This window comes from Rhodoglobus sp. G.S.23 (assembly GCF_056675935.1).
Window position 1 is genome coordinate 397552 of record NZ_CM155237.1, and the last position, 55683, is coordinate 453234.

The following is a 55683-nucleotide window of genomic DNA, read 5'->3' on the forward strand; positions in this document are numbered from 1 at the left end:
ACACCCTCTTGCATGCAGCCGTCTCCGGCGATGGCCCAAATGGTGGTGTTGAGCAGGTCATTGTCTGGCGAGAACAGGGCGCGCTCGCGGCGGGAAGCCAACGCCATCCCCACGGCCGAGGCGACTCCTTGGCCGAGCGGGCCGGTGCTCATTTCGATTCCGGGGGTGTGGCCGAGTTCCGGATGTCCGGGGGTGCGGCTATCGAGGGTGCGGCTTTTGGCCAATTCGTCGAGCTCCAGTCCGTAGCCCGTCAGGAACAGCTGCACATACAGCAGCAGGCTGGCGTGTCCGGCGGAGAGAACGAGTCGGTCACGGCCGAGCCACTCGGGGTTGCTGGGGTTGTGGCGCAAGATTCGCTGGTAGAGCACGTGGGCCAATGGTGCGAGCGCCATCGCTGTTCCGCCGTGGCCGTGGCCCTTGGCCTGCACGACGTGGGCGGGGATGGCGATGGCGGCGCGCACGGCGTCTGCCTCAGCGGAGGTGAGGTTTTCGAGAGTGGGGAGGCCGGTTTCTGACATACCTGACACTTTGGTCTACAAGTGTACTAAAGTCAACGTGTGCAGAAAGATCTGCACAGTCACGAAGTAGACTTTCCCCGAGGGTTGGTCACAATGCGGAGGACAAAGCTATGGCGCACGTGATCTCAACGGGTTCTGGTGTCGTGCTTGACCTCATCCGTTCTGGAGAGGCGACAACTCGCTCCGACCTCATCGTGCAGCTTGGCTGGTCGCGAATTACGCTCGCCCGTCGGCTCGATGAACTGCTTAACGCTCGCATTATCGTCAGCGCTGGCCAATCCGATTCTCGTGGTGGTCGCCCGCCAGAAGAGTTCGTCGTCAATAAAGACGCCGGCTTACTTTTGGCAATGGACATCGGCGGATCACACTCGCGACTCGCGATCACCGACCTCGTATCCACCATCCTCCTTGAGGATGAAGCGGATATCGGCCTCGATCACGGACCAGATGACATCTTCGACTGGAGTTGCCAGGTCTTTGACCACATGCTCGGGCTGCTCGGCAAATCGCGCATCGACGTGCGCGGCATCGGTGTTGGCGTGCCCGGCCCCGTCGACCCGGTGAGCGGCCGCATCGCTTCGCCGCAGCTCAATGCCCAGTGGGCGGATGTCGTCGTCAAGGACTATTTTCCCGACGACTACCGAGCGGTGTTCGCTGTCGATCGCGACGTGAACATTCTCGCGGTGGGGGAGCATCGGTTGGGGTGGCCTGAATACAGCGACGCGATCGTGCTGAAGGTCGGTATGGGTATCGGTTGTGGCCTGGTGTTCGACGGCCGTGTTTATCACGGTGGCCGTGGTGGAGCGGGAGATTTGGCTCACTCACCCGCCGGCGGCGAAGAGGAGTGCTTGTGCGGTCGAGTCGGATGCCTCGATACGGTGGCCAGCGGTCGTGCGATCAAACGCGAGCTGAGCGCGCTCGGCACTTCGGTGCGCACGAGTGCTGACATTGTCGCGCTCGCGGCCAGCGGCCATCAGGCGGTCTCCCAAATATTGGAGCATGCCGGTAGCCAGATCGGTGAGGCTTTGCTTGATCCGGTAGCTCTGTTGAATCCATCGGCGGTCGTTATCGGCGGCAACATTGCGCATGCCGGTGCGATCTTCCTTGATCCGATTCGCGAGCGTCTCCTTCGCGACGCTACAGCGTTTTCCCGGCGGGATCTCGTGGTTATTCCGGCGCGGCTTGGTCACAAGGCAGGAATTGTCGGGGCGTCGCTTATTGCGCAAGATGCCCTGTTCGAGGCTGACCGCATCAGTCGTTTGACGCGCGAAGCTGGTGCCTCGCTTGAGAAGTATGGCGAGAAATAGCCACTTAGGGCTATTCGTAGACATAAGTCCCGTTGGGGGACTAGGCTCGCAATCGCCCACCGCTGTCATTTAGCGACGGGGCGAATGGCCGGCGAGAGAGCAGGATGCAGTGAGCGAAACTTTGGCAGACGAACTGAGCGATGACGCGATCGTCTTGCGCGCAGAAGCCAGCGACTGGCGGGCCGCCGTTCGCCTCGCCGGTGATGCCCTCACGGCAACGGGATCAACCACCGACGAATACACGGCCGAAATGATTCGCGCTGTTGAAGAACTTGGTCCCTACATTGTGATCGCGCCGTCCATCGCGCTAGCGCACTCCCGACCCTCTCCTGCCGTGCTGAAGACCGGAATTAGCTGGGTCAGCCTTGCTAACCCGATCGAATTCGGTCACTCCGCCAACGACCCCGTACGGCTCGTTGTCGGACTCGCGGCTGTCGACCATGACTCTCACCTCGCCACCATGTCGAATCTTGCCGGTGTACTCAGCGGCGACATCGACCGCCTCCTCGAGGCGACAACCCCTGAACAACTCCGGGCACTCATCCGAGAGACCACGCAGTAGCCCACTGCGATAGCGAAAGGCACACACATGAAGATCGTTGCGGTCTGTGGAATGGGAATCGGTACATCCGTTCTCCTGAAAATGAATGCAGAAAAGGTTCTTCGCACACTCGGAGTTGACGCCGATGTTGAGGCTGCCGATATCGGTGTTGCCCGCGGTATGGCTCGCGACGCTCAAATTGTGCTCACTTCGGAAGAACTCGCCCCGGAGATTGGTGACGTTCCGGCGAATGTCATCATCATCGACAACTTCTTCGACCTCGAAGAAATTACCGCAAAGCTCAAGGCAGCGCTGCCCGAATAACGCTTCACCTTTCACTAACTAACAACCTCAAGGGAGAACACAATGGAGTGGCTAGTTGTAGTCCTGAATTTTATCGGACAACAGATCCTCAACGTTCCGGCGTACCTCGTCGGAATTATCACCGCGGTCGGTCTCATCGCTCTTAAGCGGCCAGCCGGAGCCGTAATTGGCGGTGGCCTCAAGGCTGCACTCGGATTCCTGATCTTGGGTGCTGGAGCCGGAGTCGTGGTTGGCTCGCTCAACCCACTCGGCGACCTCATCCTCCGGGTCACGGGAGCTCAGGGCGTCATCCCCACCAACGAGGTCATCACGGCCCTCGCCTCGGTTGAGTACGGGGCTACTAGCGCCTACGTTCTCACCCTTGGCTTCATCGTGATGCTCGCCCTTGCCCGGTTCACGCCGCTCAAGTACGTGTTCCTCACCGGTCACCACATGGTGTTCATGGCGCTGCTGCTCAGCGTTGTGCTTTCCGTTGGTTTCGGTCCAGACCTCAACTGGCTCGTCATTCTGATCGGCGCACTGCTGCTCGGCGTAATCATGGTCGTGATGCCGGCATTCGCTCACCCGTGGACGAAGAAGATCACGGGCGACGACACGATCGCTATCGGCCACTTCGGAACCCTCGGCTACATCGCTGCCGGTGCTGCAGGTCAGGCAACCGGTCAGAAGAGTCACTCCACAGAGAAGATCAACTTCCCGCAGGGCCTCAAGTTCCTGCGTGACTCGATGGTCGCCACCGCAATCTCGATGGTGCTCATCTACATGGTCTTCGCCGTCTGGGGCCTCATCGCCCTGCCGCAACAAGAAGCGTTTGACGTCTTCGGATCCGCGGATGCCGGTGCCTACATCATGGCCGCATTTGCTCAGGCCCTGCAGTTCGGTGTTGGTGTCGCAATCATCCTCTATGGTGTGCGCACGATCCTCGGCGAGCTTGTTCCTGCGTTCCAGGGAATCGCCGAAAAGGTTGTTCCTGGGGCCAAGCCGGCCCTCGACATTCCGCTGGTGTTCCCCTTCGCTGCTAACGCTGTGCTGATCGGATTCCTCGCATCGTTCCTCGGTGGACTCATCTCGCTTGCACTGCTGGCAACGTGGCTTGGCCCGGTCTTCGGACTGGCGCTCATCCTGCCCGGCATGGTTCCGCACTTCTTCACGGGTGGTGGTGCCGGTGTCTACGGCAACGCAACTGGTGGACGAATTGGTGCTGTCGTTGGTGGTTTCGTCAACGGTGTTCTCATCACGATTCTGCCGGCGATCCTGCTGCTCGTGCTCGGCGAGCTCGGATTCGCCAACAGCACCTTCGGCGATGCCGACTTCGGTTGGTTCGGAACTCTCATCGGCGTCAGCCTGCTGAGCGGTGTGCCGGCAGTGGGAGTGGTGCTGACCATTGCGATCGCGGTCGTGCTCGTAGTTGTGGCATCCATCTTCCAGATCCGTGTCGTCAATACGGGTTGGGTGCCGGGAGCCAAGCGTGATGCGTGGCTCGCTATCGAGGCTGAGAAAGCTGAAGAGGAGAAGGCAGCGGAGAAAGCGGCAGCAAAGGCTGCTGCTGAACCCACTGTAGAAACACAGGCTTAACCGCAGAGTCGAGCTTTCGGGTAGCTCGACTGGGCGCCATTCCTTCGGGGGTGGCGCCCTTTTCTGTTGGTCGCCTACTCTCTGTCAATCGCTTGCTGCCCGTCAGCCGTGGTCGTGCAGTGCTCGAACCGACCCTGGTGCGTGGATGCCCGACCGCAGATCAGGGGCATCAATAACTGTCGCTGGGGCCGCGCCAAATCGCACGTGGCCGGCCCATGCATCACCGGCGATATCGTCGTCGGTGTCTTCTGGCCACTCGTCGGAGGTGCGCAATGACCATTCCGCGATGGGCAGCGCGAGCACGAGGGTCGCCGCGAGTTCTTTTTTGTTGTTTGGGCGAACTTCACTAAGGCGACCGGGAATCAGCTTGTCGGTTAGCGCGTTGAGTGCGGCAGATTTTTCATCTCCGTTAAGTACCTGAAAGGATCCGAACAGCACGGCGCTGCTATAGATCAGCGATGACTCAAATGCCGATCGGGCTACAACGATCCCGCCGAGCGAGGTGACGGACACTGCCGCTGGGGATCCGGCGACGAGGCGCATCCACCGCGAGCCGGTCGATCCGTGCACGATGAGCGAATCACCAAGCCGAGCAACCGCAGTCGGTATGACCCCTGGCGTGCCATCGTCATTTACATACGCGACCGTGCCGACGATCGTGGAATCGAGCAGCGCGTTCAACGCTTCGCGATCCTGTGACATCAGTTCGGGCATCCGAGTGGCATTCGTTCTGCTCATTCGGTCAGTGTGGCACGGGGCCGCGCTGAACCTCCACAGCGAACCGGAGTGGTCCAGTGTGTGCCGTTAGTGGCTAGCGGTGCGCCCTAGATAAAGTCGGGGCTGGGCGTCGAGGCGAAGCGCACCGAGACATCCGGATGACGGTCGTAGCGGTACCCGATGCCACGAACCGTACGAACAACATCTTCGTACGCACCGAGCTTGGAGCGCAGGCGACGGATGTGCACGTCGATCGTGCGCTCGTTTGGCGCTTCGTCGTCTTCGGCAGACCAGAGAGTCGAGATCAGCTGAGCGCGAGCGATGGTCTGTGATTCGCGCAGAATCAGGAACTGCAGGAGTTCGAATTCTTTGTACGTGAGCGCTGCTGGTTCGTCGTCGATGAGCACGCGCTTGCGTGAAAGATCAACGATGACGCCGCTGGCTTCTTTTTCCTCTGGCTCTTCCACCTGGCGGTGCTTAGCGAGAGCTGAGGGGTCCTGAAGGGCGAGGCGAACAACGTCAACGTCGCGTCCGCCAGCACCCACCGGGGCGAGAGCAACAGCGGCGTGAGTTTCAGAGCCGGGTACGAGTTGCTGCGTGAGGAGCTTGAGCTGCTCAACAATTGCGCTGAGATCGGTGCCTGCGGCGGCGGCTTTCAGCTCGTCGATTCCGACGTAGAGCACGAAGCCGCGAGCTTCGGTGCCCTGAGGAACAGCGCGAAGGCGAGGTGCCTCCGTTGCGGGAGCAGCAGGCGCCGGGGCTACCGCCGTGCGAGGGTTGCGGGCTGGTTGCACGGCAAGCGACAGTTCGCGAGCCGCCGTGTGAGTTGGCGCAGGGGCGGGGGCCGCCGGAGCGAAAGAGGTGCGAGGGGTACGTTCGATGGTTGCGAGTGACATGGGTCCAGAAATCCTTGGATAAGGGGTGAAGGGCCTCTGATGATGAGGGTGTGATCCTTCGGAAAAAAATAGTGTGTCGAGCTAGATAGTCGCCGTTATGAGGACGAAAATCTGGGGACATTCATTCTGGTGAGAATGTCCGGCGCAGGTTGGCCGACTAGGCACACATTCGACAACACGAAGCCGCACTTACAGGCGCAGTGCCCGCCACCGCAGCGCTCTTCAGCATCGCGCTAGCGGCCCTGGAAGCCACGAGGGCGGTCAGGTCGCGAGTTTGTACAGTCATGGTTGCAATGATGTTTCATGCAGCGCGCCTCTGTCAAGTTGGGCGCGGAAAATTTGGGGCTAGACGAGACCGTAGAGTCGGTCGCCAGCGTCGCCGAGTCCTGGCACGATGTAGCCGTTCTCGTTGAGGCGTTCGTCGAGGGCACCGAGGACGATCGTGACATCGCGGCCCTCCATCGCTTTTTCGACGGCGGCGAGACCTTCGGGCGCTCCGAGGATGCAGACGGCCGTGACATCCGTTGCCCCACGGTCGAGCAGGTACTGGATGGCAGCGATGAGCGAACCTCCGGTGGCCAGCATGGGGTCGAGTACAAAGCACTGGCGGTTCGACAGGTCGTCGGGTAGTCGCTCGGCGTAGGTGTCTGGTTGCAGGGTTTCTTCGTTGCGCACCATGCCCAAGAATCCGACTTCGGCGGTGGGAACGAGCTTCACCATGCCTTCGAGCATTCCGAGCCCGGCGCGCAAGATGGGCACAACAAGCGGCTTGGGTGAGCTGATCGCGACACCCGTGGTCTTGGTGACGGGGGTTTCAATTTCGACCGCTTCGACCCGCACGGAGCGAGTGGCCTCGTAGGCCAGCAGGGTCACAAGTTCTTCCGTCAGCGCCCGAAAAGTGGGGGCCGCGGTGTTCTTGTCGCGCAGCACGGTGAGCTTGTGCGTGATGAGCGGGTGGTCGGCAACGTGAACTCGCATAGGCTAAATCTACTTGAGGTCAGGACCTATAGGAGAACCGATCGTGACAAAGTTCGATCAGTGGATGACGCGGGCTATCGCCGAGGCGAAGCTCACGGCCGATTCTGCTGACGTTCCTGTCGCTGCTCTCGTCTTCGATGAGCACGACAATCTCGTCTCCGTTGGGCGCAATGAGCGGGAGCTTACGGGCGACCCCACGGCGCACGCCGAGGTTGTGGCGATCCGGGCTGCTGCCGCGGCCACCGGTTCGTGGCGGCTCGACTCGATGACTCTCGTGGTCACTCTTGAGCCGTGCACGATGTGTGCTGGCGCGATTCTGCAGGCCCGCATCCCGCGCGTGGTATTTGGGGCGTGGGACGAAAAAGCCGGCGCATCGGGCAGCGTTAATGATTTGCTGCGTGACCGCCGGCTTCCGCACAAGGTTGAAGTTGTTGCTGGCATCCGCGCGGCAGCGTGTGCTGCCCTGCTCACGGACTTTTTTGAGGCCCGCCGCTAGTCAACCGGCCCCAACGTTAGGGCTCTAGTGCCAGAGCACCGCAACGAAAACGTTGATGAGAGCGCCTAGTCCGGCGATGTGCATGAACGGGATGACGGCCTTCTTTTCGGCGGTTCCGGCGGAAAGGGCTTTCGCCTGGCGTGTCTGCGCGATGATGACGGCCACCAGCACGACGACGGCGAAGACGGTCTTCACGGCGATTTTGGTGTAGCTGAGGTCGCCATCGCCGCTTGCTTCGGCGAGGCCAACCATTGCAAGTCCAGTGACGAGCTGCGTGATGGCACCGATGAGCATGGTTCCGAACTGGAACCCTTGCTTGCGGCCTAGCTGAATAAAGAAGGCGCCGATAATCAGCGAGAGTCCGAGGAAGTGGAGGACGAGAATTATGGCGAAAAGAGACATGGTTTCCGATACTTTCTTTAGTCGTTGCCCTTGATGACGATCGCATCAGTGGGTGGTGCAAATTCGGTGGGGCGACGGTAGACGTCTGGCTCGATGTAGATCACGCGCGCCATGGGTTCTGCTGCACGGATTTCTCGTTCGACGCTGTCGATGCTTGCTGCGACATCCGAGACTCGGGAGAGTGCTCCGAAGTCGATCTTGGCGGCGACCAATAGTTCTTCTGGGCCCAGGTAGAGCGTCTTCATGTGGATGAGCGAGCGAACATCGGGGTGCGCGTTGATGGTGTCGCGAATGAGGTTGCGCTGCGCGACCGTTGCGCCTTCTCCCACGAGAAGGCTCTTGGTTTCGATGCCGAGAATGATCGCGACGATGATCAAGAGGATTCCGATGGCGATCGTGCCGACGGCATCCCACAGCGAGTCGTCGGTGATGATCGTGAGTCCAACACCGAAGAGTGCAAAGGTGAGTCCGAGAAGGGCTGCAACGTCTTCGAGAAGTACAACGGGCAACTCTGGCGCCTTAGCGTGACGCACGAATGCGATCCAACTCTGCTTGCCGCGCACCAGATTTGATTCCCGTACGGCGGTGCGCAGCGAGAACGACTCAAGAACGATGGCGATCAGGAGCACGGTGATCGGCAGCCACGCCTGCTCAAGCGGATGCGGATTCTGCAGCTTGCTGACGCCCTCGTACAGCGAGAACACGCCACCGACCGAGAACAGGATGATCGACACCACAAAGGCGTAGACGTAGCGCTCGCGGCCATAGCCGAATGGATGCTCGGCATCCGCGTGCTTCTTTGCCTGCTTGCCGCCCAACAGCAGTAGCACCTGATTGCCGGAGTCTGCGAGGGAGTGCACGCTCTCGGCAAGCATCGAGCTTGAACCCGAAACGAGGAATGCAACGAATTTTGTTACCGCAATTCCGGCATTTGCCAACAGTGCCGCGATGATTGCCTTGTTTCCGCCTGACGCGCTCATGTGATCAATCCTAGGATGTTCAAGTGACTACTTCTCTTCCTAGCATTGCAATTGTCGGCGCCGGATCAATGGGGGGTGCCATCCTGCAGGGTCTTATTGACCCTTCGGTGACCGTAACCGGGGGCATCCGCGTCACTAATCGCAGTGAAGCAAAGGCCGCGGCGGTGCGCTCCGCTGGCGTTGAATCATTCGCTTTGGAAAACACGCCTGACGGCAATGCTCAGGCGGTGAAGGGCGCGAAGGTCGTCATGCTCGGCGTTAAGCCACACATGATTCCCGATACGTTGACGGATCTTGCTCCGTTCTTGGAACCAGACGCGATTGTTGTCAGCGTTGCTGCCGGTGTGACAACCGCCCGGATGGAAGCCATTGTCGACAACGTTGTGTTGCGTGCCATGCCCAACACTCCCGCCATCGTCGGTAAAGCGGTTACTGGCCTCAGTGCCGGATCGCGGGCAACCGAAGACGACATTGCTATTGCGCGTGCCGTCTTCGAGACGGTTGGTGCTGTTGTCGAAACGCCTGAGTCGCAGATTGATGCGCTCAGCACGGTATCGGGATCGGGCCCAGCCTACGTTTTCTTGATTCTTGAAGAGTTCACCCGCACCGCCATCGATCTCGGGTTCACCCCGGAGCAGGCGTTGACGTTGGTTGCGGGAACGTTTGAGGGTTCGTTAGCACTGCTTGCGGCATCCGACAGCTCTCCCGAACAGCTGCGCAAGCAAGTGACAAGCCCCAAGGGGACCACTGAGCGTGCCGTTGAGCAGTTGCAGGCCGCAGACCTCAAGTCGATCTTTGACCGCGCCACAGCCGCAGCACTGGCTCGGGCGAAGGAACTCGCTGCCGGCTAACCAGCAGCCCGCTAGCCAGCGTTCTGGAAACCCAGCGTTCTGGCAACCGGACGTTCTGTGGCACGACGCCGCTATCGCGACTCTGCGGCCGCTTCTAAAAGCGGCCGTGGAGCGCGCGTGATCGACGCGACAGCGAGTCGATAATCACGGCGAGTAGCAGCACAGCTCCCGTGACCATGTAGCGCACTGATGAGTCGAGGCTCAGCAGCGTGAGGCCGCTGGAGATCGACTGAATCACGACGATTCCGAGCAGAGCAGACCACGCGCTGCCGCGACCGCCGAACAGGCTAGCTCCGCCGATCACGGCTGCAGCAATTGCGGTGAGGTTGGTGTCGCCGCCGCCGCTGCTCTGGTTCGCGGCGGCCAAGCGTGATGCGGCGAGAACTCCGCCGAGGGTGGCAAGCGTTGCGCTAACCATGAACACCGAAATGTAGACCCGATCAACCCGGATGCCGGCACGCCTGGCTGCTTCAACGTTGCCGCCGACCGCATAAATGGAGCGACCCCAGCGCGTGCGCTTGAGCGCAAAGTCGACGGCAATGACGAGCACGATGAACAGCAGGAACATGAGCCCGATGCCGCGGTCAAGGTTGAGGTACCAGGCTCCAAACAGGAGCGCGACGATCATGAGGCCACCCCGCAGCAGGATGGTGGTGCGTGGCTCTGGCAGCAGTCCGGCTCGTTGGCGTCGGTTGGCGAGCGAGAGATGCGAGCCAACGTAAACGATGGTTGCGAGGGCGGCGAGCAGGTACGAGAGCCACGCGGGGAGAAACATCAGTTGGGCGAATTGCACGATCCAGGAGTCGAAGGGAATGTTGATCGATCCGAGGCGGCCGAGCACCCACAGTTGTAGCCCGAGTACTCCGAGCAGGCCCGCCAGAGTGATGACAAAGCTTGGCACGCCGAATCGGGTCAGCAGGAAGCCGTAGAACCAGCCAAACAGTGCGCCAGCGGCGAGAGCGCCGAGGATAGCGAGGGGCAGGGGCCAGCTCATTTGGGTGAAAGTCACTGCCAGTATCGCGGCCGCAAGTCCGGAGAGGGAGCCGACGGAGAGGTCTATCTGGGCGAGAAGCAGCACGAGCACGACGCCAAGAGCGATGGTGCCGAGCGCGGCAGACTGCATTGCGAGGTTGACGAGGTTGGCGCTCGACAAGAATGTCGGATTCAGAATCTGAAAGACAGTCCAAATGATGGCAAGCCCGACGACCACCGGAATCGCTCCAAGGTCGCCCCCGCTGACGCGGGAACGGAACGCCGCCCACGTCTCGGCAATGCCAACAGCGGGCGCGAGTTCGACCGCTGGAGTGCTGTTGCTTGGTGGCGGGGGCTTGGTGTCGCTCACGAGCTGAGTCCTTCCTTGGCGCGAGTAAAGATCGCGCCTTGCAGGCCTGCGCGTCGTGTCACCGCGTTGTCGGTTGCGCCGGTGATCGCGGCAATGATGTCTTCGTAGGTCACGTCGGCGACAGGAAAATCACCGTTGTTTCGACCAAGCCGCAACACGACCACGCGGTCGGCGACGGCTTGCACATCGGCCATGTTGTGGCTGACGAGCACGATGCCGTGCCCGCGCTCCCGCAAATGTTCGATGAGGTTCAATACTTCGGCCGTCTGGGCAACACCAAGTGCCGCTGTCGGCTCGTCGAGCACAACGATGGACGGATTGCCGATCAGTGATCGCGCAATTGCGACCGTCTGGCGTTGACCGCCCGAGAGCCCGGCGACGGGGGTTCGCACCGACGGAATCTTCGCCGAAAGTTGCCGCAGCAACTCCCACGTGCGCTGTTCCATCTCGACCTCATCGAGGGCGCGCGTTCCCAGCTCACGCCCCAGGAAGAGGTTCGCAACGACATCGAGATTGTCACACAGTGCCAGATCTTGAAACACCGTAGCGATGCCAAGGTCACGGGAATCCGTGGGGTTGGCAAGGGAAACCTCATCACCGTAATGCGTGATGGTGCCCGAATTCGCCGGGTGCACGCCAGCCAGAATTTTCACCAGAGTCGACTTGCCCGCGCCATTGTCACCAACAATGGCGACAACTTCGCCGGGATAGATATCGAGAGAGACATCGGTCAACGCTCTAATCGCGCCAAACGACTTGTTGATGCCGCGCAGCGAAAGGATGGGCTCGTCGTCAGAACTAGTCGGTGTGACTGTGGTCATGAAGTGCTCTCTTCCGTGCTCAAATCTTTCGTCCTCGTAGCAGCGCCGCTCAGTTCAGCTCTGATGTCGTGTGCCATTACTGAATCCCCGCTGCCGCACACGCCTGGGCGTACTCGGGAGTGCAAATCTGCTCAACCGTGTAAAAACCATCAGCAACGACGGTCTCCATGATGTTGTCGATCGTGACGATGACGGGCGTTAACAGGGTCGTGGGAATTCCGTTGGTTTCTTCACTCAGCCCCACAAGGGTCTTGCCATTGAGTAAGGCAACCGCGTGAGTAGCGGCGATCTCCGCTTCACGCTTGAGATCTTTGTACACCGTCATGTACTGGTCGCCGCTCACTATCCGCTGGATCGCAGTCAACTCAGCATCCTGCCCGGTGACAGGCGGCAGCGGGCTGACCCCGCCAGCCTTGAGCGCAGCAATGGCACCACCAGCGGTCGCGTCATTTGCGGCGTAGACGCCAACGAGGCTGTCACCGAACTGCGTGACCTGGCTCGACATCCACTCTTGAGCCTTGTCTGGGCTCCAATCGGGAGTGTCGAATTCGGCAATGACGGTGAACGCACTCCCGTCGATCACGCTGTGCGCGCCCTTTTTGAAGAGCCTCGAATTATTGTCCGTTGGCGACCCGTTGATCATCACGATGTTGCCAGAGGAGAGCCCCTGATCAGCGAGCTTCTCGACGAGAGCTTTTCCCTGAAGCGAACCGACTTTCTCGTTGTCGAATGACACCCAAAACGCGAGTTCTGGACTGCCGATCAGGCGGTCATAGGAAATCACCGGAACCTTGCGGGATTGCGCTGAAGCGACAATCGTCACGGCCGCAGATGAATCAACGGGGTCGAGCACGAGAACGCTGATTCCTTGGGCGAACGCAGATTCGGCCTGCTGTTGCTGTTTCGCGGGATCTTGATCGGCGTTGGCATAAACCACTTCACACTTCGGGCACAGTTCAGCGATCTTCGCCTCAAAGAATGGTCGGTCGTAGGCTTCGTAGCGAGCCGTCTTTGACTCCGGAAGCAACAACGCGATGCGGTACTCAGCACCAGCGCCATTCAGGTCAACTAGCGTGCATCCGCTCAGCAACACGGCGACAAACATCAGCGAGGCGATGGCTTTGGCCAACCTCGGAAACCGCGCGGCCGTCATGGTGCAGCAGCCGGTACTGGCGGAACAGCCGAAGAGGTCACCGAATCTGCCCCGATGGTGAGCTGATCAATGGCGAAGGCGATCGAGCCAAGAAGCTCGGTTCGCGCCCCAAGCTGACTTTGCACGAGGTCGGCGGCCCGCTCTGGGCCAACGATGACAGCTCGTTCCATTGCGTGCCGCATCGGACCGAGCAAGAGCTCTCCCGCCTGCGAGAGCTCCCCGCCAACGGCGATACGATCCGGATCAAAAACATTGCAAATGTTTGCCGCGGCGACACCCAAGTGACGTCCGGCATCAGCAATGGCACGGATGCACTCAGCATCTCCGCCAATCGCTTTCACGACAACATCATGCAGCTTGAGCCCGCGACGCCCGGACCGCACCAACTCGATGATGGCTTGACCGCCAACCAGCGTTTCGAGGCAGCCACGGTTGCCGCACCGACACAGGGCTCCATTTTCGTTGAGCACCATGTGCCCAAATTCGCCAGCGGTGCCATTGTGGCCGCGGAATACGGCGCCGTTAAGAATGAGTCCAGCGCCAATTCCCTCATCGACACTGACGTACAAAGAATTGGGTTTGCCGCGCAACGCACCAGAACGGTACTCCGCTAGCGCACCCAAATTGGCGTTGTTATCGACATAAACGGGGCTATTGAGACGGATGCCCAACGACTCAGCGACCGGAACACCATCCCACCCGCGCATGATGCCTGTTCTCGTGATGATGCCGCTCGAGCTGTCCATGGGCGCGGGCATCGCCAGCCCAACAGCCAGAATCTCATCATGAGTGGCGTCAACCGACTCAAGCATGTCGGTAATCAATTGGGCGGCACGATTGAGTTCATTGTCAGCACGGTGGTCTTTAGCCAAGGGCATGTGCTGCTCGGCAACTACGGTGTGAGCCACATCAGACAGCGCAACCCGCATGTGCCGTTCAGAGAAGTGCACGCCAGCAACGAGGCCAAGGGCGCGAGCGAGGGTGACCTGATGGGCGCGCCGACCGCTGCGTGTGCTCGGGTTCGTCGCCACAACCCCGGCAGCCGCAAGCTCCTTGACGATATTGGAGACTGTTGCGGGAGAAAGACCGGTGACGCCGGCAAGTTCGATCTGGGTGAGCCCACCGTGATGCTTCACCGCGTCGACTATGCGAGCGCGGTTAGCTTCGCGGAGCGAAGATTGCGACCCCGGGGTCGCCCGTATTTTGCTCACTGAATCAAGATACAGGTAGGCGGGGCAAGAGAATCAGTCCACGAACGGGGCTAACTCGCCAGCGTCGCAAACTTTTCGATGTTCTCTGAGTTGCCACTGACGATCACAAGATCGTGATTCGAGATCACCGTATCTGGTGTTGCGTACGTGAATTCTTTGCCTGGCGACTTCACGCCGACGACTGTGATTCCGTACTTGCGGCGCACTTGAGACTCGCTGAGAGGCACACCGCGGATGGGCTTCGGCGGATACATTTTCACGATCGCGAAGTCATCATCGAATTCAATGAAGTCGAGCATCCGGCCCGAAACCAAGTGAGCAACGCGCTCGCCGGCTTCAGCCTCCGGATAGATCACGTGGTTTGCCCCAATGCGATTGAGAATCTTGCCGTGGGAGCGACTGATGGCCTTCGCCCAGATCTGCGGAATCTTGAGGTCGACCAGGTTCGCGGTGATCAACACGCTCGCCTCGATCGATGAACCGACAGCAACCACAGCGATCGAAAAGTCTTCTGCGCCAATCTGACGAAGCGCATCAATGCTGCGGGCATCCGTCTGCACAGCATGGGTCACTCGTTCTGACCACTTTTGCACGAGGCCGAGATCTTCGTCGATCGCGAGAACTTCGCGGTCGAGGCGCTGCAACTGACCGGCGGTAGCGGCACCGAACCGACCGAGACCGATCACTAGCACCGGCGCGTTGTGCGGAATCTTGTCAACCAACGATGGGCCTCTCTTCTGCTCTCGTGAACAATTGACGGCGCTGACTGGCCGCAAGGGCTGCCGCCAGAGTAACCGTTCCCACTCGTCCTGCCCACATTGTGGCCGCGAGAATGTACTTTCCAGAATCCGGCAGAGTCTCGGTGAGCCCTGTCGATAACCCACAGGTAGCAAACGCGGAGATCACATCAAAGAGCACCCGATCGAGTGGCTCTTTCGTTATCTGCAAGATTGCAATGGTGGAGATCGCGACGATAGTTGCGCCCCACAGGGTCACGCTGACGGCCAAGCGCAACACGTCAGTCGGGATGCGGCGTTCAAACGCGTGCATGTCGTTGTCACCGCGTGCTTCAGCGAGAGCGGCCAAGAACAGCACGGCAAGAGTGGTGACTTTGATGCCTCCAGCGGTGGATGCCGACCCGCCACCGACAAACATGAGCATGTCAAAGACGAGTAGCGACGAGCCATTGAGCTCATTGATATCAATCGTGGAGAAGCCACCCGAGCGGGTCATCGTTGACAGGAACGTTGCCGTCAGCGGCCTCGACATGATGCTTTGGCCACCGAGGGTGTTCGTGTTATTCCACTCGAGCACGATCACCGCTATTGCCCCGACAATGATGAGCAAGATCGTGGTGGTGATGGTGAGGCGGGCGTGAACCGAGAGACGTGCACCGGCTTTGATCTTGCGCACCACGGCGAAGATGACAGGAAAACCGAGGCTGCCCAGGAACACGCCGGTGCCAATAGCGCCGAGCATCCACGGGTCTTGAGCAAAAGCTTCCATGCCGCTGACGGCGGGCACAAAGCCTGTGTTCGTGAAAGCGGATGCCGCAAAATAGAAACCCTGCCAAATGGCGGGCCACACATCGAGGCCCTCAACCAGCAACCGCGGAATGATCACGAGCGCGAGTACAAACTCGATGGCGAGGGCGCTGATGGCGACGGTCGCGAGAAGGCCGCCAATTTCGCCTAAACGAATTGCTTGCGACTCCGAAACGGGGCCAACGTGAATTCGCGAGGGATTCGAGTCACTGGCAGCGATGAGACGTTGACGCAAACCAAGGCGACGAGACACGACGAGACCAAGCATGCTGGCGAGGGTGAGCACACCGATTCCGCCGACCTGCAATCCAATCAGGATGGCGGTGTTTCCGAATGCTGACCAATGCGTGGCCATATCGAGCGTCGTCAGGCCGGTTACGCAGATCGCCGAAACGGCGGTAAACAGGGCATCAACAAGCGGAGTGGCTTGGCCATCGCGTGCCGAAATCGGCAAGACGAGCAGGGTTGTCAGAACGACGACGAGCGCAGAAAAGATAGCGATCGCGAATCGGGCCGGCGTAGCGGCGGCGAAACGATCAATCAGGTCACGTACTCGACCGGCAATGCTGCGATCACGAGTATGTGCACGCATGGGTGCCCGCGGACTCATAAGTTTTCTCTCCCCACGCACAGGAGGCCATGGTACTACCCAGCAAGCCCGACTACCCTTATGCAATGGCCGACATCTTTGACGTAGTAGCCGATTCAACTCGGCGTAGCCTTTTGACGGTACTGCTTGAGCAGTACATCGCTTCTGATTCTCCCAGTGGCGAGCTCAGCGTTAGCGAGATTGTTGAGAAGCTCAATCTGAGCCAACCGACGGTCTCCAAGCACCTTAAGGTGCTGCGCGATCACGGGTTGGTGTCGGTGCGCGAAGATGGCCAACACCGCTATTACCGTCTTGATTCAACTCCCCTCGAGGAGGTCGAAGACTGGTTGATCCCATTCTTGAGCGCTGACTTCCACGACGACTTCGACGATCTTGACGCTGAAGCCTTGGCGTCGGCCGGGGCATTCGCTGCCTGGTCGGGGGCGGATGTTGGAGACAACCTTGGTCGACAGGTTGCCGAACGCACGCATCGCGCTCGTTCAGCGCTGCACGATGTCTCTGAAGCGGCGAAGCACCTCCCGCAGACGGTGCGTACTCGCATATTTGGCAAAGATTAGAGCGCAGGCGCGCCGCCGTTAGCGAATTAGGGCTGGACACCGAGTCACACCAGCCCCTATTGTTACCGATTAGCACTTCAGTAACATTCCGAGTGCAATGGCGGTCGTTCACACTGGCGCTGCTGGGAAAACTAGAGGGGCTGGTCCGATGACACAGGATCTTTCTGACATGCGCTTTCTCACTGTCGCCGAAGTGGCAGACATGATGCGAGTGTCAAATATGACTGTGTATCGCATGGTTCACTCTGGCGAGCTGCCTGCAGTTCGATTCGGACGCTCATTTCGCATCCCCGAATCGGCCGTCGCGACCGCAGTATCACCCTCAATTTCCGAGGTCGGCTAACAGCCAGCATTCAGGCTTGGTTCATTCCTCGGCCATCGAAACTTCATAACCCGCCCGGTGCGGTAAACTCTTCCGGTATGTCTTTCCGCGGTTCTGAATCGGACCGGGTCGGTTCGTTCAGAAATCAGTGAGGTCCCTATGGGTTCAGTCATCAAAAAGCGTCGCAAGCGTATGGCCAAGAAGAAGCACCGCAAGCTGCTTCGTAAGACGCGCCACCAGCGCCGCAACAAGAAGTAGATCGTTAACGACCGCGCCTACGCACGGTTCAGTGTTGTTATAACTGACCGTGCTTACGCACGGTTTTGGCCTGCCGCTTGACCCGCCTTCTCGCCTCTTTGAGGCCGGCGCGGTTGAGCGGCAGAATCTGCCAACCCATTTTTTGCGCATGATGCGTTAGCTTTGCATCCGCATTCACGGCAACTCGGTTCCCCACCGCACTCAGTAGGGGGATGTCGTTGCTGGAGTCGGAGTATGCCCAGCATTCCGCGAGATCGGCTCCGTGCCGCTCGGCAAGTTCTGTGGCGACGGTAGCCTTCTCGGCACCGTGAAGCACATGACCGTCGAGTTCTCCCGTGAGAACGCCATCTTTGGCGTGCACGCGTGTTCCGAGCGCTCCGGTGAGCCCCAACCGTTTGGCGATCACGTCGGCAACGAACTGCGGGGTCGCCGTGATGAGCCAAACTTCGTGACCCTTCGCCAGATGCTCCTTCGTGAGGTCGACCGTTTCCGGCCACAGATTGGGCAGAATGTCGCGCTCATAAATGTGCTCGGCGAGCGTGAAAAGCGTGTGCTCGGAATGCCCACCAACAATTGCTAGGGCACGCTCTCGGGCCGTCGCCATGTGCTTGTGATTCTCGCCGACAGCGACAAAGCGGAACTGTTGCCAAGCGAACAGGGCGATATCTCGCCAACCAACTATTCCCTGACGCCACGCTTCTTTCGCAAGGTAGTACACACTCGCGCCGCGCATCAGGGTGTTGTCCACGTCAAAGAAGGCCAGAACTGCGTTCTGGTCGGGCTGGGGCGACGTTACCTCGGGCATCCGCATTATTCTAGGGTCGTGCCAATGAAACATCTCGTATTGATCGGCAAACCCGGTTGTCATTTATGTGACGACGCAAGGGATGTGATCACCAGCGTCATCGCAGAATTGCGACCCGGAATCTTGGTCGAGCTCACAGAGAAATCGATTCTGGATGACGAAGAGCTACACACGAAATACCGGGACGAGATTCCTGTTGTATTGATCGACGACCGCGTACACACCATTTGGCGTGTCGACCCCGCGCGGTTAACCGCTGCGCTCCAGGAGGAATCAGAATGATCCGTCACGTTGTCATGTGGAAACTCATCGCCGAAGACGCCGCTGGGCAGAAAGCTGCAGTGGATGCCATAGCCGCAGCCCTCGAGCCCCTCGTCGGCCAAATCGAAGGTCTTGAGAGCCTGACGGTGCGCCAGAATGCGGCCAACGCTGAAGCGAATTGGGATGTCATCCTCGTGTCAGAGCACCCATCGGTCGAATCACTTGCCGTCTACGCAACGCACCCTTTGCACGTGACTGCCGGCGCTGTGGTCAAGGCAAACACTCGCGAACGGGCATCCGTCGACTTCGAGGCGTAATTCTCCAGCGGCTGCCCGCCCCTAAACGGCGCGCACTACGCGGTGGCCCTCACCGCGGTGAGATCACACAAGCTACCGTTTGACGGGGATTGGGCCCGTCAAGTGGTTCTTGATCGAGTCGCGCTCCGCAGCCAATGACGCGAGCGTTCCGCTATCGAGGCCCGGCTGCAGCATGTCGTCGAATGGGTTGCCCATTCCCGTCTTCGCGTGCACAATCTCGGCATAGTTTGTTGCCGCTGCGGCAACCTTCGCGGTCGCTCGCTGCGCCTTCTTGAGGGAGACCGGCTTGCTGCCAACCACTTCGGCATGCTTGTTGAGCGCTTTCTTCAGATCCTTGAGCGCGGCATCAATTTTCTTTGACATGTCGTCATCCTGCCTTAACGGGTTGCGTGCTGGCTATGGGGAGGTGTGTCGGATTGCGCCGGCAGCAGAGGCTATGGGGTCAGACGCGTCGGACCGCGGAAGAGATACGTTGCTTCGCGCAGGTTCGGAAGGCCGAGCATGAGCATCAGCACGCGGCCAAGGCCCATGCCGAATCCACCGTGCGACGGAACGCCGTAACGGAAGAAATCGAGGTAGAAGTCGAGCTCAGCGGGGTCGAGCCCCTTGTCGCGAATCTGCGCCTCCAACACGTCAACGCGGTGCTCGCGCTGGGCGCCAGTAGAAATCTCGACGCCGTTATAGACGAGGTCGTAGCTGTTCGTGAGGCCAGCATCATCCGCATGACGCATGTGATAAAACGGGCGGATGCTTGCTGCGTAATCGGTCAAGAAAACGAAGTCGTGACCGAAAGTTTCTTTCACGTAGGCGGCGATCTGGCGCTCGCCCTCCGGGTCCATGTCGGCGTCGGCACGAGGAACCGTGTAGCCGCGGTCGCTCACAATCTGCTTGGCCTCAGCGAGCGGGATGCGGGGGAACGGAGTGGACGGAACCGTCAGTTCACTGCCGAACAACTTCTCGATCTCGTCGCCGTGCTTGTCTTTGACAGCCTGGAAGCCAACAACCATGAGCTCTTCGTGCAACTTCATGACATCTTCGTGGCTGTCGATCCAGCTGATCTCGTTGTCGACCATCGTGAACTCGGTGGCGTGGCGTGACGTGAAGCTGGGGTCTGCACGGAAGCTGGGGGCAATCTCGAAGATCTTGCCGAAACCGGCAGCCTGAGCCATCTGCTTGAAGAACTGGGGGCTCTGCGCCAAGTACGCCTTGGTGTCGAAGTACTCGACCTCAAAGAGCTCGGCATTTGATTCGCTCGCGCTAGCCATGAGCTTGGGGGTATGAACTTCGATGAAGTCGTTCTCAACCCAGTAGGTGCGCCAGGCGTGCTCGAGGGTGGTCTGGATTCGGAAAATCAGGCTGTTACGCGGAACTCGCAGGTCGAGGAAGCGCCAATCCATGCGCTTGTCGACGCTGGAGTCTTCAGCAATAGGCGTCTCGGCGATTGCCTCGCCGGCAAGCTCAATGCCATCGAGCTTGATCTCGACTCCGCCAAGCTTCACGCGCTCATCGTGCTTCAACTCACCGGTCGCAGTGAGGAAGGTGCCCTGAGCGAGCCCAGAGATCGTCTCGGCGAGGGCATCCTCAGCAGGCGTTCCGTCTTCGTTGAATGAGCGGGGGTGAACAAGCTGCACCGCACCAGACTCGTCGCGCAGCACAACAAACTGCACCTTCTTTTGATCTCGAACGGTGTCGACCCAACCCGAAACGGAGGTTGCTCCATCGCTTGCTGCGGCCAAGTTCTTAATAAGGGTGCGTGTAGTCACAGCGCTGAGTTTACCGGGGATAGCGCGAGGGAAAGTGCGAACAGCAGCAGACGTAGACTGAATGACGTGCCAGCTGACCTCATCCATCTCGTCCGCCATGGTGAAGTGCACAATCCTGACCACATTCTCTATGGCCGCCTCCCCGGGTATCACCTCAGCGAACTCGGACACACAATGGCGGATGTCGCCGCCGCTAGTCTGGCCGACCGGCCCCTCACGGCGCTCTACGCGAGCCCCCTGCAGCGCGCCCAAGAATCAGCGCAGCCGTGGTCCCAGCGCTACAACCTTCCGATTGTCACCGAAGAGCGCATCGTGGAGCCATACAACTGGTTCGAGGGCAGCCAGTTCCGTTTTCCTCACGTTCTCGGCAATCCGCGGGCGTGGCCACAATTGATCAATCCCCTGAAGCCCAGTTGGGGCGAAGCCTTTCTCAGCGTTGAAGCACGGATGCTCGAAGCCGTTGACGCCGCCTGGTCTGCCGCTGATGGCGGCGAGATCGTCATGGTTAGCCACCAAATGCCGATCGTGATGGTTGCCCGCTCGGTAAAGAAGATGCGACTAGCGCACGACCCTCGCCGCCGTCGCTGCACGCTGTCGAGCATCACAACGCTTGCCCGCGAGGGTGACGAGTTCGTCGAGGTTGACTATCAGGAACCTGCGGGAGAATTGCTCGCAGCATCCACCGATCTAGGAGCAGTGTGAACCGCCGTCTCATCGCCGCAGTTGTGGCGGCCCTCGCCCTTGTCACGGTGTCGTGCTCGACCCCCAGCGAATCGCTCGCGGACCAATATCAGAACGGTTCAGAAGAGGGCTACATTTCTGGCGACGGTTCGACGGTCGAGATTCCGGCAAGCGACCGCGATGAACCCATCACCTATCAGGCAACGCTAGACAATGGCGAAATGGTGTCAAGTGATGACTTCGCTGGTTCTGTTTATGTCGTCAATTTTTGGTACGCCGGATGCCCGCCGTGCCGACTCGAAGCGCCTGACCTTGCGGCGCTGAGTGTCGAATATCCTGACGTGCCGTTCCTGGGCGTGAACGTCTCGGATACCGCGGAAAACTCTCGGACTTTTGCCACAGAATTCGGCATTCCTTACCCTTCAGTTCTCGACGCGAAGACCGCGGGCGTGCAATTGGCGTTCGCTGGCTCGGTGCCCCCTAACGCAGTGCCGACCACGCTCGTGGTCGATCGCGATGGGCGAGTTGCTGCACGCATTAGCGGACTTGTCCGTGACCCGAGCATCCTTGCGGCGATGATGGACTCCGTCATCGCCGAGGACCAGTAGTGTCGAGCCCGATCGGGGAGCTCGTTCTCGGCGGCAACCTCCTTGTCGTGATTCCGATCGCATTGCTCGCTGGCTTGGTGTCGTTTGCGTCGCCATGCGTTTTGCCTCTTGTGCCGGGATATCTCGGCTATATCGGAGGCTTCACGAGCGCAGAAGAGAAGGGCAGCACGAAGCGACTTGTTCTCGGAGTCGGACTCTTCATCCTCGGTTTCACTGTCGTGTTCGTCGCCTTTACGGTTCTGTTTGGCACGGCGGGGCTGCTGTTGCGACCCTGGCTCGATCTCATTACCCGCATCGCCGGGGCACTCGTCATTGTGATGGGGCTTGTGTTCATTGGGCAGGTCACTTTTGCCCAACGTACGATTCGCCCGCAACTGAAGGTCGCTACTGGCCTAGCGGGTGCGCCATTGCTCGGTATCGTCTTCGCTCTCGGCTGGACGCCCTGTGTTGGCCCGACCTTGATCGCCGTCGGCAGCATGGTTCTCGATGGGGGAGACCCGGGCCGCGCGGCGATTGTTGGCGTCGCCTACAGCCTCGGGCTCGGCATCCCATTCCTGCTTGTCGCCCTCGGTTTGAACTGGGCAACGAGTTCGGTGACCTGGATGCGCCGCCACATCCGCATAATTAACTTGGTCGGCGGAGGATTGCTCGTGCTGATCGGAATACTCATGGTCACCGGTGTGTGGCGCGCAATCGTGACAAGTTTGGGGGCGGTGATCGGTGGCTTCGACACACTCCTCTGATTCTGTGACCGGTGGTGACGCAACGCGTCCCAGTGACCACATGGATGCGCCAGATCCGCAGCAGAGCAAAATTCAGCAGCCCCGGCTGGGGCCCAGCGGCTATGCGCGCTTCTTTTGGCGACAGCTCACGAGCATGCGCACCGCACTGTTCCTGCTATTGCTACTTGCGGTTGCGGCGATACCGGGTTCGCTCGTGCCTCAGGTCAGCTCTGACCCAAACGGAGTTATTGCCTATCGCCGTAATTACCCAGACACTGCGGCGATTCTCGATTTCTTTCAGGTCTTCACCACCTACACCTCGGTGTGGTTCTCGGCGATCTACCTACTGCTGTTCATCTCGCTAATTGGCTGTGTGCTGCCGCGAACGAAGCACCACTTCGATGCGCTTCGTGCACGACCGCCCAAGACACCGGCGCGCCTTTCACGCCTTGAGGGCTTTACGACGCGCACGACCGATGCGGATGCGGCTACCGTCGTCGAGTCCGCTCGGCGCCTCTTGCGCTCGCAGCGCTACCGCACAGAACTCTATGGCGATTCGGTCAGTGCCGAACGGGGTTACCTGCGTGAGACCGGCAACCTTGTCTTCCATTCCGCTCTCGTCGGAGTGCTTCTTGCGGTCGGACTCGGTGGCGGCTTCGGTTACACGGGTCAGCGCGTCGTTGTTGAGGGCTATGCGTTCAGCAATTCGCTCGCGAGCTACGACTCGTTCAACCCCGGTCGCTTCTTCACGGATGAAGCACTCGAGCCTTTTAGCGTGGCACTGGACTCCTTCGAGCCTGTCTACGAGCAGACGAATCGTGACGCGCTCGGGCAGGCAATCGACTTCACAGCGAATGTGACAACCACGATGCGCGGGCAAAGCTCCGAAACGGCACGGATCAAAGTCAATGAGCCATTGAACGTTGGTGGAACAAACATCTATCTTCTCGGCAACGGCTATGCGCCAGTGCTCACCGTGCGAGATGCCGACGACGTAGTGGTCTGGTCTCAGCCCACTGCGTGCCTTCCCTTTGACGCCAACCTGGGCAGCACGTGCGTGATCAAGATTCCGGATGGCCTCGATCAGCAAATCGGAATGCTCGGCTTCCTTTACCCAACGACCGGCACGCTCAGCTCAGGCGCTCTTGTCTCGGTGTATCCCGACCTCGTCGCCCCCACGCTCACCCTCGAGGTGTACCAGGGCGATCTGGGGCTCGACAACGGGCAGGGAACCAACGCTTACGCGCTCAACACTGACTCTCTTGACCAGATTGCTGGACGAACCTCAGACGCAGAAACCCTTCGCCTGACTCCGGGAGATCGGGCAGAGCTGCCCAACGGGCTTGGCAGCGTAGAACTCGCGAGCATCCCCCGCTTTGCGTCCCTCGACGTGCACCACGATCCTTCGCAATTGCCGGTGCTGATCTTTGCCATTCTGGTAATCGCTGGCCTCGTAACAAGCCTGTTTATTCCGCGTCGCCGCATGTGGGTTTCCGCCACAACCGACGCCTCCGGCACGACAACAATTGAATATGCGGCTCTGGCGCGGGGAGACGATCCCAACCTTGAGGCGTCGGTGACAGAATTTGCGGAGAAACATTCTCAGCAACTGACGGTTAGGGTGGATTCGTGACTGAGACCTTCGTGTCGTATTCGCTGATTGCGGTTTATTCAGCGATGGCGATCTATACCCTCGCGTTCGTAATGTTCGCTGTCGATTTGGCACGCCGCTCGGCAGAGTCGAGCGATGCTTCTGCAGCGGCGGCGACCGGGCTGACTTCAACCTCCGCCAGCCGTGTTGGCGTCATGGCAGCGTCGGAAGCTTCCGCAACTGGTGGCGGCACAGCGACGCTGACCCGCGACGATGCCCCACGATCGGGCAGTGAAGCTGCCCGACCCGCTTCGCCCAAGTATCTGCGCCTCGCCATGGCACTCACCGTTATTGCGTGGGTGCTGCACGTTGGTGCTGTGGTGTTCCGTGGCGTCGCCGCCAACCGGGTGCCGTGGGCCAACATGTTTGAGTTCACCCTTACCGCCACGGCCCTCATCGTCGGCGTTTTCCTGCTGGTGCAGTTCTGGCAAGACCTCCGGTTCTTGGGCTCATTCATCACCGGCTTCTCGCTGATTGCACTCGGCGTGGGAACCTCAAGCTTCTATGTGGATGTCGTGCCACTGCCGCCAGCATTGCAATCGGCCTGGTTGGTCATCCACGTCTTCGTTGCCAGCTTGAGCACCGGCGTCTTTGCGCTCGCTGCTGGTCTCTCGATCGTTCAGCTCATGCAGGCTCGTCGTGAGGCGGGCAAGGCGCTCAAGTTGCGGTTCCTCGACACTCTTCCAGCGGCGGATCGTCTCGAAACGTTGGCGTACCGGCTCACTGTTGTCGGCTTCGTCATGTGGACGTTTACTCTCATTGCCGGCGCTGTGTGGGCCGAGCGTGCATGGGGTCGTTACTGGGGCTGGGACACCAAAGAGGTCTGGACCTTCATCATCTGGACCATCTATGCGGGTTACATTCACGCGAGAGCGACTCGAGGATGGCGTGGCTCACGTTCAGCCTGGCTCGCCATTGTTGGCTTCACTGCGATCGTCTTCAACTTCACGATCGTCAACCTGTTCTTCAAAGGCCTGCACGCCTACTCAGGCCTGTAGGCGCACGGCCTCGCTCGACGGAGCGAAGTAACAACGCTGGGGCCGCACCGAGCAGCACCCCAGCGTTAGCTAGTGTGAGAGCCCTGTGGCTCTGGTGACCCCGAGCTAGTTGGCCGGGGTGAGAGTGATCGGCACGCGCGGATTTCCGTCGCCCGTATCGAATTGGATGATCGGCCCATCGTCACCGCACTCGTACGGTGCAGAATTGATGGGCGCGCTCGAAAGGAACTCGCCGAACAAATCGGTTCCGTCCATCGTGATCCCCGAGACTGTCACCGAGACCGAGACCGCGACGGCGCTGACGTCATGCGACGTGGTGATTTCCGTTTCCGTAGCCGTGTAGTCACCGGTCACGTTTCCGGTAATGCTGCCAGTGCCATCAGCCCCCGCAACCTTCACCAGGATGGCGAACTCTGGGGTGTAGACATAGCCAGTGTCAGAAAAGGAGAGCCCCGTGCCGCCCTCAACAGAAATGTCGACATTGTCGTTCGACTCGCTCACAGCCGAATAAAACGCCTGCATCTGGTCCTGTTCGATGTACCAGTCACCGATTAGGCACGCTGGGGCGCTCGCTGACTCCTCTTCGACAGGTGCAGCGACGCTGGCTTCCACTTCAGTCTCGGTGTCCGTCGTGGCTGCTTCTGGCGCTGTGCACGCACTCACCGCGCCGATACTCATCAGGCTCAGGGCGACAATCGCGAGCATCCGACGCGACTCTGTACTCATTTTTGCTCCTCGGCGGTGGGCTGACCGTGCCAAGCATAGTGAGCACTCCGATCGCTACTGTGAGTAGTTTTTACCTAGTGTGTAGCAGCGCTCGAACCGCGACATCCACCACTGAGTACGCTCGGGGTTGGCAGCCCAGCGGGTAAGGAGTGCCTCCTCGGCATCCACGCGTCGCACTTCAATGCGACCGGCCCGGGCACGCAATGGTGACGACGTGACATCTGCCGCCAACAGGGATGCCGTAGCGAGACCGCAGTCGTATTCAAGGGTGTCTAGCGCGGCTGCCAGATGGGCTCCCATCGCGAGCCCCACCGACGTTTCGAGGGCGCTAGAAACCACAATGGGGAGTCCGGCTTCTGAGGCGACGCTGAGTGCGCGAGAAATGCCTCCAGAAGGCTGCGCCTTGACGACAAGCAAGTCGGCGGCACCGGCACGAGCCACCGCAAGTGGATCTTCAGCTTTACGCACACTCTCATCCGCAGCCACCGGGATTCCCATGTAGGCGATGCGGCCGCGCAACTCGCCAAGCTCCTCAACAGACGCGCAGGGCTGTTCCACATACTCAAGGTCGAACTTTGCGAGCGCATGAACAGCACGCTCAGCCTCATCGACCGTCCACGCCCCATTCGCGTCGATGCGAATGCGACCTTCTGGTCCCATCACGCGACGCACTTCGGCTACGCGTGCCACATCATCCGCGAGCGTGTGCCCCGGTTCGGCGACCTTCACCTTGGCAGTTCGGCAGCCGTCGAAGCGCTCGAGAACCCCTTCGACCAGTTCCGCGTCAACGGCGGGAACCGTCGCATTGACAAAAATATGGTCGCGGAGCGGCGGCGGAGTCTCATTCCACGCGTAGTCAATCGCGGCCAAGAGCCACGTGCTCGCCTCCGCATCGTCGTACTCCACGAACGGGGAGAACTCGGCCCAACCCTGGGGCCCGCGAAAGAGCAGCGCTTCACGCTGATCGATACCGCGAAAACGCGAAGTCATCGGAAGGGACACCACACGTGCGGTGTCGAGAATTTCGTTCACTGTGGGGAACATGTCTCTAGTCTGACAAGTTCTCGCGTCGGTTAGGGTAATTGCGTGACTAATCCGGGAGATATCGAGCGCATCGCGACCAAAGTTGTGCCGTATTACGTCGTGGGCGTTGTTGAAGAAGAACCCGAAATTTCGAGCGAACCTCCCGAGCCAGACAACGTTGACGACAGCTATCTGGTGCGGCCCAAACGCCCAACCTGGCTTGGTTTCGTCGCCGCCGCATTAGGGCTTGCCACTCTCGTGCTCCTCATCGTCGCAATGGTCATGAGCATCCAAGGCAGCCTTGTCGCCGGAACCTGGCTCAGCTACAGCACGATTATCGTGTCGATCTTTGGCATCATTACCGCGGTTATCAGCCTCATTCTTGGTTACCAGCGTCGTTGGGCAGCCTTTGGGCTCGCCATGGCCATCCTCGCCAATCCGCTCGCACTTCTCACGGTATTTCGCTTCTTCGGTAGCTAGGGTGGAGCCATGGCGCTGGTTTCAGAAATTTTTGACGAAAAGTTGTGGCGATCAGTCGCTGGATTCGATGACCTTACGGATATCACCTATCACCACGATGTGACGGGAACGATCGCGCGTATCGCCTTCGATCGCCCAGAGGTGCGCAACGCATTCCGCCCGCACACCGTCGATGAGCTCTACCAAACGCTCGATGACGTGCGTCAGAATCCGCGCATCGGCGTCGTGCTGCTCACCGGCAATGGACCAAGCGAAAAAGATGGCGGCTGGGCGTTCTGTTCCGGCGGCGACCAGCGCATTCGTGGTCGCGCGGGCTATGAGTACGAGGGTCAAGAGGGGGCAACGAACCCCACCGCCGCTGGAGAGGTTTCTGAGGAGGATGCTGCTGCCGCGGCAGGAAAGCGCCGAGCCGCCGCAGGCCGCCTCCACATTCTCGAAGTGCAGCGCCTCATCCGCTTCATGCCGAAGGTGGTTATCGCCGTTGTTCCCGGCTGGGCTGCCGGAGGAGGACACTCCCTTCACGTCGTCTGCGACCTCACCATTGCCAGCGCCGAACATGCCCGCTTCAAGCAGACGGATGTCGACGTCGGCTCCTTCGACGCCGGCTACGGCAGTGCATACTTCGCCCGCCAGGTCGGCCAAAAGTTTGCCAGAGAAGTCTTCTTCTTGGCCCGCGAGTACGACGCTCAACGTGCCCTCGATGCGGGAGCGATCAACGCCGCAGTACCGCACGCCGAGCTCGAAGCGATCGCCTACGAATGGGCACAAACGATCATGACCAAGTCGCCCACCGCCATCAGAATGGTGAAATTCGCCCTCAACGCTGTCGACGACGGACTCGTCGGCCAACAAGTTTTTGCGGGAGAAGCCACCCGATTGGCCTACGGAACGGATGAAGCCGTCGAAGGCCGTGACTCGTTCTTGGAAAAGCGAGCCCCCGACTGGTCGCCATTCCCCTGGCAGTACTAACGACGCACAACAGCCGAGTCAACGCCGACTCTGCGACCCGACGCACTCGAGCGAAGACGCACGGGAGCACAGCAACGACACCCTGGAGACAACACCGTGACACGAGAACTCTGGTCAATTGATGCGCGCGACCCCCGCAAAGTGTGGGCTGCCCTAGTGCCAGCACTCGAAGGAACGGGGGCTGCGATTCTGCCGCACCCTGCCTCCCCCTCTGGACTGCCAGAGACAGTCCCCGAGAACGTTGCGGTCGTCGTAGAGACAAGCGGATCGACCGGCCGACCCAAGCGCGTGATGCTCAGTGGTGCCGCGCTGAGGGCGAGTGCTGAGGCATCCGATGGCCTACTTGGCGGCCCTGGACAGTGGTTGCTTGCCGTGCCAGCTCACTACATCGCAGGAATCAATGTTCTTGCGCGTTCGCACTTTGCGGGAACCGTGCCGGTGATGATGAAGCCAACAGGATTCTCTGCCGAAGCTTTTGTGGCTGCCGCCGCTGAACTCACCGCCGAGCGCCGATTCACCTCCCTCGTTCCCGTGCAGTTGGCGCGACTGCTCGAGTCAGAAGAAGCCATTGCGGCCCTCGCGAGCTTCCAGCGGATTTTGGTTGGTGGCCAGTCAACTCCGATCTCGTTGCTCACCGCAGCCCGTGCTCACGGTCTCGCAGTGACAACAACCTACGGCTCAAGCGAAACCAGCGGTGGTTGTGTGTGGGACGGCGTTCCGTTGCCCACCGCACAAATGAGGCTGGTGGATGATCGCATTGAACTTGCTGGCCCCATGCTTGCCGATGGCTATCTTGACGATCCTCGCCGCAGCGCATTCTCGTTCCGGGTGCACGACGGCATCCGCTGGTATCGCACCGATGATGTCGGCGAAATTATCAACGGAGTACTGCGAGTTCGTGGCCGCGCTGACGACATGATCATTTCCGGGGGAGTGAAAGTATCGCTCACCGAGGTCGAGACTGCCGTTCGCGCGTTGCCGGGTCAGAGTGCAGCCGTTGTGGTTGCCGCACCGCATCCGGAATGGGGCGAATCGCCAGTGGTCGTGACGACGACAGCAATTGATCTGGATGCCCTGCGACAGTCAGTTGCCGCGCAACTTTCGGCGGCAGCGGCGCCAGCCCGGGTGATGCTTATCGATGAGATTCCGATGCTCGCAACGGGAAAACCCGACCGGCTGGCCTTAGCGTCAGTCGTGCTTAAGTAGAATCCCACCGTGGCCTCTCCTAAACAGCAACGCATCGACCCGAAGACCGTCGCGCCGAAATCGAGCTCCAAATCGGCGAAAAACACGAGCGGTCGCCCCGGCGGTCGCCCGCCAAAAGCGCCCAAAATTGCCAAGGCAACCGCACGCGACTGGATTGGCGGCGCACGACTGCAAACGTTGCCGCTCGCGTTCGCACCCGTAGCGCTCGGAACAGCAGCCGCCTACGTTTTGCCCCACGAAGAGGATGGTGCCGGCTGGCACTGGCTGCGGGCACTGCTGTGCCTGATCGTTGCCGTTTCGCTCCAGATTGGCGTGAACTTCGCCAACGATTACTCCGACGGTGTTCGCGGAACCGACAAGAACCGCGTAGGGCCTCGACGCCTCACCGGCTCCGGCGCTGCACGCCCCCGTGCCGTCATCACGGTCGCGTTCGTCTGGTTCGGTATTGCTGCAATCGCCGGACTCATCATCGTGATTCGCAGCGAACACTGGTGGCTTCTCGCTGTCGGAGCCCTCGCGATTCTCGCCGCCTACTTCTACACCGGCGGAAAACGACCCTACGGCTACCTCGGTCTCGGTGAAGTATTCGTCTTCATCTTCTTCGGGCTTGTTGCCACGGCAGGAACCACCTACGTGCTCGCAGACACTGTGACACTTGAGTCGTGGTTGGCGGCCGTCGCCGTCGGTCTGTTCGCCGTTGCCACTCTGATGGTCAACAACATCCGAGACATTGACCAAGACAAAATCGCGGGCAAGCGCACCCTCGCCGTGCTCATCGGCAACATGCCATCGCGCATCTTCTACGTTGTGGCGATGCTCGTGCCGTTCGGCATCCTGGGCATCTACACGCTGCTCTACGTCAACGCCTATCTGGTGTACTTCGTGCTGCTCGTCGCGCTGCCAGCCTGCGTCATCGTGCTGACAGCAAAGACGGCATCCGAATTGATACTGGTACTGCGCCTCACCGGGCTCACCGCGTTGCTGTTCGGGTTGGGACTAGCCTCAGCGATCGCTTTCTAGGCCGCTGCTCTCGGCACCGAGGTCTGCTGCGGCATCTTCAGCATCACGGTCGGGGTCGTGGCTTGGGCCAGCGCGTCGCGCCACAATATCGAGGGCAACGGCATCGCGAAGCTTGCCAAAGAAGATATACGAGATCGTGAATCCGAGGATCGCGGCGATGAGGGCCGAGAGCCACCAATCGACGCTCGCGACCATCAGCAGCGCAAAGACTGCCGCGAAGATTCCGAGCCGCAAGAGTGAGTAGATGATCCAAGGTTTCACGCCAACAGTCTAGGCTCGCATCCCGCACGCAGCCTGCGAGCGTAGAATGGGCATATGCCTCGTCTACTGGTAGTTCTTGCTTTCGCGCTCGTCGCGGTGGACGTGTTCGCAATTGTCGATGTAATCCTTACCGATCGCAGTCGCGTTCGCGCAATGCCCAAGGTGTTGTGGATTCTCGTGATCGTACTTCTTCCCGTTATCGGAGTCGTGTTGTGGTTCATGCTCGGCAAAGCACGTAGTGCAACCGCTGGCCGCACCCGCACGCTAGCGCCAGACGACGATCCCGATTTCTTGCGCAACATGCGCCTCAAAGAAGAACAAGATGAACGCATCCGCCGCCTTGAACAGGAACTAGCAGATCTCGACGATGACGATAAGACCAACTAACTCTCCGGCCACTAATTTCTCGGTAGCCCTTCTCGAAGAGTTCGTTCGTCTCGGCGTTCGAGACATCGTACTGAGCCCTGGTTCGCGCTCGCAGGCGATTGCGCTTGCTGCCGCCGAATTCGAGAAACAGGGACTACTGCGCTTACGCGTGCGCATTGATGAACGTGTCGGTGCTTTTCTTGCACTGGGGCTTGCTGTCGAAACTGGTGCCCCCGTGCTCGTGGTAACGACGTCAGGCACGGCGGTCGCCAACCTGCACCCCGCCGTTCTTGAGGCGCACCACTCTGCGGTCCCGCTCATCATTATTAGTGCTGACCGCCCCGATTCTCTGCGGGGCATTGGCTCCAACCAGACGACGCAACAACCGGGTATTTTCGGTAGCGCCGTGCACCACACGTGGGATGTCGAAGCACCGACCGGTGCCGCAGGCGAGATGGATGCTGCGACACAACTCGCGCGCGATGCTGTCGCCGCCGTTAATGGCCCCGTGCATCTCAACCTCTCCTTCGATGAACCGCTCTCTGCACCCTTCACCTGGTATCCCAGTGATGATGCCGTAGCGCCAGAGCCTGCCAGCACCCGCGAACCTGTTTTTCCTGACCTCTTCAGCGACCTCGATCCCGTCGTGGAAACGACTACGCAGCGATCACCCGGCGCCCCAACGACAGCAGCACTCAGCCCGGCCCCAGCGACTGTCGTGATCGCCGGAACCGGTGCTGGCCCACGAGCTGAGCAGGTTGCCCGCGAACTAGGCGCGCCCCTCATCGCTGAAGTTTCCAGTGGAGCGCACTTCGGCCCCAACCTTGTTGTCGCCTACCGCGAGCTACTCAACACCGCCAACTTCGGTGACCGAGTGGCGCGCGTTATCGTCTTTGGGCACCCGACGTTGAGTCGCGAGATTCCGGCGCTGATTCAGCGTGCCGGAGTTCAGACCATTGTGGTGCGGCATCCGTCTGCCGATGACTACAATCCCGGTCGTTGTGTTCGACTCTTCGTCGACGAGGTCTCTGTCTCTGGCGAAGCTACCGACAGGGCTTGGCTCGGCCGTTGGGTCACCTCGAGCCGTCAGCTTCTCGAGACCGAAAGCATCGCTCCCGATATTGATGCGGATGCTCGAACCCATGCCAAGTCAGAGCTTGCGATCGTGCGCACGCCCGTCGACCGGCGGATGCTCGCCGACGCCGTCTGGCGGGCAACTTGGCCTCACGACCGACTTGTTCTTGGGGCGTCGCGGCTGATCCGCGAGGTGGACCGCGTGGTTCCTGGCAAGAAGATCTCTGTGCACGCGAATCGTGGGCTTGCCGGAATTGATGGAACGATTTCTACGGCTCTCGGCATTGCACTGGCTAGTCAGGCCGAACCCGGGAACGAGGGAGTTACGCGTGTTCTTCTCGGAGATCTCGCAATCTTCCATGATGTCGGTGCTCTCATGTTTGGCATGGGGGAGCCACGGCCACGCATCCAGGTCATCGTTGGCAACGACGACGGTGGCACGATCTTCGATGTGCTCGAAGTCGCGAGCCAGGCAGGCGACAGCTTCGACCGGGTGTTGTTGACACAACAGAATGCGTCGATCGAAGCCCTTGCTGTGGCGTACGGCTGGCGCTACGTGTCGGCGACCACACGCGGCGAACTTGATCAGGCTCTCTCCGCGCATCCCGAACCCACCATCATCGAGGTTCCTCTTAGCCGCTAGCGGTGTGCCGGGTAATCTTGGGCGTATGAGCACACTCACGCCTGTTTCCCCCGTTTTTGAGCTAGCGAGCATCGACCCATCTTCGACTCCCGGGTTCGACGGCGACAAGAAGGATGCAGAAAAGAAGCTCGAAAAGAATGCCGAGCACCTCGCTGAGTTGCAAGAGCGCCTCTTCGCCGAGAGCAAGTTCGGTGGTCAACGGCGAGTGCTTCTGGTGCTTCAGGCGATGGATACGGCGGGCAAGGGCGGAATCCTGCGTCACGTCATTGGCGGGGTTGACCCGCAGGGCGTGCAGATTCACGCGTTCAAAGCTCCCACTGACGAGGAGAAGTCTCACGACTTTCTGTGGCGCATCCGAAATGAATTGCCCAGTGCGGGCAACATCGGTGTTTTTGATCGCTCGCACTATGAGGATGTACTGATTCACCGAGTGCGCGGATTCTCCACCCCGGAGGTCGTAGAAGAGCGTTACGGGATCATCGAAGAGTTTGAAAACGAACTTGTTGCCAACGGCACGACACTCATCAAAGTCATGTTGCACATCAGTGCCGACGAGCAGAAAGAGCGCCTGCAAGAGCGACTCGATCGGCCGGAGAAGCATTGGAAGTACAACCCTGGTGATGTGGATGAGCGACTGCTGTGGTCGGAGTATCAGGAGGCGTACGAGATTGCGATCCGGCGCACGACGACGGAAAGCGCACCGTGGTACGTCGTGCCGGCAAATCACAAATGGTTTGCACGTTTGGCTGTGCAACAGCTGTTGCTTGACGCCCTAGAGCGGCTCGATCCGCAATGGCCAAGCGCTGACTACGACGTTGAGGCCGAGAAGGATCGCTTGGCGGCAAGCTAGGAGCTCTCGTGCGAGCTGCGGTCGTTGACGTGGTTTAGCCGAATGCCTCAACGATGGGACGGAATTTGAGTTCCGTTTCGGCGAACTCCTTCTTCGGATCGGAGCCGGCAACAATGCCTGCTCCGGCATACGCGGTAATGCGGGCACCATCTACTTGCGCACAGCGCAATGCGACCGCCCATTCACCGTTGCCGTGGGAATCGACCCAGCCGACCGGGCCGGCATAACGACCGCGATCAAAGCTCTCGAGTTCGCCGATGATCCGGATCGCGTCTGGCGTAGGGGTGCCAGCCACTGCGGCTGTCGGGTGCAGAATCTCGATCAGGTCGAGTGCACTCGATTGCTCAGTTAGCTGCCCCTCGATGTCGGTCGCGAGATGCCACAGGTTGGGAAGTTGCAGCGCGAAAGGGGTGGATGCCGCAAATAGTTCGCTGCTCAACGGCTGTAGGGCATCCATGACGCTGGCAAGCGCGAGCGCATGTTCTTTCTGATCTTTGGGTGATCCCGAGAGGGTCGCTGCGGCTCGCCCATCGGAGATTCGGTCGTCGCCGCGCGCTGCGCTGCCCGCGAGGACGCGGGCGCTGACCGTGCCGTTGTGCACGCGAACGAGTGTTTCTGGGCTGGAGCCGATGAGTCCGTCGACGGCGAAGGTGAAGGTGTCTGGATAGCGCTTGGCGAGGGCTTCGAGGGGAACTCGTAGATCTGTTGCGGCGGGAAGGGTTGCGATCTGGTCGCGGGCGATCACGATCTTGGCTGCGTGACCTTGGGAGATTTCGCGCAGGGCTGCTCTGACGGTGCTGATGAAGCTCTTGGCGCTCGTCTCGCCCGGGGTGAACGAGATGCGTACTGGTTCTCCGTGAGGCGTACGGGGAATCGTGGCAAGAACATCGGTGCTGCTGGGAAGCCCTCCGCCTTCTCCAACGGTGATCGAGGTGACCCATTCGATGCCGCCTCGGCTTCCGATGATGATCCGCGGAATGATGAGAACGCTTGTGGCCGTCGATGAATCGGCGAAGGCGAAGCTTCCAAGCGCGACGAGGCCAGTGCCTGCCCGTTTGACGCTGTCATGAACAATCGCGGTGCGAGATAACTCAGCCCAGGTTTCTGCGGCTTGGGTGAATCGGTCTTTGCCACGGAATTCGAGACGTAGGAGTTCGCCGACGCCCACGATTCCTTCACCGTCACGAACGAAGGCGAGGGGAAAGTCGGGAGCTACCCAATCGAGGATGTCGCCGATCGCCGCACTGGGGCGCGTAACAACTGTCAGTGGTTCGCGCGGGTTAGTCATCGTCTGCGTCTCGCTGGGTGCCGGGAACGGGCTGCTCTGGAGCCCAATAGTGCCTCACAAGTATCAGAGTACCTGTCAGTTGAGGCGCAGGAAGTGAGCATCCGCTCTGAGCGCCCTAGACTAAAGGGGTGGGTAAGGCTGACATGAATAAGCGACCGGACGACGTGGCCGGCATGTTCGATGGTGTCGCAAAACATTACGACCGCACAAACACTGTTTTGTCGGCCGGAAACGCAGTACTTTGGCGGGCTGCCACAGTGCGAGCAGTTGCGCCAGAGCCGGGTGAACGCATTCTCGACATTGCTTCAGGCACCGGCACTAGCTCGGCGGCGCTGCATCGCAATGGCGCCAGAGTTGTCGGACTCGACTTTTCCACAGGCATGGTCGAACAGGCGCGCAAGCGTCACAAGAAGATCGAGTTCATTCAGGGCGACGCTGAAAAGCTACCGTTCGGCGATAACGAATTCGATGCTGTGACGATCAGTTTTGGCCTGCGTAACGTGAATGATCCCCGCATTGCGCTCTCGGAGATGTTCCGCGTGCTTAAGCCGGGTGGGCGTCTCGTCATCACCGAATTCTCTAAGCCACCCGTTGCCATCATCCGTGCCGGGTACTTCACGTACTTGAACCGAGTGATGCCGATCATTGCCGATCGCTCGAGTTCCAACCCTGAGGCGTACACCTACCTCGCGGAGTCGATTCGCGAATGGCCAGATCAGGGAGAACTGAGCCAGTGGATTCGGGCTGCGGGATTCACTAGGGTTGCCTACCGCAACCTCACCGCGGGCATCGTTGCGATGCACCGCGGCCACAAACCTGTTGATGAAACGGTTCTCGCGTCGGTTGCCAAGCGCAAAGACCTTGCCACCCGGCCCATCAAGACCATCAAAAACGCCAAACCGAAGCCGTAGCGCTTCGCCAAAGAAATCGGTTGATAGTGAACCCGAGCGTTCCGTCTGCTCGCCGCAGCAATACTCTGAGTTCCTCATTGGGGCTGGGAGAGAAGCTCTTCGCCTCGAGCGATGAGCGTCGGTTTGCTGCCGCCATCGAAGAGGGGCTTGAGCAGGTCGAAGCTGGCTTGCTCTCCCACATGAAATTCGCTGATGAGATTGCGGATGCCACGAGCCGCTACCTGCTCGAAGCTGGCGGCAAACGCGTGCGTCCCGTGCTCACTCTGCTCACAGCCCAATTGGGCACTGGCAACAATCCCGATGTTGTTACGGCGGCTCAGGCAGTAGAGATTACTCACTTGGCCTCGCTCTATCACGACGATGTGATGGATGAAGCGCAATTGCGCCGCGGAGTGCCGAGCGCCCAAAGCGTGTGGGGCAACTCGGTTGCTATTCTCACCGGTGATCTCCTGTTTGCGCGGGCGAGCAAGCTTGTGGCCGGAATGGGCGAGCAAGCGCTCCTGCTGCAGGCGAATACTTTTGAGCGACTTTGCCTGGGGCAGTTGCATGAGACGCTTGGCCCGAAGCCGGGAGAGAACGCTGTCGATCATTACCTTCAGGTTCTGGCTGACAAGACGGGTTCGCTCATTGCTACCGCTGCCGAAGTTGGTGTGATGTTCTCGAATGCTCCTGAGGAGTACACGGCTCCTGTGCGTAACTTTGGCGAAAAGATTGGTGTCGCTTTTCAGCTCATCGACGACGTCATCGATCTTTCTGCTGAGACGGGTAAGACCGGCAAGAAGGCGGGAACTGACCTGCGCAGTGGAGTTGCAACGCTCCCGCTGTTGTACCTTCGTGAGCTCGCCATAACCAATAGAGAAGCCGCTGACTTGCTCACTCGAATCGAACGTGACGTCAACGCAAACTTCTATGGCGAGGGTGACGATGCTGCACTCGATTCCGCGGTGACCGAACTGCGAGAGCACTCGGTGACGAAGAAGACTCTGGATGAAGCTCGTCGGTGGGGCCGCGAAGCAGTAGAAGCACTCGCACCTTTGCCTGACGGTCCTGTAAAGAAGGCCCTGACGCGCTTTGCCGACAGCGTCGTCGAACGCTCAAACTAGAACGCCACACTCGCCCGCGCCCGGGCGCACCGAGATGAACGGAAACTACAGCACATGAGCAAGCTCAGACTCGCCATTGTTGGTGCAGGCCCCGCTGGAATTTATGCGGCAGACATCCTGCTGAAGGCTGAACGCCAATTTGAGGTCTCCATCGACCTGTTCGAGCAGCTTCCGGCGCCGTATGGACTTGTGCGCTACGGTGTTGCCCCCGATCATCCGCGCATCAAGGGCATCGTCAATGCGCTGCGCGACGTGCTCGACACTGGCAACATTCGCCTCTTCGGCAACGTCACTTATGGCCGCGACATCACACTTGACGACCTTAAGAAGCACTACAACGCTGTCATCTTCTCTACGGGTGCTGTTCGGGATGCCCCACTTCCGATTCCCGGAATCGATCTGCCGGGCAGCCACGGCGCCGCCGACTTCGTCAGCTGGTACGACGGTCACCCCGATGTTTCTCGAGAGTGGACCCTCGATGCGAAAGAGACCGCGGTCATCGGCAACGGAAACGTCGCCCTCGACGTCGCCAGAATACTCGCTAAGCACGCGGATGACTTACTGCCGACCGAGATCCCCGCCAACGTGTATGACGGCCTCAAATCGAGTCCAGTGACCGACGTGCACGTCTTTGGGCGTCGCGGCCCGATGCAAGTAAAGTTCACCCCGCTTGAGCTCCGCGAACTCGGAGAACTCGACGACGTTGACCTGATTGTTTACGAAGAAGACTTCGACTATGACGAAGCATCGAAAGCGGCCATCGAGTCAAACAAACAAATCATGGTACTCGACCGCATTTTCACGAAGTGGCGCAGTGAAGAAAAAGGCAACGCCTCACGTCGTCTGCACTTGCACTTCTACGCCGGGCCCGTTGAAGTGCTTGGCACCGACCGTGTTGAGGGTTTCCGTTACGAGCGCACCACGCCAGACGGGCAGGGCGGCGTTGTCGGCACCGGCGAGTTCCGTGAGGTCGCGGTGCAAAGCCTCTACCGCGCTGTTGGCTACTTCGGGTCGGCACTCGACGGCATCCCATTCGATGACCACCGCGGAGTCATCCCCAACCGCGAAGGTCAAGTCATCGACGACAACGACGAGCCAGTTCACGGCGTCTATGCGACTGGCTGGATCAAGCGCGGCCCCGTCGGACTCATCGGCCACACCAAGTCAGACGCGATGGAAACCATCAAGCACGTCATGAACGACCAAGCCAACTGGTGGAGCCCCGAGCAACCAGACGAGCAGGCGGTCGTCGAACTCCTGAAGAGCCGTGACGTCGACTACACCAACATGCAGGGCTGGCAGCTGCTGGATGCTCGCGAAATCGCTCTGGGAGAGCCCGAGGGTCGGGCGCGCATCAAGCTCGTTGACCGCGACGACATGATCGCCGCGTCGAAAGCCACCGACGCGAACTAGTTCGACCTGTTTCCGCTCGTGGTGCTCCTGCTTGGCAGTGCCGCTGCTTGGCGGTGCCGCGGTGTTACTGAACGGCGGCGGTAAGGCGCGCGATGTTGTCGAGTACCTTCGACCGCCGTGGGCGCTTCATCCACTCGTCGAGGGTAAGTTCTCGGCTGACGCTTCGATACTGGGCTTCAAGTTCGCGCATGTCTTCGATGAACTCTGCTCCGCGCACCATGACCGAAATTTCGAGGTTGAGGCTAAACGAGCGCATGTCCATGTTGCTTGATCCGATCACTGCGACCTGATCGTCAATCGTGAAGTGCTTGGCGTGCAGCACGGTCGGGGTGGGGAACAGCCAAATCCTTACACCCGCGCGAAGCAACGTCTCGTAGTAGCTGCGTTGCGCGTGATAAACGAGCGCCTGATCTCCAACTTCTGAAACGAAGAGCTGCACATCGAGCCCGCTCTGCGCCGCCGTCGTAATGGCATAGAGCATCGAGTCATCTGGCACGAAATAGGGGCTCGTGATGATGACACGTTCTTGAGCTGCGTAGAGCAACGAATTGAAGAGGCGCAGATTGTTTTCACCCTCAAACCCTGGCCCGCTCGGCACGACTTGCGCGTCGAGGTCTGCGTTGGTGGCGATCGACGGGGTTTGAGCACTCTCTCGAACGAGGAGCTCATCAGTTTCGCTGTACCAATCGGTAATGAAGAGTGAGTGGATGCCGGCAACGATGGGTCCCTCAAAGCGCACCATGAGGTCTTTCCAGGTGAGGCCACGCTTCTTATTGACGCGCTTGTTGTAAGTGGCATCCACCATGTTCTGTGAACCGGTGAAAGCCAGCTTGCCATCGACGATGAGGATCTTGCGGTGATTGCGCAGGTCGGGGCGCTGAAACTTCCACTTGAGCGGTTGAACTGGCAGCATCACGTGCCATTGCACGCCCATTTTTTTGAGACGGCGGATGGTAGTGAAATAGCCGGGGGCGCGAAGCGAAGCGATGTGATCGAGCAGAACCCGAACCCGCACGCCGCGCATATGGGCCGCTTCAAGCGCATCAAAGAATGGCGCCGTCGTGGAGTCGAGGCTGAGAATGTAGAACTCAACTTGCACATAATTGGTGGCGTCGTTGACTGCCGCGGTCATGGCATCCAGCGACTCTTGGTATTCGGAGTAGAGCTTTGCCGAATTGCCACCAACAAGGGGCATTGCGCCAAGGGTGCGGTTGAGTTCGACGACAGGCTCAAGCCAGGGCGGCCACGGCTGATCGCGCCGCACCTGATCCATGCCCTCAGTGGTCTCGATGATGAACTTGTTGATCTCAATCTGCTTGTCGCGGCGCCCCTTGGGCAACTTGCGACTGCCCAACATGAGGAAGAGCAGGATACCGACGTAGGGGATGAAGAAGATTGCCAGCAACCAGGCCATCGCCGTTTGCGGTCGCCGATTGCGGGGCACGTAGATCAGCGAGAGCACGCGAACGGTGAAGTCGATCAAGATGAGAACACCAGCAATTACTGCAGTGAAATTGATGGTTATTCCGCCGACGTCCATGGCTCGAAGTCTAGCGATTTACGGAGACGGTTATCCGCTCGCGCTGCCAGCACCGGTGCCGGTGTCAACACCGTTGCCATTGCTGAGCGGCGGCCCCTGCCAGGCCGGAGTTTCGTCTGCCCGGGTGAAGGATCGGGCGACTACAACGTCCGTGGAGGAATGGGCAATGATCGACAGCGCAATGGTGAGCGCGACGAGATGGAAAATGAGGTCGCCCTCGGGAATGCCAGCGGTAACAACTACGAGAACGTAGACCACTGACGCGAAGCCCTTGGGGCCGAACCACATGGCGGCCAGTTGTTCCCGCATCGAGAGCCCGGAGCCGAGGAACGAAATGTAGAGCGCTGCGGGTCGAGCGGCGATGAGCGCGAGGATCGCAAACACCCAACCAGTCCACTCGATCTCGCCAAGAAACTTGAACGACAGCAGGGCGCCGAAAATCATGAGGGCAAGCAACTTGAGAAGTTCAGAGATGATCTCTCCGAATTCTTCGAAAGCTTCACGCTCCTTCTGACCGACCGTTGCGACAGTAACCCCAGCAGCAAAGGCTGCCAAGAAGAGGTTGGCGTGCAGCGTGGTTGAGAGCGCGAAGACGAGTAGGCCGATCGCGATGGGTACGAGAGGTTCGAAGACTCCAGCGGTCGCGAAGAGGCGGGTGTGGAGCGCTTTGATGACGAGCCACGGTATGGCGATTCCGATGAGCGTGCCGATAACCAGTTCGATACCGAGTTCACCAAGGTGCAGCTCTTCCGATCCGGAACTGACTGCGAGAAAGACGATAACGAATGGCAGAGCGAGACCATCATTCACCCCCGATTCCACATTGAGCAGTTGTCGTAGGCGTTGCGGAACCCGCTTATCGCCGACAAGAGCTGCCGCGAAGACGGGGTCGGTCGGGGCAAGAATCGCACCAATCAGCAGCGCGGCAGGCCAGTCGAGCCCAACGAGATAGTGCGCAAGCACCGCGGTGATGCCGAGGGTCAGGGGCAGTCCCCAACCGAGAGCGCGACCGGGAAGCCGCCAGGCCTTACGCAGGTCGGCCCACCCCATCTTCATGCCATCCGTGAAGAGCACCACAAAGAGGGCAATCTCGGCGATTGTCGAAACTTCTTCTGAACCCGAATCGAAACTCAGGATGCCCGTCGTCTCAGAGCCGATCACAAAGCCGACAATCAGGAACAAGACAGCCGCAGAAAGGATGGTCCGGCCAGCGAGGGCCGAAAAGAGCACAGCAACGAGCAGAGTTGCCGCAAAAATCAGCAGGAAGAGGTCCACGCTGCTGGGGGAGGAGCTAGCGGAAGTTCACGAACTGGAGGGCAACTTCGAGGTCTTTGCCTTTCAGCAGCGCCATTGTCGCCTGAAGGTCATCGCGGCTCTTGGACTGCACCCGCAGTTCGTCGCCCTGAATTTGAGACTTCACCGTCTTGGGCGCCTCGTCGCGGATGACTTTCGCGATCTTCTTGGCATCCTCAGAGGAGATGCCGTTCTTCAAACTGATCTCGATGCGGTACTCCTTGCCACTGGCGAAGGGTTCACCCGCATCTAGACTGCGCAGCGAAATGCCGCGCTTGATGAACTTGGCCTCGAGCACTTCGAGAACCGCCTTCACGCGCTCTTCGGAGCTTGCCTTCAACAGGAGGCTCTCGCCGGTCCAGTCAACCGAAGCGCCAACGCCCTTGAAGTCATACCGCTGAGCAAGCTCCTTTTGTGCCTGGTTGACGGCGTTTTCCGCCTCCATTTGGTCAACTTTGCTCACAATGTCAAACGAAGAATCAGCCATACACCCATGCTACCCGCGCAGCGCGCAGAACTCCCATCGCTAGTTTTTGGCGATGTGGTCACGCGGCGCTCGGATTCCTTGTATTCTGGTTCAGCGCGTTCGGTCAGATGAATACATGTGGCCGGAGGCGTCTCGGCGAGTTACCCAAGTGGCCAAAGGGATCTGACTGTAAATCAGACTGCATCGCATTCGGGGGTTCGAATCCCTCACTCGCCACCACTTACTGCATCACCTGCGGGTTACCCCACCGCGGCGGCGCTGCGTTGTGCTTTCGCGATGGTGAGCTGAGGCATCCGCTGTCCTCTCACCGACGGTCGCGCATGCTGGCGCGCCCTAGGCTTAATGCATGTCCAACACTGAACTTCTAGACCTTGCCACTCGCATCGCAACACAGGCCGCTGATCTTGTCGCCCAGCGTCGCCGCGAGGGTGTTGCTGTTGCCGACCGCAAGTCGTCGTCAGTGGATGTCGTAACTCACGCAGATCGCGAGAGTGAGCAACTCATTCGCAGCCTGATTGCTGAAGCACGACCCGACGACAGTTTCTTTGGTGAAGAAAGCGAAGCATCCACCGGCACGAGTGGGCTGACGTGGGTTGTCGACCCCATTGATGGAACGGTGAACTACCTATACGGGGTTCCGCACTACGCCGTGAGCATTGCCGTGGTCGAGGGCGAAGCAAACCCTGCAACCTGGCGTGCGCTCGCTGGTGCCGTAGTGAATCCTGGTGCTCGCGAAACGTACACCGCTAGCGTCGGAGGAGGCGCGTTTCTGAATGGTGAGCGACTGCAGGTTGCCGAGCCAGTAGACCTCTCTCAAGCGCTTGTGGCCACAGGATTTTCGTATCTTGAGAAGACCCGCGTCGAGCAGGGCCGGGTCATTGCCCAACTGATTCCCCGGGTGCGAGACATTCGCCGAATGGGCACCGCGTCACTAGACCTCTGCATGGTCGCATCGGGGCGCGTGAACGCCTACTTCGAGAGAAGCCTGCGCCCGTGGGACCACGCGGCAGGAGCGCTCATCGCTCACGAGGCCGGAGCGACAGTGAAAGGTTGGGGAAAAAACGCCGGTGGCGAGGACTTTATCTTGGCGGCACACCCCGATGTTGCGGCGCTTCTGGAAGCAGAACTAGCGCAATTGGACGACTAGGTAGACCACTTGAAAAGGGGGTGGCGAGTAGACCACTTGCACGCTAGCCTTTACGAATCTGTTGCCTGCGTACAACCCGTACGTGCGTAGGCGAATACCCGAATTATGCATTCACACCTAGCAAGTGAATCGCGTGGAGGAGAAGAATGTCACTGACGAGCATCCGTGCCGCAGTGACATTCTCCTCACGTGAAATGGAGCTCAGCAAGTGAGCTTCGACACTTCGTTCCCACAGCAACCGGGAACAGGGGACAGCATCCCCCTCACTCGCAGAGAAATGCGTGAGCGCGAACGCGCAGCGCAAACCCGTCCGTCGAAGCACAGCACGCAGCAGCCGGTGGAGGCGCCGGCAGCGGCGCCGGCAGCACCCGTGACTGCGACAGCGCCTCGGGTACGAAAAGCACGTCCGTCGAAGGTCAAGTCGAAGCGAATTCGGGTTTCTCCGGCAACTTTCTCCGCCAGCGGACCCCCGCAGCGCCGAGGTAAGGCGCTCGCATCTAGGGCGCTCTCGTCAGTTGCGATGTTGTTCGCTGGTGCGCTCCTGGTTGGGGTGTCGGTGCCGTCGAATGCCTTTGTCAGCTCAGGCGATAGTGCGATTGCGTCAGTCGCGCCCGCCGATGTTTCGGATATCGCTGCCGGAGCTCCAACACCGCAGTCGTTGGCCGTTTCGGATCAGGTCGTCAACGATCTTGCTCAACACGATGACTTGAAGGTCATCTCCTATGCCGAAGTTCTTGCCATTCAGTACGCAGGGGTCAGCTACGAATACCGCGCAACTGCCGGGGCTATTCGTTGGCCGTTCCCCTATGAGGTTCCCATCACAGACGGATTTGGTTACCGTTCCAGCGGATTCCACAAGGGCACCGACTTCGCTGCAGCCTACGGAACCCCGATCTATGCCATTGCTGATGGTGTGGTCAGCTATATCCAGGCCGACTATTCCGGCTACGGCTATCACGCCATCATCAGTCACATCGTGAACGGCCAACAGGTCGATACCCTCTACGCCCACATGGTGACCGATTCGAGCCCATTGGTCGTCGGCGATCCCGTAAACGTCGGCGATTTCGTCGGCCTTGTTGGTGCTACCGGGATTTCGTACGGAGCCCACTTGCACCTTGAGATTCACCTCGACAAGGTTCCGGTCGACCCGTATGCGTGGCTCTCCACAAATGCCGTCAACTAATCTTCTGTAGCGACCAATTTTCGGCCAAAACCGTACTTTGGGGCCCTAAACGGGTGCTAGTCTCTTACGGTGCCAATCGCGCGATATGCGCTTTTGTGTGCCCCCTTAGCTCATTGGTAGAGCACTTCCTTGGTAAGGAAGAGGTAATGGGTCCGATTCCCATAGGGGGCTCGCTCATCCAATAATTGGATGATGCGGCTGAGTAGCTCAGTTGGTGAGAGCGCACGACTCATAATCGTGAGGTCGCGGGTTCGAATCCCGCCTCAGCTACAACAGGCCCTTTCATTCTTTGAAGGTGTGCTTTTCATTTTATTGATCGAACGTGAGCCTTTTGGTGGCGTTCCTGCATTCGCGGCTGCAATCGCGCGCGCTCGGGGGTCACGCATTGCCCTGACGTCCCCGTTAACGACGAAACAGCCTGCTTTTGGGCAGGCTGAATCGGTTCGGTATAGCGGTATCAGTGTCGGTTTTCTGGGCCGGCTATTCTGGCGGCGCTGAGCCCTGAGAATTGGCCAGTCGGGCCAAAGGCTGTGCGCGCTCGTCCTTTCGGCGACGGGTGCGAACTGGTTGTTCGACAGCCTTGTCTCTGAGTTTCAGGATGAATGTGGCTATTGCACGCAAGTTGAATGAGGCGATGGCGAGGGCCGCGACAAGGTAGTTCAAGCTAAACCCGCGGCCGGAGCGCTTCTTTGGGTTTCCTAGGTCTTCCTGGTTGGAATCCTTGAATCGAGAGTTGGAAGCTTCGACGAGATTGCGCATTCCGTAGTAGCCGGCCCACTCTTCGCTCTTGTAGGCGAACCGTTGCAGGTGTTTTAGCGGCTGGAGGCGACGCGACTTGCCCCCGGGCTTCTCTGGCTTGACGACTGTCTCCGGAACCATCAACGGAATCATGATGCTGTTCTTGCCATTGAGCGGAGCGTGCGGCACGGGCGACCCTTTGGGATAGGTGAACCGTTGGTAGCCGTCTAGGTCGGGGCGTCCCTTGGCAATCATTCGGTATGCTCTGCGGTTATTTACGAGGGCAAGGAGCGTTGCGTGTTTGTCCCTATAGTCGGACTTCTCGATGGTTGACCGTGCGGCAAGCAGCTCGGCGAGGTTCTTGGTTGCGTCGATGAGTTTTTGAGGCATGCTGCGCACGTGCCAGTTTCCGTCAACGAGAATGAGGTCTTCGTAGTGCCCTTGAAGCCCGAGGTCGACGGCCTTGTAGTCGATGACGAGTTCGACGCCGGCCTTGCGGGCGGGAAGGTGAAACGTCTCGACGAGACCGTTGTTGTAGGCGCGGTCGGCCATTACGAGAAAACGGTCGAGGTTGAAGGCCGCTTTGTGTCGTTCGATTAGCTTCATGCCGTGCCCGACGAGTTGGCCGGGTCGGTGGAAGCCGATGGCTGTAATGACCGACGGGAATAGCTCGCTTTCGTGAGGACGGTTCCAGGCGCTTGTAGCTGTTTCAATTTCGTACCCGGCGACATCCGTCGTGGCACCCTTGCCGTCGTGGTCGCCGCCGCGACGATAACGGCCGGAGAATGGGTCGGGGTTGCACCGCTTGAGGTCGGGGCGAGTGGGGTTCTGCGCGCCCTTCACCGGAATCAGGCTGGCGTCGATGGCACAGTTACCTTGAAAGCGGCGAATAAACTCATCTGGCATCGTTCGCACCGACGCAAGCACGAGTTGATTGCACAACCAGTCGATGCGGGCAAGGTTCCGTTCATGCTCGGGTTTGCCGAGTCCTTGGGTGATGTGTGCCAGGCGAGCGGAATAGTCCTGGGCCCCCAACTTTCCGTCGAGGGGGAGGGGATACGGGTCGATGTGGCTGATTAGTTGCTTAAGTCCGCGCCAGAACCGGTGGTACCAGTCCGTCTTGTCGGACGGCATGTTCGGAATTCCGAGAAGCTCAAAGTGCTTCGCGCCGAACCTACGATGAAGTGTGTTGGCGATGTCTAGGTAGACGACACCTCGACCCATCTGAATGTGCAGCAACATGATGGGCAGAATGGCAGTTAGGGGGATGACCCGCTTACGGCCTGCCATTGATTTGCGGCCTTCTTTCTCCCACTGCGCAATTTTGCCGTTGATGCCGGAACGCTCGATAAGCGCGATTGCATTGCGAAGATATGCCAGAGACATCGGGCCTTGCGCATATTCGTCGTCACGTTCTTCGGCACTCATTCCAAACGTCTCGGCCATCCGCTGTTCGAACAACGCAGTGGCATCACTTTGGCCAGTAATCATTCCGCTCAAAGACTTCCACCCCCGCGCAGCAGGGTGCGATGTTCAACCAGCGGGACGGGCTCAACGAAGGCTAAGTACTGGTCTAGATTCCCAAACTTCGCCATACCGCCAGCGCGAAGTATCTCTTTAATCGGGGTGCCGCGTTGGAGATGGGTCGTAATCCAAGTTGCGCGCAACCGCGTAGGTGCCGGTGCGTTACCCATGGTGCGAGACATGTAATGGTTCACCATGTTCTTGCCACCGCTTGGTCTTGGGCCGCCCCACAGCAGTTCCACGCCGGGGTAGTTATTGACGATGTCTGTCATCCACTTTTCCCACTCGCGGAGCACGGGAACCTGGCGCGGGCTTCTGCCTCGAACTCGAATGAGCACTCCATCACTGTCGATGCTTACGTCGCTGCGGCGTAACGTGCGTATCTCGCCTGAGTGGAGACCTGCTCCGACTGTGAGCGCGACGACGAGCATGCAACGATGGCGAGCAAGCTCAGTCTTTTGTCCTGAAGCCCACAACGTGTATGACTTGAGTTCGGACTCCGTGTACGGCGGGTGAATGGTGCGTTTGTGCATCGGGGTCATCTTCGGCCCGGAGTTGGGGAGCACGGCAGCGGATATTCCCAAAAGGATTGAGCGGTAGGAGCTACCAGTTACCTCGCGGTCGAAAGCTGTCGTGCAATAGCGGTCGATGAGGGTCGGCGCGAAGATGAGCTCAGTCCGGAGTTCGAGGCCGTGTTCTTCCACGCACCACATCACGTACGGTGCGGCAATGCGCATCAGCTTGCTGGCGTCACGATTGCTCGCCAGAGCCGTGATGGTGACGGCATTCATGACGAACGGGCGCGCGTCGTCCCACGCGAGCCGATGCTGTTTCGGCTTGTAGCGTCTAGTCAACACGGCGATGACCTCCGCGGCAGAGAGCGCCACCCCGGCGCCCGGAGCTTCGGTTTTGGCTGCTTGTTTTGTCGATGGGGTTGAGGATGATGTCTTCATACCCATCTCTATGCGGCGAGTTTTTCACCGGGTGGGAGTTGTCGCGTTCATTGCCGAAAGCTCGCTCGTCAACGAGGGGACCATAGGGCATCTCGTGACAACAGCTCATGCGACTGCGCTCCCCTCAATTGCTGGTTATAACTACAGCCACTAACTATGGTGAGGGCCACCGACATTCCCGCTACGCTCGATGCATGAGCCCTCGCCCCTCGCGCGCCCTTCCGGCCGAACTGTGTGAGGACTGGCCCGAAGCGCCATGCGCTGATCCTGTTGCTGAGAAGGCCAGACAGCTCGTATTGAACCTCCGAGACGCCATCGGAGAGCGCAGCATCCGTGAGATCGCGACGATGGCCCGCGTTGACCGTGCAACGATCGGGGCAGTCTTGCAGGGCAAGTCCTGGCCAGACATCGTCACCTTGGCCAAGCTAGAACAAGAACTTGGTCCGCTCTGGCCTCGTCCATAGCCCTCGTCGGCCTATAACCCGCTACTCACCCGAACGGGGTCCCCTCAGATATCAGATGTCACCGATAACCTGTGAGAGCGCACCGCGGATATCACCGCGAGTGCGTTGCTCATGAGGAGACGCGGAACGAATGGCAAGAGTCCTTAAGCTTGAAGACCACAGGTCACTTGAAGTCTGTTCACGGGCGGTGTCGCGCTAATGGCAACTACCACCAAGGAATCGCAGCGCGCTGAACTGCACAAGACGATCTGGCGCATCGCTAACGATTTGCGGGGCAGCGTGGACGGGTGGGATTTCAAGAGCTACGTGCTCGGGATGCTCTTCTACCGCTTCATCTCGGAAAACCTCACCGCCTATGTCACCGCTGGCGAGCGCAAGGCGGGTAACGCTGACTTCGACTATCGGACGCTGAGCGATGCCGAAGCCGAATTCGGGCGCCAGGAGACGGTCTCGGAGAAGGGTTTTTACATCCTCCCGAGCGAGTTGTTCGCTAACGTTCAGAAACGAGCGCAGCAGGATGAGAACCTCAACGAGACGCTGCACGCGGTGTTCCGCAACATCGAGGGTTCCGCGGTCGGTACCGACAGCGAAGACGATCTGAAGGGTCTATTCCACGACCTCGACGTCAACAGCCCGAAGCTGGGGCAGACGGTTGCGAAGCGCAACGAGAAGCTGGTGAAGCTGCTCGACGCGATCGGCGATCTGCCACTCGGCAACTTTGACGACAACACAATCGACCTGTTCGGCGACGCCTACGAATACCTGATGCAGATGTACGCATCGAGTGCCGGTAAGTCCGGTGGCGAGTACTACACGCCGCAAGAGGTATCTGAGCTTTTGGCCCGCATCACCGTCGTCGGCAAAACCGAAGTGAATAAGGTCTACGACCCCGCCGTCGGTTCTGGTTCGCTGTTGTTGAAGTTCGCGAAGGTGCTGGGCAAAGAGAACGTGCGCCAAGGTTTCTATGGTCAAGAGATCAACCTGACCACCTACAACCTGGCGCGCATCAACATGTTCTTGCACGACATCAATTACGAGAAGTTTAACCTCGCGCACGGCGACACTCTGATCGATCCGGCGCACTGGGACGACGAGCCGTTCGAGGCGATTGTCTCCAACCCGCCGTATTCGATCAAGTGGGATGGCGATGCTAATCCGCTGCTCATCAACGACCCGCGATTCGCCCCGGCGGGTGTGCTTGCGCCGAAGTCGAAGGCCGACCTCGCGTTCACGATGCACATCCTGTCGTGGCTGGCGGTCAACGGCACCGCGGCGATCGTCGAGTTCCCAGGGGTGCTGTACCGGGGCGGTGCAGAGGCGAAGATCCGCAAGTACCTGATCGACAACAACTATGTGGATGCGGTCATTCAGTTACCGCCCGACCTGTTCTTTGGCACCAGCATCGCCACCTGCATCATTGTGTTGAAGAAGTCGAGGACTGACAACTCCGTGCTGTTTATAGACGCGTCAGCAGAGTTCACGCGCGGCGGGAGCAAGAACAAACTCGCGGAGGCCAACCAGAATAAGATTCTGGACGCTTTCACCGCCCGCGCGGACGCTGAACATTTCGCGATGCTGGCCACAAATACTCTGATCGCCGAGAATGCCTATAACATCGCCGTCTCGTCTTACGTTGAGAGAGAAGACACTCGCGAGGTTATCAATATTGCTGAGCTCAATACCAGGATCGCGCAAATTGTCTCCCGGCAGGCCGAATTGCGCACCGCGATCGACGAGGTCGTTCGTAACCTAGAGGTCCCATCGTGACGAGGCTCGCTGAGTTGGTTTCGCAATTCTGTGCGGACGGCGTCGAGTACAAGAAGCTCGGCGATGTCACGACCAGAATTGTGGATGGGTCACATAATCCGCCGTCGGCGAGCACTCTCGAACCGCACTTTCCAATGGTGAGCGCGAAGAACGTGAACCACGGACGGGTTGACGTTGAAGGCGCGAGGATGCTCTCACGCGTGGACTTCGAAGTGGAGCACCGGCGCACCAACGTTGAGCGTGGTGATGTCCTCCTAACAATCGTCGGCGCAATCGGCCGGACCGCGGTCTTTGATTTCGATCGGCCGTTAGTTTTTCAGCGCAGCGTGTGTGTGATTAAGCCGGATCGCAATATACTCGAACCAAAATTTTTACGCTATGCACTCGAAACTACCGGCCAACAGCGGACGATCGCGCAGCAGGCGAACGGCGCCGCGCAGAAGGGGCTGTACCTGAACCAAATTGCGCTCTTGCGGGTTCCGGTCCCGCCACTTGAGGTTCAGCGCGAGGTCGTGAGGATCTTGGATCCTTTCACGGAGCTCGAAGCGGAGCTCGAAGCGGAGCTCGAAGCTCGTCGGATCCAGTACCAGTACTTCAGGCGGGACTTACTAACCTTTGGGGCCGAAGTTCCGATGCGGCCGTTGGTCGATGCATGCGTTTCAATCACCGCAGGAGGCGACCTCCCTCCGCGGTACTCGAAAGGTCAGCGTTCCGCGTCGGCTGAGTTCTCGTATCCGATCTTCTCGAACGGCACTGGGGCTGCCGCCCTTTACGGGTACACCGATTCTTTTTCAATCACTAGCGAGGCCGTGACTGTTTCTGCAAGAGGCACGATCGGCTATCACGAGATCCGCGAAGCGAACTTTACGCCCGTGGTGAGGCTGCTTGCACTCGTGCCCGACAGTCGGCAATTGAGTGCGAAGTTTCTCAACTACGCGCTTGACGTAACGGTACTCGGCCACAGTGGTGGCAGCATCCCTCAATTGACCGTCCCTGCAATCAAGCGTGTTGAGATACCTGTACCCCCGCTCGAAGAACAGCAACGTGTTGTGGCGATTCTCGACAAGTTCGACGCTCTCGTGAACGACTTGAGTGTCGGGCTCCCGGCAGAGCTGGCCGCGCGGCGCAAGCAATACGAGCACTATCGCGACAAATTGCTTACCTTCAAGGAGCTGGTGGCGTGACGTCTCGCAACATTGGCGAACCCGGAAACGGCACGCGGTTTGAGCCGATTGTGGTCAGCTCGGAGAGCACCGTTGTAGCCGAGTTTGTGCCTGACACCGCAACCGCGTCGAGTTACCAGTCGGAGGATCAGCTCGAACGCGAGTTCATCCGGCTCCTTCAATCTCAAGCCTATGAATTCTTGCCGATCACCAGTGAGGAGGAGCTCGTCGCGAACCTCCGGGTGCAGTTGGAAGAGCTCAACGGCATCCACTTTTCTGACGCTGAATGGGAGGTGTTCTTTAGCGAGAAGATAGCCGGCGCCAATGAGGGAATCGCCGACAAGACTGTGCGCGTCCACGAAGACCACGTGCAATTGCTCCAGCGCGACGACGGGTCGATCAAAAACATTGCGCTGATCGACAAGTCGAACATCCACAACAACAGGTTGCAGGTGATCAACCAGTACGAGGTGGCCGGCGGTCCCGATGCGCCGACAGACGCGGATGTGCGAACGGCGAAATATTCGAACCGGTACGACGTCACTGTGCTCGTCAACGGGCTGCCGATGGTGCATGTCGAGTTGAAACGGCGCGGCGTCGATATCCGCGAAGCGTTCAACCAGATCGACCGCTACCAGCGCGACAGCTTCTGGGCGGGCTCCGGCCTGTTCGAATACGTGCAGTTGTTCGTCATCTCCAACGGCACGCTCACTAAGTACTACTCCAACACAACGCGGCGTGAGCACCTCGCCGAAGCTGGCAAGAAGTCGAGCGGTCCCCGTCGCAAGACCTCGAATTCGTTTGAGTTCACCTCGTGGTGGGCGGATGCGCAGAACAAGCCCATTCAGGAGCTGACCGCATTTGCGAAGACCTTCTTCGCGAAACACAGCCTGCTCAACGTCCTCACCAAATATTGTGTGCTCACCGCCGACCGGATGCTGCTTGTCATGCGGCCGTACCAAATCGTTGCCACCGAGCGGATCTTGCAACGGATCGATGTCTCCAGCAACTACAAAACACTAGGCAGCCTCAAGGCAGGAGGCTACGTGTGGCACACCACCGGCTCAGGGAAAACACTCACGTCGTTCAAGGCCGCCCAGCTCGCATCGCGGTTGCCATCCGTCGACAAAGTATTGTTCGTCGTCGACCGAAAAGACCTCGACTACCAAACGATGCGCGAATACGACCGGTTCGAAAAAGGCGCCGCGAACTCCAACGCTTCGACGGCGGTCTTGAAGAAACAGCTCGAAGACCCGAACGCCCGCATCATCATCACCACGATTCAAAAGCTCGCCGGGTTCATCGCTAGCAACAAGGGTCATGACATCTACAGCGGGCACATCGTCATCATCTTCGACGAATGCCACCGCTCCCAGTTCGGTGACATGCACACCGCCATCACCAAAGCGTTTAAGCGTTACAACCTGTTCGGATTCACCGGCACGCCGATCTTCGCTGCCAACTCCGGCAGCGGCGGCAATCCTCAACTGAGGACCACAGAGCAGGCGTTCGGCGAGAAACTGCACACCTACACAATCGTGGATGCGATCACCGACAAGAACGTGCTGCCCTTCCGCATCGACTACGTCAACACCATCAAGATCGGTGCGGTTGACGACAAGCAGGTCTCTGCGATCGACACCGAACGGGCGCTGCTCGCGCCGGAACGTGTGCGGCAGGTCGTGTCCTACACCTTGGAGCACTTCGACCAGAAGACGAAGCGAGCCGAACACTTCACGCTTGACGGCAAACGAGTGCACGGCTTCAACGCACTTTTTGCGACCGCCTCCATCGACGCGGCACGGATGTACTACAACCAGTTCGCCATCCAGCAACAAGATCGCACGCCCGACCGCCGACTCAAAGTGGGCTTGATTTTCTCGTACGCCTCCAACGAAGCTGTCGAGGATGGGGCGCTCGACGAAGAAGCCTTCGATGCCGACGGGCTCAGCGGCGATGCGCGCTCTTTCCTGGAAGACGCCATTCAGGACTACAACGAGATGTTCGGTCAGAGCTACAGCACCTCGTCTGACGGCTTCCAGAACTATTACAAAGACCTCTCGCTGCGGATGAAAAACCGCGAGATCGACCTCGTGATCGTCGTCAACATGTTCCTTACCGGTTTCGACGCGACCACGCTGAACACGCTGTTCGTCGACAAAAATCTGCGTGCCCACGGGCTTATTCAGGCGTACTCGCGGACCAACCGCATTCTGAACTCGGTCAAGACTTACGGCAACATCGTCGCATTCCGAAACCTAGAAGAAGAAACCAACGACGCCATCGCGCTCTTCGGCAACAAGGACGCACGCGGAGTGGTGCTGCTCAAGCCATATGCGGAGTATTACGGCGAGTACGCCGAGAAGGTCACTGAGCTGCTGGAGAAATTCCCGCTCGGGGTGCCCATCGTCGGCGAAGCAGCGCAAAAGGAGTTCATCGCTGTCTTCGGGATGATTCTGCGCTTGCAAAACATCCTCACGTCATTCGATGAATTTGCCGGGCATGAGATGCTCACCGAACGACAGAGTCAGGACTACCGCAGCATTTACTTGAACCTGTGGGCAGAGTTCCGCCGTGAAACGGATGCCGAGAAAGAGTCGATCAACGACGACGTAGTGTTTGAGATCGAACTCATCAAGCAGGTCGAAATCAACGTCGACTACATCCTCATGCTGGTTCAGAAGTACCGCGACGAACGAGGAGACGGAGACGACACCGAGATTCGGGCCGCGATCTACCGAGCTGTCGACGCCTCCCCGTCGCTACGTAACAAGAGAGACCTCGTCGAAGCCTTCGTTGACTCGCTGTCAACCACGGGTGAGGTCGATGAGGAATGGCGAGCCTTTATCGACGCACGACGCGGCGCTGAGCTGGACGCGATCATTGAAGCCGAAGGACTGAAGCCAGACGAGACGCGCGCCTTCATGGAGACAGCCTTCCGTGACGGTGCTATTCAAGCGGGCGGAACAGCCGTCACTCGCATCCTGCCGCCCGTTTCTCGTTTTGCGGCCCACGGGGGGCACGGCGAAAAGAAGCAGCGGGTTCTGGGGCAGCTCAGGGCGTTCTTCGAGCGGTTCTTCGGGCTGAACTAGCTCGTGCGGCCGTGGTTTTCGGCCTCGTCGGAGATTCGTTGCCACACGCGAAATAGCAGTTTTTGAAATAAGTGAAATGAAGTCCCGAAACTCGGGACGATTTGGATGGGAACCAAATGAGCGTTGCGTGGGTTGTAAGAGCGGGTCGATATGGAGAGCGTGATGCGTGGGCGCTTGAGCATGGTTACTCGGGTGCTGGCTGGGGCGAGATCCCCGACCTGACCGAGTTCAGCACACGCGAGGAGGTCAGCGCAGCTCTGGCCAAGGTATACACCGACGCCAGCGATGGAGCCCTCGCTAACCGCACCGGACAAATGTGGGCAATCCGCGGCCGCATCGCACCGGGCGACCTCATGGTGATGCCCCTCAAGACGACCAAACGCATCGCAATCGGCAAAGTCACTACCGGGTACGAGTACCTAGCTGATGAAGTCGACCCAGAACGCCGTCACGTCGTGAGGGTCGATTGGAAGGTGACTGACCTGCCTAGGGCCGCGGTGAAACAGGATCTACTCTTCTCACTGGGTAGTGCGCTGTCTGTTTTCGCCCCGTCGAAGAATCATGCGTTCGAGAGGTTGTGTGCGCTGATGGACAAGGGCGCGGACCCAGGCCAAGTGCCATTTATGAACCCAGCCGTTACAACGGGCGCGGACAACAATCTCCTGCTCGACGACGATGTAGACGAGCCGGAGTTGCACGCCGATATCGACGAGATCGCTCTTGACCGCATCACAGCAAAGATCGAAGAGGAGTTCGCCGGCCACGGCCTAGCAACGCTTGTCACCGAGATTTTGGAAGCTGAAGGATTCCTTTGCATGCAGGCCCCGCCTGGACCTGACGGCGGAATTGACGTGATTGCCGGTAAAGGAGTGCTCGGGCTGGATTCACCACGAATCATCGTTCAAGTGAAATCGGGCTCGCAGGTCGGCGACCCAGTCGTTCATCAACTCCAAGGTGTGATGAGTGCGCAGGGTGCCGATCAGGGGTTGCTCGTTGCATGGGGTGGTGTGTCCAAACCAGCGCGTGATTCGCTCAAAGGCCGCCAGCTCAGCATTCGTGTTTGGGAGTCGGCAGATATCGTTAGCGCCGTTCTTCGCACCTACGATCGCCTATCGGAAGACACACGTACACGCCTTCCGCTGAAGCACGTGTGGATGCTGGCGGACTAATGTTCAACGTTGCCGCCGCTGACCTCGTTGATGCGCTTCGTGCGCTCAGCGGCGCGACAGTACCTATCGCCGAAGCGCCAGAGCATGTGCCGAACAGACGAGGGCTCTATGCGCTCTACGCCCCGAAGGGAGCGTGGGGCGAGCTAGGCATCGGATGGCGTGACGGGCCACTTTATGTGGGCAAGGCGGAACGTAGCCTTGCATCCCGTGATCTCGGCACTCATTTCATGACCGGCAAGACCGGCAGCTCGACCCTGCGGCGCTCATTAGCGGCCTTGTTGCGAGACTCACTTGAACTCGCCGCGGTTCCTCGGAACCTGGTGAAGCCGAGCCGTTTCGCGAACTTCGCGCTCGAACACAGCGGTGATGAGCGACTAACTGAATGGATGTGGGCGAATCTACGAATCGCGGTTTGGGCTGCGCCCGACAGCATTTCGAGTTTGGTTCTCGCCGAACGGGCGGTCTTGGCGCGGCTAGAGCCTCCGTTGAATCTCAAGGATGTTCCGAACCCTTCTCGGATGCTTTCGGCAGCCCGGGCGGTACTGGCCAGCCAAGCGAAAACGTACACGGACAAAGTGCCCTCTCAACGCCTACCCGTTCTGCAAGACGTCCTTAGCT

Annotated in this window: 58 protein-coding genes and 3 tRNA genes (2 of these 61 cut by a window edge); 37 read left to right on the forward strand and 24 right to left on the reverse strand. The window is 59.4% G+C overall.

The window, feature by feature from the left end:
* On the reverse strand, positions 1 to 518 hold the 5' end (the start) of the coding sequence (locus AC1ENN_RS01925; RefSeq protein ID WP_480406557.1) for a transketolase family protein. The gene continues 1513 nt to the left of window position 1, outside the view; 518 of the gene's 2031 nt are visible here — the first part of the coding sequence; the start codon lies at positions 516 to 518; the stop codon falls past the left edge of the window.
* Between the two features lie 110 nt (positions 519 to 628).
* Here AC1ENN_RS01925 and AC1ENN_RS01930 point away from each other — a divergent pair, with 110 nt between their 5' ends.
* The 4 genes from AC1ENN_RS01930 to AC1ENN_RS01945 all read left to right on the forward strand — a co-directional run bounded on the left by AC1ENN_RS01930 (position 629) and on the right by AC1ENN_RS01945 (position 4265).
* Positions 629 to 1825 (forward strand): ROK family protein, encoded by a 1197-nt coding sequence (locus AC1ENN_RS01930; protein WP_480391632.1) that lies wholly within the window; start codon positions 629 to 631, stop codon positions 1823 to 1825.
* Positions 1826 to 1934: 109 nt separating this feature from the next.
* Entirely contained in the window at positions 1935 to 2387 is a 453-nt protein-coding gene (locus tag AC1ENN_RS01935; protein ID WP_480406558.1) for a PTS sugar transporter subunit IIA, read from the forward strand.
* A 27-nt stretch (positions 2388 to 2414) separates the two neighbouring features.
* Positions 2415 to 2690 carry a PTS sugar transporter subunit IIB gene (locus tag AC1ENN_RS01940; RefSeq protein ID WP_449648477.1) on the forward strand — a complete coding sequence of 92 codons (276 nt, stop codon included), beginning with the start codon at positions 2415 to 2417 and terminating at the stop codon, positions 2688 to 2690.
* 42 nt (positions 2691 to 2732) lie between these two features.
* Complete coding sequence (locus AC1ENN_RS01945; protein ID WP_449648476.1) at positions 2733 to 4265, forward strand: PTS ascorbate transporter subunit IIC; 1533 nt, start codon at positions 2733 to 2735, stop codon at positions 4263 to 4265.
* 102 nt (positions 4266 to 4367) lie between these two features.
* On the opposite strand, the gene AC1ENN_RS01950 is transcribed toward AC1ENN_RS01945, so the two are convergent.
* The 3 genes from AC1ENN_RS01950 to upp form a co-directional block, all read right to left on the reverse strand.
* Positions 4368 to 5003, reverse strand: a complete 636-nt coding sequence (locus AC1ENN_RS01950; protein ID WP_480391635.1) for a pyridoxamine 5'-phosphate oxidase family protein — start codon at positions 5001 to 5003, stop codon at positions 4368 to 4370.
* Between the two features lie 86 nt (positions 5004 to 5089).
* Positions 5090 to 5878, reverse strand: a complete 789-nt coding sequence (locus AC1ENN_RS01955) for a winged helix-turn-helix domain-containing protein (RefSeq protein WP_449648474.1) — start codon at positions 5876 to 5878, stop codon at positions 5090 to 5092.
* Positions 5879 to 6223: 345 nt separating this feature from the next.
* Positions 6224 to 6856 carry a uracil phosphoribosyltransferase gene (gene upp / locus AC1ENN_RS01960; RefSeq protein WP_010205346.1) on the reverse strand — a complete coding sequence of 211 codons (633 nt, stop codon included), beginning with the start codon at positions 6854 to 6856 and terminating at the stop codon, positions 6224 to 6226.
* Positions 6857 to 6920: 64 nt separating this feature from the next.
* Between upp and AC1ENN_RS01965 the strand changes: the two genes are divergently transcribed.
* On the forward strand, positions 6921 to 7352 hold the full coding sequence (locus tag AC1ENN_RS01965) for a nucleoside deaminase (protein ID WP_480406922.1): 432 nt from the start codon (positions 6921 to 6923) through the stop codon (positions 7350 to 7352).
* Positions 7353 to 7376: 24 nt separating this feature from the next.
* On the opposite strand, the gene AC1ENN_RS01970 is transcribed toward AC1ENN_RS01965, so the two are convergent.
* Complete coding sequence (locus tag AC1ENN_RS01970) at positions 7377 to 7754, reverse strand: hypothetical protein (RefSeq protein WP_449648472.1); 378 nt, start codon at positions 7752 to 7754, stop codon at positions 7377 to 7379.
* Positions 7755 to 7771: 17 nt separating this feature from the next.
* On the reverse strand, positions 7772 to 8734 hold the full coding sequence (locus AC1ENN_RS01975; RefSeq protein WP_480406559.1) for a cation diffusion facilitator family transporter: 963 nt from the start codon (positions 8732 to 8734) through the stop codon (positions 7772 to 7774).
* Positions 8735 to 8757: 23 nt separating this feature from the next.
* On the opposite strand from AC1ENN_RS01975, the gene proC reads away from it, so the two are divergent.
* Positions 8758 to 9585 (forward strand): pyrroline-5-carboxylate reductase, encoded by an 828-nt coding sequence (gene proC, locus AC1ENN_RS01980; RefSeq protein WP_480406560.1) that lies wholly within the window; start codon positions 8758 to 8760, stop codon positions 9583 to 9585.
* Positions 9586 to 9679: 94 nt separating this feature from the next.
* On the opposite strand, the gene AC1ENN_RS01985 is transcribed toward proC, so the two are convergent.
* The 6 genes from AC1ENN_RS01985 to AC1ENN_RS02010 form a co-directional block, all read right to left on the reverse strand.
* A complete protein-coding gene (locus AC1ENN_RS01985) occupies positions 9680 to 10927 on the reverse strand; it encodes a sugar ABC transporter permease (protein WP_480406561.1) in 1248 nt (415 codons plus the stop codon).
* Positions 10924 to 11748 carry an ATP-binding cassette domain-containing protein gene (locus AC1ENN_RS01990; RefSeq protein WP_449648468.1) on the reverse strand — a complete coding sequence of 275 codons (825 nt, stop codon included), beginning with the start codon at positions 11746 to 11748 and terminating at the stop codon, positions 10924 to 10926. Before AC1ENN_RS01990 ends, AC1ENN_RS01985 begins: the two co-directional genes overlap by 4 nt.
* Before the next feature lie 76 nt (positions 11749 to 11824).
* Positions 11825 to 12901, reverse strand: coding sequence for an ABC transporter substrate-binding protein (locus AC1ENN_RS01995; protein WP_480391637.1), 1077 nt, complete (start codon positions 12899 to 12901; stop codon positions 11825 to 11827).
* Positions 12898 to 14112 (reverse strand): ROK family transcriptional regulator, encoded by a 1215-nt coding sequence (locus tag AC1ENN_RS02000; protein ID WP_449648466.1) that lies wholly within the window; start codon positions 14110 to 14112, stop codon positions 12898 to 12900. The genes AC1ENN_RS01995 and AC1ENN_RS02000 overlap by 4 nt, the downstream gene beginning before the upstream one ends.
* Positions 14113 to 14162: 50 nt before the next feature.
* Positions 14163 to 14834, reverse strand: coding sequence for a potassium channel family protein (locus AC1ENN_RS02005; protein WP_449648465.1), 672 nt, complete (start codon positions 14832 to 14834; stop codon positions 14163 to 14165).
* Positions 14827 to 16248, reverse strand: a complete 1422-nt coding sequence (locus AC1ENN_RS02010; protein WP_480391638.1) for a TrkH family potassium uptake protein — start codon at positions 16246 to 16248, stop codon at positions 14827 to 14829. The genes AC1ENN_RS02005 and AC1ENN_RS02010 overlap by 8 nt, the downstream gene beginning before the upstream one ends.
* A gap of 83 nt (positions 16249 to 16331) precedes the next feature.
* On the opposite strand from AC1ENN_RS02010, the gene AC1ENN_RS02015 reads away from it, so the two are divergent.
* The 3 genes from AC1ENN_RS02015 to AC1ENN_RS02025 all read left to right on the forward strand — a co-directional run bounded on the left by AC1ENN_RS02015 (position 16332) and on the right by AC1ENN_RS02025 (position 17403).
* Complete coding sequence (locus tag AC1ENN_RS02015) at positions 16332 to 16823, forward strand: ArsR/SmtB family transcription factor (protein WP_480406562.1); 492 nt, start codon at positions 16332 to 16334, stop codon at positions 16821 to 16823.
* Between the two features lie 148 nt (positions 16824 to 16971).
* On the forward strand, positions 16972 to 17166 hold the full coding sequence (locus AC1ENN_RS02020) for a helix-turn-helix domain-containing protein (protein WP_449648462.1): 195 nt from the start codon (positions 16972 to 16974) through the stop codon (positions 17164 to 17166).
* Between the two features lie 138 nt (positions 17167 to 17304).
* Positions 17305 to 17403 (forward strand): 30S ribosomal protein bS22, encoded by a 99-nt coding sequence (locus AC1ENN_RS02025; RefSeq protein WP_003792170.1) that lies wholly within the window; start codon positions 17305 to 17307, stop codon positions 17401 to 17403.
* Between the two features lie 37 nt (positions 17404 to 17440).
* On the opposite strand, the gene AC1ENN_RS02030 is transcribed toward AC1ENN_RS02025, so the two are convergent.
* On the reverse strand, positions 17441 to 18208 hold the full coding sequence (locus tag AC1ENN_RS02030; protein ID WP_480406563.1) for an HAD family hydrolase: 768 nt from the start codon (positions 18206 to 18208) through the stop codon (positions 17441 to 17443).
* A 24-nt stretch (positions 18209 to 18232) separates the two neighbouring features.
* On the opposite strand from AC1ENN_RS02030, the gene AC1ENN_RS02035 reads away from it, so the two are divergent.
* Both AC1ENN_RS02035 and AC1ENN_RS02040 read left to right on the forward strand, forming a co-directional pair.
* Positions 18233 to 18490: a glutaredoxin family protein gene (locus tag AC1ENN_RS02035; protein WP_480406564.1), complete on the forward strand. Its 258-nt coding sequence runs from the start codon at positions 18233 to 18235 to the stop codon at positions 18488 to 18490.
* Positions 18487 to 18786 carry a Dabb family protein gene (locus tag AC1ENN_RS02040; RefSeq protein WP_480406565.1) on the forward strand — a complete coding sequence of 100 codons (300 nt, stop codon included), beginning with the start codon at positions 18487 to 18489 and terminating at the stop codon, positions 18784 to 18786. The genes AC1ENN_RS02035 and AC1ENN_RS02040 overlap by 4 nt, the downstream gene beginning before the upstream one ends.
* 72 nt (positions 18787 to 18858) lie before the next feature.
* Here the strand turns inward: AC1ENN_RS02040 and AC1ENN_RS02045 are convergent, their stop codons facing one another.
* Both AC1ENN_RS02045 and aspS read right to left on the reverse strand, forming a co-directional pair.
* Positions 18859 to 19149, reverse strand: coding sequence for a hypothetical protein (locus tag AC1ENN_RS02045; protein ID WP_480406566.1), 291 nt, complete (start codon positions 19147 to 19149; stop codon positions 18859 to 18861).
* A gap of 71 nt (positions 19150 to 19220) precedes the next feature.
* Positions 19221 to 20549: an aspartate--tRNA(Asn) ligase gene (aspS, locus tag AC1ENN_RS02050; RefSeq protein ID WP_480391639.1), complete on the reverse strand. Its 1329-nt coding sequence runs from the start codon at positions 20547 to 20549 to the stop codon at positions 19221 to 19223.
* Between the two features lie 66 nt (positions 20550 to 20615).
* On the opposite strand from aspS, the gene AC1ENN_RS02055 reads away from it, so the two are divergent.
* The 5 genes from AC1ENN_RS02055 to ccsB are packed head-to-tail and all read left to right on the forward strand — an operon-like array spanning position 20616 to position 25209.
* On the forward strand, positions 20616 to 21251 hold the full coding sequence (locus AC1ENN_RS02055; protein ID WP_449648456.1) for a histidine phosphatase family protein: 636 nt from the start codon (positions 20616 to 20618) through the stop codon (positions 21249 to 21251).
* Positions 21248 to 21838: a TlpA family protein disulfide reductase gene (locus AC1ENN_RS02060; RefSeq protein WP_480406567.1), complete on the forward strand. Its 591-nt coding sequence runs from the start codon at positions 21248 to 21250 to the stop codon at positions 21836 to 21838. The genes AC1ENN_RS02055 and AC1ENN_RS02060 overlap by 4 nt, the downstream gene beginning before the upstream one ends.
* Positions 21838 to 22581 carry a cytochrome c biogenesis CcdA family protein gene (locus AC1ENN_RS02065; RefSeq protein ID WP_449648454.1) on the forward strand — a complete coding sequence of 248 codons (744 nt, stop codon included), beginning with the start codon at positions 21838 to 21840 and terminating at the stop codon, positions 22579 to 22581. Before AC1ENN_RS02060 ends, AC1ENN_RS02065 begins: the two co-directional genes overlap by 1 nt.
* Before the next feature lie 4 nt (positions 22582 to 22585).
* Entirely contained in the window at positions 22586 to 24193 is a 1608-nt protein-coding gene (gene resB / locus AC1ENN_RS02070) for a cytochrome c biogenesis protein ResB (RefSeq protein ID WP_480406568.1), read from the forward strand.
* On the forward strand, positions 24190 to 25209 hold the full coding sequence (gene ccsB / locus AC1ENN_RS02075) for a c-type cytochrome biogenesis protein CcsB (RefSeq protein ID WP_480406569.1): 1020 nt from the start codon (positions 24190 to 24192) through the stop codon (positions 25207 to 25209). The genes resB and ccsB overlap by 4 nt, the downstream gene beginning before the upstream one ends.
* 105 nt (positions 25210 to 25314) lie before the next feature.
* On the opposite strand, the gene AC1ENN_RS02080 is transcribed toward ccsB, so the two are convergent.
* Both AC1ENN_RS02080 and AC1ENN_RS02085 read right to left on the reverse strand, forming a co-directional pair.
* Complete coding sequence (locus AC1ENN_RS02080) at positions 25315 to 25935, reverse strand: hypothetical protein (protein ID WP_480406570.1); 621 nt, start codon at positions 25933 to 25935, stop codon at positions 25315 to 25317.
* 54 nt (positions 25936 to 25989) lie between these two features.
* Positions 25990 to 26979 (reverse strand): o-succinylbenzoate synthase, encoded by a 990-nt coding sequence (locus AC1ENN_RS02085; protein WP_480406571.1) that lies wholly within the window; start codon positions 26977 to 26979, stop codon positions 25990 to 25992.
* 42 nt (positions 26980 to 27021) lie between these two features.
* Between AC1ENN_RS02085 and AC1ENN_RS02090 the strand changes: the two genes are divergently transcribed.
* The 4 genes from AC1ENN_RS02090 to AC1ENN_RS02105 all read left to right on the forward strand — a co-directional run bounded on the left by AC1ENN_RS02090 (position 27022) and on the right by AC1ENN_RS02105 (position 30633).
* The gene (locus tag AC1ENN_RS02090) at positions 27022 to 27438 is read left to right on the forward strand and encodes a 1,4-dihydroxy-6-naphthoate synthase (RefSeq protein WP_449648449.1); all 417 of its coding nucleotides are present in this window, start codon (positions 27022 to 27024) and stop codon (positions 27436 to 27438) included.
* Between the two features lie 9 nt (positions 27439 to 27447).
* On the forward strand, positions 27448 to 28407 hold the full coding sequence (locus AC1ENN_RS02095; RefSeq protein WP_480406572.1) for a 1,4-dihydroxy-2-naphthoyl-CoA synthase: 960 nt from the start codon (positions 27448 to 27450) through the stop codon (positions 28405 to 28407).
* A 96-nt stretch (positions 28408 to 28503) separates the two neighbouring features.
* Positions 28504 to 29613, forward strand: a complete 1110-nt coding sequence (locus AC1ENN_RS02100; protein ID WP_480406573.1) for an AMP-binding protein — start codon at positions 28504 to 28506, stop codon at positions 29611 to 29613.
* Positions 29614 to 29622: 9 nt separating this feature from the next.
* Positions 29623 to 30633 (forward strand): 1,4-dihydroxy-2-naphthoate polyprenyltransferase, encoded by a 1011-nt coding sequence (locus AC1ENN_RS02105; protein ID WP_480406574.1) that lies wholly within the window; start codon positions 29623 to 29625, stop codon positions 30631 to 30633.
* Here the strand turns inward: AC1ENN_RS02105 and AC1ENN_RS02110 are convergent.
* Positions 30616 to 30894, reverse strand: a complete 279-nt coding sequence (locus AC1ENN_RS02110) for a DUF4229 domain-containing protein (RefSeq protein ID WP_449648445.1) — start codon at positions 30892 to 30894, stop codon at positions 30616 to 30618. The genes AC1ENN_RS02105 and AC1ENN_RS02110 overlap by 18 nt on opposite strands.
* A gap of 54 nt (positions 30895 to 30948) precedes the next feature.
* Between AC1ENN_RS02110 and AC1ENN_RS02115 the strand changes: the two genes are divergently transcribed.
* Genes AC1ENN_RS02115 through AC1ENN_RS02125 form a run of 3 tightly spaced genes read left to right on the forward strand, consistent with a single transcriptional unit; the run spans position 30949 to position 33827 of the window.
* Positions 30949 to 31281 (forward strand): PLD nuclease N-terminal domain-containing protein, encoded by a 333-nt coding sequence (locus AC1ENN_RS02115; protein WP_449648444.1) that lies wholly within the window; start codon positions 30949 to 30951, stop codon positions 31279 to 31281.
* Positions 31262 to 32977, forward strand: a complete 1716-nt coding sequence (gene menD / locus AC1ENN_RS02120) for a 2-succinyl-5-enolpyruvyl-6-hydroxy-3-cyclohexene-1-carboxylic-acid synthase (RefSeq protein ID WP_449648443.1) — start codon at positions 31262 to 31264, stop codon at positions 32975 to 32977. The genes AC1ENN_RS02115 and menD overlap by 20 nt, the downstream gene beginning before the upstream one ends.
* Before the next feature lie 25 nt (positions 32978 to 33002).
* Complete coding sequence (locus tag AC1ENN_RS02125; RefSeq protein WP_449648442.1) at positions 33003 to 33827, forward strand: polyphosphate kinase 2 family protein; 825 nt, start codon at positions 33003 to 33005, stop codon at positions 33825 to 33827.
* A 34-nt stretch (positions 33828 to 33861) separates the two neighbouring features.
* Here AC1ENN_RS02125 and AC1ENN_RS02130 read toward each other — a convergent pair whose 3' ends face one another.
* The gene (locus AC1ENN_RS02130; RefSeq protein WP_480406575.1) at positions 33862 to 35115 is read right to left on the reverse strand and encodes an isochorismate synthase; all 1254 of its coding nucleotides are present in this window, start codon (positions 35113 to 35115) and stop codon (positions 33862 to 33864) included.
* A gap of 143 nt (positions 35116 to 35258) precedes the next feature.
* Here AC1ENN_RS02130 and ubiE point away from each other — a divergent pair, with 143 nt between their 5' ends.
* The 3 genes from ubiE to AC1ENN_RS02145 are packed head-to-tail and all read left to right on the forward strand — an operon-like array spanning position 35259 to position 38542.
* Positions 35259 to 36026, forward strand: coding sequence for a bifunctional demethylmenaquinone methyltransferase/2-methoxy-6-polyprenyl-1,4-benzoquinol methylase UbiE (gene ubiE / locus AC1ENN_RS02135; protein WP_480406576.1), 768 nt, complete (start codon positions 35259 to 35261; stop codon positions 36024 to 36026).
* 26 nt (positions 36027 to 36052) lie between these two features.
* Positions 36053 to 37129 (forward strand): polyprenyl synthetase family protein, encoded by a 1077-nt coding sequence (locus tag AC1ENN_RS02140; RefSeq protein WP_449648439.1) that lies wholly within the window; start codon positions 36053 to 36055, stop codon positions 37127 to 37129.
* 54 nt (positions 37130 to 37183) lie between these two features.
* A complete protein-coding gene (locus AC1ENN_RS02145) occupies positions 37184 to 38542 on the forward strand; it encodes an FAD-dependent oxidoreductase (protein ID WP_480406577.1) in 1359 nt (452 codons plus the stop codon).
* Positions 38543 to 38606: 64 nt separating this feature from the next.
* On the opposite strand, the gene cls is transcribed toward AC1ENN_RS02145, so the two are convergent.
* Genes cls through AC1ENN_RS02160 form a run of 3 tightly spaced genes read right to left on the reverse strand, consistent with a single transcriptional unit; the run spans position 38607 to position 41862 of the window.
* A complete protein-coding gene (gene cls / locus AC1ENN_RS02150; protein ID WP_480406578.1) occupies positions 38607 to 40082 on the reverse strand; it encodes a cardiolipin synthase in 1476 nt (491 codons plus the stop codon).
* Between the two features lie 30 nt (positions 40083 to 40112).
* Positions 40113 to 41357: a cation:proton antiporter gene (locus tag AC1ENN_RS02155; protein ID WP_449648436.1), complete on the reverse strand. Its 1245-nt coding sequence runs from the start codon at positions 41355 to 41357 to the stop codon at positions 40113 to 40115.
* A 16-nt stretch (positions 41358 to 41373) separates the two neighbouring features.
* On the reverse strand, positions 41374 to 41862 hold the full coding sequence (locus tag AC1ENN_RS02160) for a YajQ family cyclic di-GMP-binding protein (protein WP_449648435.1): 489 nt from the start codon (positions 41860 to 41862) through the stop codon (positions 41374 to 41376).
* Between the two features lie 134 nt (positions 41863 to 41996).
* Here AC1ENN_RS02160 and AC1ENN_RS02165 point away from each other — a divergent pair.
* The 5 genes from AC1ENN_RS02165 to AC1ENN_RS02185 all read left to right on the forward strand — a co-directional run bounded on the left by AC1ENN_RS02165 (position 41997) and on the right by AC1ENN_RS02185 (position 44465).
* Positions 41997 to 42081: transfer RNA gene (locus AC1ENN_RS02165), tRNA-Tyr, on the forward strand.
* Positions 42082 to 42208: 127 nt separating this feature from the next.
* Complete coding sequence (locus AC1ENN_RS02170; protein ID WP_449648434.1) at positions 42209 to 43009, forward strand: inositol monophosphatase family protein; 801 nt, start codon at positions 42209 to 42211, stop codon at positions 43007 to 43009.
* Between the two features lie 208 nt (positions 43010 to 43217).
* Positions 43218 to 44195, forward strand: a complete 978-nt coding sequence (locus tag AC1ENN_RS02175; protein WP_449648433.1) for a M23 family metallopeptidase — start codon at positions 43218 to 43220, stop codon at positions 44193 to 44195.
* 99 nt (positions 44196 to 44294) lie between these two features.
* A tRNA-Thr gene (locus AC1ENN_RS02180) sits at positions 44295 to 44366 on the forward strand.
* Positions 44367 to 44391: 25 nt separating this feature from the next.
* Positions 44392 to 44465: transfer RNA gene (locus AC1ENN_RS02185), tRNA-Met, on the forward strand.
* 210 nt (positions 44466 to 44675) lie between these two features.
* Here AC1ENN_RS02185 and AC1ENN_RS02190 read toward each other — a convergent pair.
* Both AC1ENN_RS02190 and AC1ENN_RS02195 read right to left on the reverse strand, forming a co-directional pair.
* Positions 44676 to 46361, reverse strand: a complete 1686-nt coding sequence (locus tag AC1ENN_RS02190; RefSeq protein ID WP_480406579.1) for a hypothetical protein — start codon at positions 46359 to 46361, stop codon at positions 44676 to 44678.
* A 68-nt stretch (positions 46362 to 46429) separates the two neighbouring features.
* Positions 46430 to 47410, reverse strand: a complete 981-nt coding sequence (locus AC1ENN_RS02195; RefSeq protein WP_480406580.1) for a site-specific integrase — start codon at positions 47408 to 47410, stop codon at positions 46430 to 46432.
* A gap of 194 nt (positions 47411 to 47604) precedes the next feature.
* On the opposite strand from AC1ENN_RS02195, the gene AC1ENN_RS02200 reads away from it, so the two are divergent.
* From AC1ENN_RS02200 to AC1ENN_RS02225, 6 genes are all read left to right on the forward strand, one after another.
* A complete protein-coding gene (locus AC1ENN_RS02200) occupies positions 47605 to 47874 on the forward strand; it encodes a helix-turn-helix domain-containing protein (protein ID WP_480406581.1) in 270 nt (89 codons plus the stop codon).
* A gap of 198 nt (positions 47875 to 48072) precedes the next feature.
* Positions 48073 to 49641, forward strand: coding sequence for a type I restriction-modification system subunit M (locus AC1ENN_RS02205; RefSeq protein ID WP_480406582.1), 1569 nt, complete (start codon positions 48073 to 48075; stop codon positions 49639 to 49641).
* A complete protein-coding gene (locus tag AC1ENN_RS02210; RefSeq protein ID WP_480406583.1) occupies positions 49638 to 50825 on the forward strand; it encodes a restriction endonuclease subunit S in 1188 nt (395 codons plus the stop codon). Before AC1ENN_RS02205 ends, AC1ENN_RS02210 begins: the two co-directional genes overlap by 4 nt.
* Complete coding sequence (locus AC1ENN_RS02215) at positions 50822 to 53896, forward strand: type I restriction endonuclease subunit R (RefSeq protein WP_480406584.1); 3075 nt, start codon at positions 50822 to 50824, stop codon at positions 53894 to 53896. Before AC1ENN_RS02210 ends, AC1ENN_RS02215 begins: the two co-directional genes overlap by 4 nt.
* A 116-nt stretch (positions 53897 to 54012) precedes the next feature.
* The gene (locus AC1ENN_RS02220; RefSeq protein ID WP_480406585.1) at positions 54013 to 55065 is read left to right on the forward strand and encodes a restriction endonuclease; all 1053 of its coding nucleotides are present in this window, start codon (positions 54013 to 54015) and stop codon (positions 55063 to 55065) included.
* Positions 55065 to 55683 carry the 5' portion of a GIY-YIG nuclease family protein gene (locus tag AC1ENN_RS02225; RefSeq protein WP_480406586.1) on the forward strand. It continues 329 nt past the right edge of the window, so only the first 619 of its 948 coding nucleotides appear in the window; its start codon is at positions 55065 to 55067; the stop codon falls past the right edge of the window. Before AC1ENN_RS02220 ends, AC1ENN_RS02225 begins: the two co-directional genes overlap by 1 nt.

Excerpts from the sequence above, each read along its gene's own strand:
- AC1ENN_RS02085 (WP_480406571.1), bottom strand. The coding sequence starts at position 26,979 with ATGTTCCCCACAGTGAACGAAATTCTCGACACCGCACGTGTGGTGTCC.
- AC1ENN_RS01950 (WP_480391635.1), bottom strand. The coding sequence starts at position 5,003 with ATGAGCAGAACGAATGCCACTCGGATGCCCGAACTGATGTCACAGGAT.
- AC1ENN_RS02095 (WP_480406572.1), top strand. The coding sequence starts at position 27,448 with ATGGCGCTGGTTTCAGAAATTTTTGACGAAAAGTTGTGGCGATCAGTC.
- AC1ENN_RS02200 (WP_480406581.1), top strand. The coding sequence starts at position 47,605 with ATGAGCCCTCGCCCCTCGCGCGCCCTTCCGGCCGAACTGTGTGAGGAC.
- AC1ENN_RS02160 (WP_449648435.1), bottom strand. The coding sequence starts at position 41,862 with ATGGCTGATTCTTCGTTTGACATTGTGAGCAAAGTTGACCAAATGGAG.
- AC1ENN_RS02170 (WP_449648434.1), top strand. The coding sequence starts at position 42,209 with ATGTCCAACACTGAACTTCTAGACCTTGCCACTCGCATCGCAACACAG.
- AC1ENN_RS01955 (WP_449648474.1), bottom strand. The coding sequence starts at position 5,878 with ATGTCACTCGCAACCATCGAACGTACCCCTCGCACCTCTTTCGCTCCG.
- AC1ENN_RS01995 (WP_480391637.1), bottom strand. The coding sequence starts at position 12,901 with ATGACGGCCGCGCGGTTTCCGAGGTTGGCCAAAGCCATCGCCTCGCTG.
- AC1ENN_RS02125 (WP_449648442.1), top strand. The coding sequence starts at position 33,003 with ATGAGCACACTCACGCCTGTTTCCCCCGTTTTTGAGCTAGCGAGCATC.
- AC1ENN_RS02220 (WP_480406585.1), top strand. The coding sequence starts at position 54,013 with ATGAGCGTTGCGTGGGTTGTAAGAGCGGGTCGATATGGAGAGCGTGAT.
- upp (WP_010205346.1), bottom strand. The coding sequence starts at position 6,856 with ATGCGAGTTCACGTTGCCGACCACCCGCTCATCACGCACAAGCTCACC.
- AC1ENN_RS02040 (WP_480406565.1), top strand. The coding sequence starts at position 18,487 with ATGATCCGTCACGTTGTCATGTGGAAACTCATCGCCGAAGACGCCGCT.
- AC1ENN_RS02115 (WP_449648444.1), top strand. The coding sequence starts at position 30,949 with ATGCCTCGTCTACTGGTAGTTCTTGCTTTCGCGCTCGTCGCGGTGGAC.
- ubiE (WP_480406576.1), top strand. The coding sequence starts at position 35,259 with ATGAATAAGCGACCGGACGACGTGGCCGGCATGTTCGATGGTGTCGCA.
- AC1ENN_RS02195 (WP_480406580.1), bottom strand. The coding sequence starts at position 47,410 with ATGAAGACATCATCCTCAACCCCATCGACAAAACAAGCAGCCAAAACC.
- AC1ENN_RS02010 (WP_480391638.1), bottom strand. The coding sequence starts at position 16,248 with ATGCGTGCACATACTCGTGATCGCAGCATTGCCGGTCGAGTACGTGAC.
- AC1ENN_RS02145 (WP_480406577.1), top strand. The coding sequence starts at position 37,184 with ATGAGCAAGCTCAGACTCGCCATTGTTGGTGCAGGCCCCGCTGGAATT.
- AC1ENN_RS01970 (WP_449648472.1), bottom strand. The coding sequence starts at position 7,754 with ATGTCTCTTTTCGCCATAATTCTCGTCCTCCACTTCCTCGGACTCTCG.
- AC1ENN_RS01945 (WP_449648476.1), top strand. The coding sequence starts at position 2,733 with ATGGAGTGGCTAGTTGTAGTCCTGAATTTTATCGGACAACAGATCCTC.
- AC1ENN_RS02020 (WP_449648462.1), top strand. The coding sequence starts at position 16,972 with ATGACACAGGATCTTTCTGACATGCGCTTTCTCACTGTCGCCGAAGTG.
- AC1ENN_RS02030 (WP_480406563.1), bottom strand. The coding sequence starts at position 18,208 with ATGCCCGAGGTAACGTCGCCCCAGCCCGACCAGAACGCAGTTCTGGCC.
- cls (WP_480406578.1), bottom strand. The coding sequence starts at position 40,082 with ATGGACGTCGGCGGAATAACCATCAATTTCACTGCAGTAATTGCTGGT.
- AC1ENN_RS01965 (WP_480406922.1), top strand. The coding sequence starts at position 6,921 with ATGACGCGGGCTATCGCCGAGGCGAAGCTCACGGCCGATTCTGCTGAC.
- menD (WP_449648443.1), top strand. The coding sequence starts at position 31,262 with ATGACGATAAGACCAACTAACTCTCCGGCCACTAATTTCTCGGTAGCC.
- AC1ENN_RS02080 (WP_480406570.1), bottom strand. The coding sequence starts at position 25,935 with ATGAGTACAGAGTCGCGTCGGATGCTCGCGATTGTCGCCCTGAGCCTG.
- AC1ENN_RS02130 (WP_480406575.1), bottom strand. The coding sequence starts at position 35,115 with ATGACTAACCCGCGCGAACCACTGACAGTTGTTACGCGCCCCAGTGCG.
- AC1ENN_RS02035 (WP_480406564.1), top strand. The coding sequence starts at position 18,233 with ATGAAACATCTCGTATTGATCGGCAAACCCGGTTGTCATTTATGTGAC.
- AC1ENN_RS01940 (WP_449648477.1), top strand. The coding sequence starts at position 2,415 with ATGAAGATCGTTGCGGTCTGTGGAATGGGAATCGGTACATCCGTTCTC.
- AC1ENN_RS02025 (WP_003792170.1), top strand. The coding sequence starts at position 17,305 with ATGGGTTCAGTCATCAAAAAGCGTCGCAAGCGTATGGCCAAGAAGAAG.
- AC1ENN_RS01975 (WP_480406559.1), bottom strand. The coding sequence starts at position 8,734 with ATGAGCGCGTCAGGCGGAAACAAGGCAATCATCGCGGCACTGTTGGCA.
- AC1ENN_RS02190 (WP_480406579.1), bottom strand. The coding sequence starts at position 46,361 with ATGAGTGCCGAAGAACGTGACGACGAATATGCGCAAGGCCCGATGTCT.
- AC1ENN_RS02015 (WP_480406562.1), top strand. The coding sequence starts at position 16,332 with ATGGCCGACATCTTTGACGTAGTAGCCGATTCAACTCGGCGTAGCCTT.
- AC1ENN_RS01990 (WP_449648468.1), bottom strand. The coding sequence starts at position 11,748 with ATGACCACAGTCACACCGACTAGTTCTGACGACGAGCCCATCCTTTCG.
- AC1ENN_RS02045 (WP_480406566.1), bottom strand. The coding sequence starts at position 19,149 with ATGTCAAAGAAAATTGATGCCGCGCTCAAGGATCTGAAGAAAGCGCTC.
- AC1ENN_RS02205 (WP_480406582.1), top strand. The coding sequence starts at position 48,073 with ATGGCAACTACCACCAAGGAATCGCAGCGCGCTGAACTGCACAAGACG.
- AC1ENN_RS01930 (WP_480391632.1), top strand. The coding sequence starts at position 629 with ATGGCGCACGTGATCTCAACGGGTTCTGGTGTCGTGCTTGACCTCATC.